Genomic DNA, 55,220 nt, shown 5'->3' with positions numbered 1-55,220 from the left:
TCAAGACCAATGTGCTGCGGGAGCGCTTGATCGAAGACGCCAAACTCGACACGCCCCACGACTTCGGCAAAGCCATCATTCCGCAAATGATTCGCGACTACCGCGTGTTCGCCTTCAAGTTCCATGACAAGAACCAAAAAGCGGTGAAATACTGGCGCGACATCGGGACGCTCGATGCCTACTGGGAAGCCAACATGGATCTCGTCGCCGTCGATCCGTTGTTCAACCTGTACGATCAGAATTGGCCGATTCGAACCTACCAGGGTCAATTCCCGCCGGCAAAGTTCGTCTTCGCGCAAGATTTCCAAGGGGGCCGGATGGGCGTGGCGCTGGATTCGGTCGTCTGCGGCGGGTGCATCATCTCCGGCGGGCGCGTGCAAAACTCCGTGCTCTCTCCCAACGTGGTCGTCCACGATCATGCGGACGTCCGAGAGTCGGTCCTGATGGAAAACGTCGTAATCGGCGAGCATGCGCGGATCCGGCGAGCCATCATCGACAAGGACGTCGTCATCCCGCCCAAGACCGAGATCGGCTACGATCGTGACGCGGACGCGCGGCGCTTCACCGTGACCGAGTCCGGCCTCGTCGCGATATCGAAGGGAATGAAGCTGAATGCCTCCCTCCATTCATCCGGTTGACCTCATCACCACGCTCCGCCACAAGCACCTCACACCCACCATCGTCTTCCTGACTTCCCGTCGAGCCTGCGACGAAGCGATCCAAACGTTCCACCGCAGTCAGGCCGTCCTGCCACCCGCGCGACAACAAGCCATCGCCGCCGTGCTCGCCGACATCATCGCGCAGTTTCCGAGTATCGAGGGACACCCGCTCCTGTCGACGGTCACTCAGGTCGGCGTCGCCGCCCATCATGCCGGCCACCTGCCGTCGTGGAAAATCGCCGTCGAAGAACTGATGCGGCGTGGATGCCTCGACGCCGTGTTCGCCACGACGACGCTGGCCGCCGGCGTCGATTTCCCGGCCCGCACGGTTGTCATCACCCAGTCGAGCGTGCGGAAGACGCGCGACTTCACCGATCTGACGGTGGGCGAGATTCAACAACTCGCGGGACGAGCCGGCCGACGCGGGAAGGACTTGGTGGGCTTCGCCATCGTCACGCCGTCGCCCTATATCGACCTCGACGTGATCACCAAAGGGCTGACGGGCCAGCCGGAGGCGATCGACAGTCAATTCGTCATCAGTTATCCGATGGTGTTGAACCTCTTGAAGGCGCATCCCCTGGACCATATTCAATCGATCTTGGCGAAGAGCTTTGCGCAGTTTCAGTTGAATCGGCGTGCGGAAGTGTTGGAATCAAAATTGGATGCGCTTCGGGAGCAGATGCAGCCCTATGGCCCACGGGTGTGTACCGACTGGATCAGTCAGTGGAATCAATTCGAGCAGGCTCGCAGGCAGAAGGTTCACCGGGTCCACCTCAAGCGCCGCGAGCCGCCCGAGGTAGCGGCCAAACTTCACTTCCTGGCCCCCGGCCGCGTCGTCGGGTTACCGAAAGGCCGCGGCGTGGTGTTGCGCCAGTATCGGAGCCGGGGGCAGCGCGCGCCGATGGTCACGGTGTTGCGCCCGGGGGGCATGATCACCGAATGCCCCGCCAGCATGGTAACGCAAGTCTACGATCGGGTTCTCGAAATCGTCGAAGCCCCCGGTTACCCTTGGTGTTCGCAACGAAATTTTGACGATCTGATCACACAACTCTCGGAGCTCCCCGGTCGGCTTCCTGCATTGCCGGTCATCGTGCAACCGGAGCCGGATGAACCCGAGATCACCGACACGCTCACCGATGAGTTCCCCTGCCCGACCTGCCCAAGCAAGCCATCCTGCCGAAAGGATTATGCGGCGGCGCACAAGCTTCGCCAGGACGTTCATCGCCATACCAAAATGATTCAATCGCTGCGAACCGGGCTGTGGCACCGGTTCCAATCACGCGCGGAGGCCTTGCAAGAGTTCGGCTATTTGACGCCTTCGTGCCATTTGACCGAGGCCGGCGAATGGGCGCGCCTCATTCGTATCGATCATTCGTTGCTGATCACGGAGTTGATCCGGGCGGAAGCCTTCACCGGTATCGATCCGCACATTCTCGCCGGCGTATTGGCGAGCATCGCACACGATGATGACCGGCCCGGCGGGTTCCCGCGGGCAAGCGCCGGCCTCATGTCGTTGCTCGGGCAGGTCCGGAATCTCGCTCAGTCGCTCGCCGCCTATGAAGATCCCCCACTCCTTCGTCCGGACGTGGCCGCGCTCACGGAACGTTGGATCGGAGATCCGACACTGACGTGGATCGGTCTGTGTCGGATGACCACGATGGCGGAAGGCGACATTTATCGGCTGCTCGCCCGGACGCTTGAATACCTGTCTCAAATCCATCAGCTGCACCAAAGCCACCCGGGCCTGGCGGACACCGCCGAACGGGCGATCAAAACGCTGCGTCGGGGCGTCCTGGAGGAGTTGCCGTGAGGCAAAGGGGTAAGGGTAGGCAGCCATGACGACGGAACAACTCGAACAATTGCTGGCCCAGCAGCCGGTGAGTCGGCTGCACAGGTTGGCGCGAGGACGGATTCGACGGCATTTTCGTCTCGGGAAGCGGCGGTTGATCGAGGCGTTGCTGCAGCATTCGCCGGACAATCGTGCGGGGTTGGAGTCGGATTTACGGGCGCTGATCGAGCAGGATGGGAAAGGATTGAGCCGCCGAGAGGATCACCATGGACCCCACATCCCTGGCCGAGACAGAGCGCCCACGGCCGGTCATGAGACGGAGTCATCGGACGCTCCAGCCGACATGGCGGCATTTCTCGCCGGGATCGGCGTCCCCGCGCCACAACCGTTCGTTCCCGACCCTTGGCAACTCGAAGCCCTTGAGGAGCTGACGACCACCGACGTCATCGTCAGCGTACCGACCGGCAGCGGGAAAACCTACGTCGCGGTCGAAGCCGCGAAGCGCGCTATTGACGCCGACCGGACGGTCATCTATACGTCTCCGCTGAAAGCGTTATCAAATACGAAGTTCACCGAATTCGCGCGTCTCTTCGGACCGGAGCGAGTCGGCATCCTGACGGGCGATCGCCGCGACAATCCGCAAGCGCCGCTCCTCATCATGACGACCGAGATCCTACGCAATCTCTTGTACGACGCGGCCGGCGGCGAGATCGATTTGCGGCTCGATACGCTGGGACTCGTCATCATGGACGAATCGCAGTACATCGCCGATCCAGAGCGTGGCGTGGTGTGGGAGGAAACCATCATCTTCTGTCCGTCGCAAGCTCGGCTGCTGTTGCTGTCAGCGTCCATCGGCAATCCGCAAGACATTGCCGACTGGCTCACCAGCATCAGGCCCACTCCTTGCCGCCTCGTACGCCATCAGCAACGCACCGTGCCCCTTCGAGCCGGCTACCTCCATCCCAACGGCAAACTGGTCCCGCTGTTTCGAACGGTCGGTATCCCGAAAGGACCGAACCCCGCATTGCACCCGGAAGCCAAACGGCTCTTTGCCCATTATGAAGAAGACACCCTACGCGGCCGATAGCAGCAACCACGACCGGAGCCAACGATGGAGCTGAACATGGGCTCCAACGTCTTTCGCGGCGCGAACGGAGTGATCAAACTCGATGGCCGGGAGCAAATTGTCATCGAGGTTCGCCCGGAACCCCAGCTTCTCCTCACCATGGATGTCTACGACATAGGCGGGAGCCAACTCGCGCACTTGCGCCGCAATACCTGGGCCTTCAACAGCAAGAATCGTTTTGAGCTGCAAACGAGCGCGACGCTGGCACTCTTCACCTATCCCTTGTGGTCGAAAATCGTCGATAAGCAGTCGGGCAACGTGATTCTCGATATTCACCTCGTTCGCGAGGACACCGTCCACGTTGTGAGCGGCACCCTCTACAGTCATAAAGGACAGCTCTTCGAGGTCACCCCCCATTATCTCCGTTTCGCAGCCAACCCTAAGATCTTCGGCAACGTTCACGATCTCCGAGGTGCCCCGGTCGTCATCACTTGACCTTACCTGTGCTTAAAAAGTAACAGTTGGGATTTTACAACGCTTCCTCTCTACAACATTACTCCGATAGTCCAAACTTTTATCGCCTTTTCAATGCGTTTTAAAAAGACGACTTCGGCACTTCTCTTGCTCACTGTATACACGGGACTCAAAACGGTAATGAGAATTCATCACTACATAGCCGTTTTCGTACTGGTCTCCGCCACTACCGCATGTCAAACGGCACAGCCCGTCGCCAAGCCGACGACCATCGATAATTCCTCCTTTATGACCTTGTGGGGAACCTATCGCCATTGTGAGAGAGGAACCGATCCTGAGCTGATGCGGACGGAAGCCCAGCAGCTTCATGCAGTGGCGACTGCCTCCCGTCCAACGGTAGAAGGCGATTTCCCGCTGCCGACGGTCATTACTCGCTGGATGTCTGAACCCGCGAACCGGCTGGCGGTGGATCCAAAAGCGATGGCGGCGGCCTGCGGCGTGCATACCGGTGAAACGGCCTTAGCGGCCGGACGCTACGACATCGCAGGGGAAATGTTTTCGTTGGTAGTGAAGTATCCGGAGACGACGTACTCCTATTACGTAAATCAGGCCCGCGGAGGGCTGGCTCGGATTGAGCTGGATGCCAACGCCGATGGTGCCGAAGCCGGCTCAACTCGCCTTGTGTCCCTCCCCTCCCAGTCAGCTTCAGCCCGTTAACCTTTTCTCTCGCTGTCCTTCTCGCCATCCGGCACCCCGACATACTGTCTTGCCTCCCGGAAGAGACGAATATACGCTCGGGCCGAGGCCTCCCATGACACATCCGTGCGCATCCCTGCTTGAATTAGACGCGCCCATTGGTCCCGGTCTCGGTAGACCTGAAGCGCCAGGAGGGTCGCCATCAATAATGAGTCTGGTGCGGGTGAGCGAAACATAAATCCGGTGGCTCGTCCTTCCGCGATGGCGGTTGGAGAATAGGGAACAACCGTATCCGCCAGCCCGCCGGTCCGTCTCACGATCGGCACTGTGCCGTATCGCAAGCTGTACAGTTGGTTCAGGCCGCACGGCTCATATCGCGACGGCATGAGGAACATGTCCGCACCGGCCTCGATGCGGTGAGCCAATCCTTCATCAAACGCCAACCGGATCCCGATTTTCTTGGGATAGCGTGTCTGCCATGACCGAAATTCTTCCTCCAGCGCAGGATCACCGGTTCCCAACATGACGAGTTGCACGTCGAGCGCCATCACATCGGGCAAGATCGCGGCGAGCAGGTCCAAGCCCTTCTGCGATGTCAATCGGGAAATCACCCCGAGCAGCGGCACATCGTGAGGCGGGAGGTCCATTTCTCGCTGAAGAGCCGTTTTACAGGCTTGTTTTCCGCTGAGATCATCGATGGCGTAGCGCGCCGGCAAATAGCGGTCGCGGGATGGGTCCCAAACGTCGACATCGATGCCGTTGACCACGCCCGTCATCCGATCTCGTCGGTCACGAATGACGCCGTCGAGGCCGAACCCGTATTCCGGCGTTTGAATTTCTTCACCGTATGTTCGGCTTACCGTCGAGAGCAGGTCCCCGAAGATCAAGCCACCCTTCAGCAAATTACACGACCCGTAGAACTCAAGGGTTGTCGGCGTAAACACACTCGACGGCAACCCCGTCCTCGGAAACGCCGTCCCTGGAAACAGCCCTTGGTACCCGAGATTGTGCACCGTAAAGACGGACGCAATCCCACGCCGCCTGACATAATCGGCATAGAGCGTTTTCGCGAAGACCACGCACAGCGCCGCCTGCCAGTCATGGGCATGGAGGATGTCCGGCACCCAGTCCTCAGACTCCAACGCCCGCAAGACCTCCATGACGGCCCGGCAAAAGAACGTGAACCGATCGAGGTTGTCGGGGTAATCGATCCCGCGTTCTTGATACAGGCCGGCTCGATCGAAATAGGGATCGTGTCGGATCGCCATGACGCGGGCACGGCCCGTGTCCGGGGAACCGGGCACGAGAACTTCCTGCTCAACAACGGCATCGATAGGACCCACGACACTTGGTACGGAGAGGCGTCGCCACTCCTTCAACTCATTGCTGGCAATCGTGCCATAGCGTGGAATGAACAATAGGACATCGTGACCGAGGCTTGCCAAGGCACGCGGCAAGGCGCCGGCCACATCGGCAAGCCCACCGGTCTTGGCATACGGAACGGCTTCAGATGCGATTAAGGCAATGCGCAAACGTGATGAGCGATCGGAGGGCATGGAAGACGATCAGCGCTTCGATGAGGAGGCTGTGGGGTCGGTTTCAAGACGGGTCTTGAACAGCGCTTCGTGCTCCCACGTCTTCCCGACTTCGACTATCTGAGCAGACGTCAGCTGCTCGCGATAGACCAGGCGGTTCTCGATGAAGCCCAAGAGTTCGCCTCGATCCGGGTACGCGAGAAAGAGCCCGGGTTCGGAGACGATCGTCGCATCCCAGCCGGGAGGCGGTTCGCCGAGTGGGGCTCGGAAACGAGGTACGTAGTTGCCATTCTTCACCGGAAAGAACTGTGTGTGTTCCCGATGCACGTACGTCGGCTTACCCCACGTCCGCAGAAAGGCCTCGACCGTCAGGGCATGGAGTGGCAGATGGCCCTGCTGGATGGAGGTCATCTGTTCATCGAGCGAGAGCCGAGCACAGGCAGCTGGAGTGAGCAGAAGAAGAGACAAGCAACACAGGAAGAACCATTGGCGGATGAGACTCGCGCGCAAGGGCATTACAGCAATCGTCTGCTTTTCGGTTCGGGCGTCTTCACCGGCTGGCAAATATCGCACTGGCAGATTTTCCGCAAAAACGCATAACTGTAAATGCCGGTATCGTGTCCATCGCTCCAGGTGATCTTGAAGGCATAGCGGCCCACCGGTTCGATATCTTCCAGCCTGATCATCAGCGGCACATCGTCGGGCTTGAGGCGCAGCTCGCCCGTCCACTCATCGGTACACGCGGCGCATGGGCAATGTTGCCGCAAATACCGTACAGGATAGACGCCCTTGTGTCCGTCACTCCAGTCGATACCGAGCACGCCCTTGTCGAGCCACTCCATGTCACGAGGTTCGAGGGTGGTCGCAGTCATGGCAATCAGGAATCTACCAGAATGCGGGATTGACGACAACCGAGGGGAGAACGCCGAATGACTTGAAATTGCAATGTCGTGACCGCTATGGAGCCGGCGCACCAACCTGGAAGCTATCTCAAAATCATTGACGTCGGCCAGAGAGCCGTCGGAACGGGGGCAGTGGCTTCGCTTGAAGACAGAGCGGCGTGGACCGCTGGGACGCTCGGCGACCACTTGACGCCTGAACTCGGTGCATCCAAGCTGCGCTGAACGCACCTTCGGACAGCAGGCGCCACCGGGACGCGGTCACCTCGCTGAGGCTCGTCACGCCGCTCTGATGGGGCTCCGCCGCTTCCCCAGCCCAACGGCCGGGAAAGGTGATTTTGAAATAGTTTTTAGTCTTCCAGGATCCGTACGAGGGGAATGAGCGACTCGGCCGCATCTATGTACGGGTGCGAAGGCAGAAACTGCCTGATGTCGCAATCCACGACTTCCACTTGCGCGCCGGGCTCATAGAACGTCACGCCCCTTGCAGCAGTATCGGTCTTGTACGGCTCGACGATCACGAGGATGAGCCGATGGAGATCGCCGAACACCGGCTCGTCACTTTCACGAACCGACACGACATAATCGGCATACCAGTAAGGCACAGAGAGGAAGTACCGCCACTCCCGCATGACCTGTAAGCCACCACGCACGTCCCAGCGGGAAGATGGAAGATTAATTGCGGTGAAGTATTTCCGAAAACCCTTTCTCTGCCCTATCGGGCAGACGAGTCGGTTCCTCTCAAGTTGAATGAGATGATTGGCTTCTTCCACCGGCCCTTGTCGCATTTGAGCTCGATTCAAACAGCCCGAAACCAGTAGCGCGAGAAGTACCATCCAGGGCAGCACATGCATAATACGAACAATAGTGCTAATTGTTCTTAGCAATCATTCTTACGGGAACGCACTTCTTGATATGTCTGCTAATCCGCAAGATCGAAGTCCGGATCGGCTATCAATTCCAAAATGCGACGGTAAAGTTTATCGCCATACAGAACTTCTATGTTGTACTTGTTTTTTGCTTCCTGAATCCGCCTCTGAAGCTTTTCGCCAAGTTGCTCGGCTGTCGTCACAAACAATGCGGCCGTTACTTTGTGCTCACGGAATGCCCTTTCCAATTGATTTATTCCGGTATCATCATCATCATAAGGTCCATCCCAATGCGCTTTGATCTGAACGGCGACTTTTACTGTGAGCCCGTAGTCCAGCTTCCAAATTCCTAATAAATCGGCACCTCTCTCATTACAGCCTGCGGTCATCTCCACATCAATTCCGTCTCGACGCAAAAGCTCAAACATTAGTTTCTCGGTCCGCTTAGGATCTAGCCCCTTCTGCAATGCTTCCTTAAGCGTCGGGAAGAGCTGCCTTCGACATCTTTCTATCCGTTCTTTAAACGGCTGTGGCTCTAATGTATTTAGAGCGGGATCGGCGGTGACAAGATGAAACAAGGTTTGCAGAAACTGTTTGTGCTTATGCGTTATGTTAATTGGGTGCTGTTCCCTATTTAAGGCTGAAACAAATGGCATTTCCAGGATAGCATTGTTCTTATGGAATTCCCGGATAATAGTAATAGGAAGGCGATGTCCATAATCACCGCGCTCGCCCAGGTCGAACTGATACTCACCCGTTACCTTTACAAGCGTGAAATGTTTGTTTGTAGGGATATTCTTCACCGCAACGAGATCACCTTCTTTGATATAACGGAGCATTGATTGACATCGATCCCATGCCGCTTGCTCTTCCTCGTCTAGCGGCATATTTTGGTTCACTTTCTCCTGAAGTTTTCTTAAGTCCAATCTCTGGTTGTATCCCCATCCTTGCCGCAGGTGGCCCCTCTTCAGCTCTTGTTCGAAGTACGTCTGATCAGCCATCTCGATATTCCAAAACCAGCATTGCATTCTTCACCTCCTGCACTGTGAAAGACATTCTACAATTGCAAACTATTAGGCTTCATAATCGTTCAACTGCGATGTTTGTGTTCACTCCTCGTTTTTCACCCTCTGCATAAGTTTGGTTGGGGAATTCCGTCGCTGGAATGTCGCGGCCAATTGCCTTTAGCCCGTTTCCGAACTATTTTTCGTGAACCTTGTTAGGACTGTATGGACAGCCTAATCCTGTAGATGTTGAGCCACACCACCGGCATTTGTCAGCCCCGCTACCGTGCCTGTGTCCCTTAGTTGGACTATAACTGCATCCCTTACCGTAGGAGGACGATCCACAGAACTCGCATTTACTTTGATCTCCACTGTGCTCGTGCACCTTATGTGGACTATAGGAACAACCCATCCCAAACGAACCCGAGTTACAGTACCTGCATTTCGTCGTCATGGAAAGATGCCCTTTCTGGTATCAAGCATTACGAACTTGAAGTACAGGTCATGAATAAAACAGCCGGAGCGGTTCTTCCCGCCCCTAAACGATGCTCCAGAGACCGCTATGCCAAGCGAGAAGCGCACGTTAAATAATAAGAATGACTTAGATCATGTACGCCGCTGGCAATGCAATTAGACCTTAGTCCTAGAACCGACCAATTCGATCACCTTTGCTGTTCGCGCATGCTTTTCGCTCCATTCCCCTCATTTTCAATGCACCTCAATCAACTCAATCCTCTCCCATTCCACGAATGCTGAGCTTCTTCCTTCTCTGATCAGTCCAATAATGAGATGGCCCTCGGTATCGATCAGGTACTCACCGTAGATCGTCGTCGAGGCGGCGTGAACGATGACGTGAACACCGCTCGGGGCTCGAAAGAGGCGCTCGCCTTTTGGCAGCTTGGATACGGCCTTGATGTCGGTTAGTTTGTTGTCCCGTACGAGCCACCGTTCGAGGACCCGCCGCCACTTCATTCGGCTGTGAATCGCACTTGCCATCGGATTGCTCCAACTTGCCGCCACACTTCTTCCAACTTCGTCGCCCGTTTTACGACTTCCGTCACTTCAATGATATTAAAGAGGCGTTCGGAAGTTAAATTACGATCGGGGGTCCTCTCTGTGCGACCTCCGATCATCTCTTGGACATTGAATAGCTTTCCCTGCCGATTCGTAAGGTCATGTCGTATCGTCCTGGCATCGTCGGTCATTGCAAGGTCTTGGCAGTCGAGACGCCAATGTACACCCAGGGCGTGACAGAATAAGTCACACGATGTTGGCAGTTATTTAACTGGATTGGTACTGCTTGAGGGCGGCCGCAAGCCGGCGTCGCACGGTTTGGGCCAACGAAGCGGGACTCAGGACTTTGGCATACGGTCCCCAGGAGAGCACCCAGGATGCGATTTCATCCTGCCCGCCGGCCTTGAAGCTGACGAGCAGATTGCCGTTCTGTAATGGTCGGATCTCTTGCGTGGGGTGCCACGCTCGTTCCTTCAACAAATAAGCGACTTCGCGGCTGAACTCGATCCGGACTTCCTCGGGTTCTTCCTCGATCAACCCGAAGAGTCGATGACCGAAGTCCTCGATGCGGAACGTAGGCCGCACCTCGAACCGTTCATCCAAAACGGTCACGTCCTTAATCCGTTCAACCGCAAACATTCGAAGTGCTTGTGCGCGGTGCGAATGCCCGACGAGATAGAGACCATGCTGATACAACAGCAGAAGATAGGGATCGACTCTATGCTCGACAGTCTCATCCTGGTCCGGCTTCCGATGATGGAGGATCATGGACCGTTGCAGTAAAAGCGCCTGCCGTAAACGGCTGAGGACCGGCGAGTGCGATTGATACGATCGGTTCGGGCGCTGTAACGGAAAGACCGTCCGAGCGATACGCTCCAGGTGATTGATCGTTTTCGCCGGCAAGCCCGCTTCGATCTTGTCTAGTACGCGCTCCAGATCGTCCATGAAGGGCGTGCCTTCAGGTAAGCGAGATGGCTCTTCGCCAGATGCAAGGACATCAACTCATAGGGTGACACGGTGATCGGAGGCAGGCCCTTGTATCCCAGCGGCAATTGCCACGTCTTCTCGCCGAGCCCTTCGTTGTGCGTCAGTGGATGGCCTTCGGCTTCGATGTGCTCGAGGTCGCGATAGGCTTGTCGGCGGGTCACGCTGAATTCTTCGGCCAATTCATTCACGGTCAGCGCGCGCGAGGCAAGGACGCGCATCATGCGGGTGAGGCGTTCGGCTTGGCTGTATTTCTTCGGCCGTCTTCCCCGTCTTCGGCCGTGGGAAGTCACTTCGTGACGCTGTAGCGGGGTGCGGATGCCTCCGCGACCAAGAAATCAGTCGGCGGCAGCTGACGACCGGCGACGATCGTCGTGTAGGCTTCGATCGCCGCTTGAACTTCTTCGCGGACGAAGGGGCTGACCTTCAGCCGTGTCAGCGCCGCCGGCATCCACTGTAATGCATGATGGACGAGCGATAGGCCGGCCGGTGAGAGCGGCAGGCAACGGTCGTGATATCGAGGCGCGCACGCATCACAGACCACACCACCGGACTGCGGAGAAAATGGATAGCCTTTCGATCCTCCAACCTTTTCAACCGCGCGCCCGCAGGCTGTGCACTGATGAAGTTGCGGGGCAAAGCCGGCCTGCCGGAGTAACCTGATCTGGAACACGAGCGACGTCAGGGTGGGATCTGAACCGGGTTCGAATGCCCGCAGTCCAGTGAGCAACGTTTCGAAGATCTTCGACCCGGCGTCGCCCTCACCCGTCAGTGCCGCGACGAGATTGACCAGGCGGCCGGCCGCCGCCATCAGTTCCAAATCTTCTCTGAGCTCCGTGAACGGCTCCCGAATATCGGCTTGCGTGATCCGATAGACCGGATCATTGGCTTTCTGGAACAGATTCAGATCGGCATGGACGAACGGCTCCAGCGCACTCCCAAACCGGCTCTTCATCCGTCGCGCCCCGCGTGCGACACCACGGATTTTCCCGAAGCGAAGTGTATACACCGTGACCAGGCGGTCCGCATCACGCCATTTGCGGCTCTTCAGCATGATCGCCGGCGTCTTCAGAAGCAGCATCGGCAGTCCTGTACCATGAAGAGGCCGAAGGCGCAACCGGGCCGGTGCAGATCAATTCATTCTGGCCGCTGCTCGTCATCCTATGCTACAGTCCGTGTCCCTGATGGCGTTGTTCGTGAACCGTCTGCTGCGTCAATCAACGATCCTGATCGCATCGGTCTTGATGATCCTCCCCGGTTGCGAGACCAATCCGTACACACATCGACACCAACTCCTGGCCGTTCCACAAAGCTACGAGAAGAATCTCGGCACCCAATCGTATCAGCAAGTGTTGAGCGATCCGAAGGTGAAGGTGTCACACGATCCCCGTGAGGTGGAGCCGGTCAGACGGGTCGCCGATCGCATCATTCAAGCCGCGAAACAATCGAAGTATGCAGAAACCGCAAAAGCATTCGACTGGGAAGTCAGCGTGATCAAGGATGACGCGACCAAGAACGCGTTCGCCCTGCCCGGCGGAAAAATCGCCGTCTACACCGGCATCTTTCCGATCGCCAAGAACGAAGCGGGTCTGGCCGCGATTCTTGGACACGAGGTCGTTCACGCGCTGGCACGCCACGGCGCGGAGCGCATGAGCCAAGGCCTGCTGGCGCAGGCCGCTGTTGTCGCGGCGAGCGTCGGCGCTGCCAGCCAGGGCTTTGATCCGAAGATCGCGCAGCTCGCGGGTGGGGCCCTGGCGAATTACGGGTTCATTCTTCCCTACAGCCGCAAGCATGAATCGGAAGCCGACTATATCGGCTTGCTGCTGGCCGCAGAGGCGGGCTATGATCCACAGGAAGCGATTCACATTTGGGAGCGCATGGAAGCTGCGGGCGGCCGCCAGCCGCCTGAATTCCTCTCGACCCATCCCGGTCACGGGACTCGCATTCACCAATTGCAGGAGCACATGCCCGAAGCGCTGGACCTGTATGAGCGAGCCGTACGAGCGCCGGTGGCTGAGCTTCCACCGATCGGTGGCCGCTGAGTTGACTTCCCAAACGTATTTGGGCTACGGTTTCCGCCGATTTTGCAAGTGCCGGTCGCGACGACTATGGTGAAACAGATGCCCGATCGTGCCTACGTCTTGATCAACGTACTGCCCGGCCAAACCGGCAACGTGATCAAGGCGCTGTCGGAGATCAAGGAGATCAAGACCATCGACCCGTGCTGGGGAAAGCCGGATATCTTCACGATCGTCGAGGTGTCCGACCAAGATGCGTTGTCCACGCTCGTCCTGACGAAGATCCATTCGATCGAAGGGGTCGCCCAAACCGACACTCATTTGGTGTATCGGTTGACCAAATAGCGTCATCTTGCGCACGTCGTCCTTCGCGCGATTCGTTGCCTCTCTCATGGTCCTTTTTCTCTCGGCCGCGTGCAGCACGCCGACTGTCGAGGTGCGCCCTGACACCGAGGAAAGTCTCTTGGCCGCCCCGCGCGATCAAGTCAGAGCAGCCCTTGTCTCGACCCTGGAGACCGACGGGTATTCGATACGAGGCGAAGAGGACCCGCGATTTGTGAGAACCGGCTATCGTGAGGAAACGCGGGGACCGTGGGATTGGCTCTTGATCTGGCGCTTCGGAGTCACGCGAAGTCGGGTCGAGGCGGTGCTGTCGGCCGATACGCCCGACAGCACCCGGTTGAACGTGTCAGTGATCTACGAAACGAAGGATCACCTGTGGTCGTTGTGGCGAGAGACGCCGTCCCCACCCCATCGCGACGCCGATCTGCACATCCGTTCCGTCAAGAAGACCCTGCACTTGCTGTAGCCCGGCGTATTGCTTTCTGTCCTATCGCGGCCTGTCACGGCTGCACGCCTAAGAACTGATCCAAGCGGCGCCGGCTGGCTCTCGACACACTCAAGAATTCGACGCCGAATCGTCGCGGCGTCGTCCATCGAACGGCCGCCAACTCCACCTCCACCGGCGCCGGCTCGTTCGGCAGGTTCAACGTTACCCCGACGTACGTTCCCAGCGTGAGATTCGTTGGGCTTTCGACCGCGCAGCCCCACGTCGACATGTTGTAGGTTCGGCCTTTCCCGCTGTGGCCCTCTCCTTCGAACGTGATGCCTGCCTGCACCATATGGCGAGGCGCGCGACGTTGCTCAATCGACGTGTCCACCGCTGTGTCAGCTCGTGAGGTCCTAAGAAGGTTTTTCATGTTCCTCCAAGTGACTGTGGTGAAGGTCCGAGAATGCCCTGAGACATGGACAGGAGGATCAAGCAAGAAGCGGTCCGCCACGAGAATGGCCGTCAACGTGAGCGGGAAACGAAGGGGACCCGATGGCGTCGGTCAGGTGATCGAATGGTGGGGCAAGGCATGTTGTTCCTCTTGCCACTCCCTGTCGGTTACGATCACTTTGCGTCCATTCAAGTGTCTCCTTCACAGCACAACGACCACGTCCGGCGTTCAAATTTGTTGATCCGACCGAAGTCTTTGAAGTGTGAGGCAGAAGCTGCGTGGTCGTACGTAGCAGACCTAGGAAGCCGGCCGTCGAGGGTGCGCGAGCGTCAATGAGAACCGGGGTCACCGGGTTCATCCCCGAGGTCGATCCCGAATCGCTCGGCCATACGGTACAGCGTCCGGCGATCGATTCCGAGGACTTTCGCGGCGCGCACCTTATTATTCCCGGTCTCCTTCAAGACGCGTATGAGATATTGCTTCTCGAGTTCGTCCAAACTTACCAGCAGGCCCGTCTGCCCCGGAAGCGCCGCCGTCTCCGGCAAGGAGGGCACGCGCCGCACCGTCTCGGGGAGGTCGTCGGGAATGATGAGCGGACCGTGCGCCAAGGAGACGGCACGCTCGATCACGTTTTCCAACTCCCGCACGTTTCCCGGCCACTCGTAATGCTGAAGAAGGGTGAGCGCTTCAGGCACGAACCCGCGAATCGCGGGTCCGCTTTCGCGGTTGGTTTTCTGCAGGAAATGATGGGCCAGCATGGGGATATCTTCCCGTCGTTCGCGAAGCGGCGGAACCACGATACGAACAACGTTGAGCCGATAAAACAGATCCTCCCGGAACGTCCCGTCCTTGACGAGCCGGGCCAGGTCTTTATTGGTCGCGGCGATCATCCGCACATCGACTTTGCTGGACACCGTGGCGCCCACATGACGGACTTCCTGCTCCTGGATCACGCGCAAGAGCTTTACTTGTAGTGCCGGGCCAATATCACCGACCTCGTCGAGAAAGAGCGTGCCTTGATCGGCCGCCTCGAAGAGACCTTTCTTGGCCCCGCCGGCTCCCGTAAAGGCGCCCTTCTCATGACCGAACAACTCCGACTCCAAAAGGCTCTCGGGAAGCGCCGCACAGTTCACCGGAATGAAGGGCTTGTCGCGGCGCGGACTGTTCGCGTGGATCGCGCGCGCCACAAGTTCTTTACCCGTTCCACTCTCCCCCTCGATCAATACCGTGCTCTTACCGGCCGAGACTCGCGCGACCAGCTTGTACACCTCCAGCATCGCGGGACTGCTTCCAACAAGGCGGGATCGATCAGCGCGCTCCCGGAGTTCCTCGCGATACCGGGTGTTTTCTCTGATCAAGCGGCTGTGCTCGAGGCTCCGCTGGACGACCAGTTTCACTTCTTCCTTCCGAAACGGCTTCGCCAGATAATCGTAGGCACCTTGCTTGATCGCGTCGATCGCGCCTTCCATCGAGCCGAAGGCCGTCAGCAGGACGATCGAGGTGTCCGGGCTGCGCTGCTTGAAATCTTGCAGCACGGCCAACCCATCCACGGCTCCCATGCGCATATCGGTGAGCACCACGTCGAATCGCCGTCTGCGGCCGCATTCAATCGCCTCCGACCCGTTCGAGGCTTCCTCGACGTCATAGCCCTCCTTCCGCAGCGCGTCGGCCAGCAACGTCCGCGCCATCGCGTCGTCATCGACGACCAGAATCCGTCCGTCGGGACGACTCATGGCTGAGGCTCCTTCACCGTGGGACCATAGCTCGGCAGCGCAATTTCGACCATCGTCCCCTTTCCCACGACGCTTTCGATCATCAGCGTCCCGCCATGAGCCGTAATGATCTCGCGACTCAGAAACAGGCCCAATCCAGTCCCGTCGCCCACGGCCTTCGTCGTGAAAAACGGTTCGATCGCTCGCTTCAGATCCTCTTCGGGCATCCCGCAGCCGTTGTCGCGAACGCTGATCGTCACCATGGTTTCGAGCGACGGATAACCGCCCCGCCGGTGGTCCTCCAATTCGGCCAAAGTCGCGGCACGCCGACCGATGACGATCATCACTTCTCCGCCGACTGCTGTCGCGGCCAATGAGTTCGTCAGCAGGTTCACCAAGACCTGGCGAAGGTGCTCGACATCTCCCAAGACAGTGGCGCGATCTCCTGCGAGATCCATCTTCAAGGCGACGCCCTTGGCCACGAACGACGGCTTCATTAACGCGACCACCGACTGGACGAGATCGTCGAGGCTGAGCGGGCCGTGTTCGCGTTTCGGCTGCCGGGTCATCGATAACTTCTCTTTGATGATACGGACCACGCGGTTCAGCTCCGAATCGATCATGGCGAGCGTCTTCCGCATCTCGGGCGTCGCATTGGGATCCTCCGTCAGCGATTGGACGTGCCACGCGATCGAATGCAATGGTGTTCCCACTTCATGCGCGACGGAAGAGGCCAGCAGCCCGAGCGCCGCGAGTCGTTCCGATCGATTCAACGCGTCCTTCACTTCGACCAGTTGCGCATTCGCCCGCAACAGTTCAGCTCGCGCCTCTTCTTCGCGCGCTTTTCGCTCCTCACGCGTCATCGCAAAGTACGCCACGCTTATCAGGACGCCCGCGACCACGCTGCGGTTGATGACGGCGGCAACAAAACGGCCCGGCTTGTGCGGACGCAGTAAGCCCGAGTACGTCGCGGCAATACAGAGTAGCACCGTGATGAGCATCAACCAACGATTGCGGGCGGTGGCGACGAGCAGGATCGGCAGCACGAACGCGTACGCGGCCACCACGTTGGCCGGCGTCCCGTTCTCAATCACGACGATGAGGAAGAAAAGGGCGGCCGCCACGCCGAGCACGAGCCAATTGCCCCTGCCCGTCGCTCTGGGCGTAAGCCATCTCAGCCACCCGATGCTCTCAAGAGGCACGGGTGACGATCATAATGGAAACAGCGGAGTCCGACAAGGCACGGCGCTAGGGGCGCGTCTGATGGAGTGCGGCGGCGATGGCCGTCGCGCGTGCACTCGCGCGCGCGTCCTCGATCGTCATGGAAAGTTTATGAGACCAGTTGGGATAGGTGTCCAAGGTCCCCGGCACGTTGATTTGGGTCTCTTGTCCCAACAGATCCTCGATGCTCGCGAGCATCAGGTAGGAAGGAGTTCGGGCTACGTAGACGTGAATCGCCTCCGCCAACCGTGGCGAGAGGCGATCGCTCAAGAGCCTTTCGTCATCGGCATCCGCCGGCAGGAGCCCGGCATGACGGACGGCGCGCAGCATGCGCGCCTTATCGGCTCTGCGTTCTTCGACAGCGGCTCGATGCGCCTCCTCAGTCGGATACATCCCGAGTCGCGCGCGGACTGAGATATCTTCTCCCGACCAAAAGCCGGTCAACATCGGCAGATCGTGCGTCGTGACGACGGCCAGCGCCGAACGGGGATAATCCGCCGGCGCCTTCCATTCCCCATCCGACCGCCGCTCAAAATAAAAGACTCGGTACGACAGAACACCGGCTGCCGCAAGTTTCTCGCGGACGAAGTCGGGGACCGTCCCAAGGTCTTCCCCCACGATGACGGCACGCGATCGCACGCTCTCGAGGGCAAGGATGCCGAGCAAGTCCTCCCAGGGATAGCGCACGTACGCACCCGCGGTACCCTTCAACCCCCGTGGAATCCAAAAGAGTCGAAACAGTGCCATCACGTGATCCAAGCGAATCGCACCGCCGTATCGAACATTGTGCCGGATCAGATCGATGAACATCTGGTAGCGCTGGTCGCGAAGCTTGTGGGGGTCCACGGGAGGCAAGCCCCAGTTTTGCCCCTCTGGGGCGAACGCGTCCGGCGGGCATCCGGCTTCCGCCTCTAACGCTAGGACCGACTGGAACACCCACGCATCGCTGCCACCGCGATCGCTGCCGAGCGCGAGGTCATGGTAGAGCCCGACCGGCATGTCGAGTTCCTCGGTCTGTTGTCTGATGCCCGACAGTTGCTCGTGGGCCAGCCATTGGACGTACTGATGAAAGCGAACCCGGCCGCTGTGCCGACGGGCGAACTCGCGGCACGCCGCCGATTCGGGATCACGGTATTCCTCCGGCCACGCTTGCCACACATGGCCGCCATCGTCACGTGTACGGAGCATCTCGGCCAGCGCCTGAAAAAGAGCAAAGCGGGACAGCGATTCTCCCTCCCCGGCGACATACCGCTCGAACGCGTGCCCGCGCTCGGTACAGGGCCGGCTGTTCTTTCCCTTGGTCCGGAAGTGACGCGCATGGAACGTGTCGAACAGGAGGCCCAGGGCTCGGTTCTTTATCGCAATGACGCGATCGTACTCGACCGTCTCGCTCTTCTTGAGCGACTCCAACTCGGCAACCACGTCGGGGGCTTTAAGCAATCGTTGTACTTCCGGACATTCGGCATATTCGGGAATGCGCGGGATGGCAATGTACAGCGGATTCACGTACAGGCGGCTGTCCGGCGAATAGGGGCTGATGTGATAAGGACGGGAGTTCCGAAGCGCATGAAGCGGGTTGAGACCGATGAGGTGTGCCTTCAGATCAGCCGATGCCCAGTGGACCCAACTCCGCAGGTCGTGGAAATCACCGACCCCCCAGTTGTCGTCCGAGCGAAGCGCGTAGAGTTGCAGGGCCAACCCCCAGAGGCGCTGTCCGCGTTGGAGCGCGTCGGGCTGATAGCACGCGCGAGGGGCCACCACCAGCCGAAACGCGGCGAGACTGCGCTGGGAAGGAGAGACGGCCGTCGCCGTGACTTGGTAATAACCGGGAGGCAGGTCGACGGGAAGGGGGAGATCCACGCGGACGTATCGACGCCCTTGGACGCAGTCGGCCTCGGTCGCTTGAACGCCCGGGCCGTACTGGCCGTTCCCGACACGTCCAGCCGACTCTTCATCGATCGCCCATTCGATTCGAATGCTTTGCTCCTCGCCTTCGGCGGCCAGCATGCGGAAGGACCACGTGCCGACATCTCCGATCCTCCGGACGAGAACCGGGTCGCACGCATCGGTCCACCATCGATCCAGGCGCGCCTGCAATGCATGGGCGATGGCGTCCCGGGATTCGACCGAGACTCCCATGGCGGCGAGAAGCCGACGCTTGGTGTCGGCGCCGACAACATGGCGTTGCCCGTAAATATCGTGGTACTCGGCATCGATCCCGTAGTAGTCCGCCAGCCGATCGAGGAGCACCTCATAATCACGATCCTCCATCACGCGGAGTCTAGGAAGAGCGGTTGTCCAAGTCAAGCGCCGTGGCATGCAGGTGCGCCGTACAGTACAATGCCAGGCGATTCATCGCGTCACGTCGCAGGAGGCCTCCATGATCTACCATCGATATCTTGCCGTGCTGATGGCTCTGCTGCTGTGCACGCTCGCGGGATGCGTGTCCAGTCGAACCTATGAGGAGGCGCAGCAACACGCGTACGCCAGGCATCAGGAAGATCAACGAGAGATTCTCGACCTCTCGGTGAGCAACAAGCGGCTTGTGCAGCGCATCGAGGAGCTCGAGGCGGCGCTGGAGAGCGCCCGCGAGCAAGTTGCGCGGACCGAGAAGGAGTGGAAAGAAGCGCGTGATGAGCTGCTGAAGCTGAAGACCGAAAAAGAGCAGACGCCGAACCGCCGCCGGGACCGTGCCGGACAAGAGCGGCCGCTTTCAGATGACGACCATCTCCGGTTGCGCGAGCGCATCGACGAGGCCAAGCGCCGGGTCAAAGAAGCGCTGCAACAGCTTCAGGGCATGCTCGATCAGTTCTAGTCCACCTCTACCCGCCGTAAATCGATGAACTCTAGCGGGCTCAATCCCAGATGTTCGGGATATCAGTCCGCGACGCCCCGCGCGGCCGCTCGGCCATGCGAGAACCCGGCAGGGGACCGACAGACGGGCGACAGGGCAGGATGTATCAGTAGCACAAGGGCGCGTGGTGCAGGGAAGGATAACCGAGGGAGTTACATGATTCCGGCTTGGCGCTGAAGCCACCGAACGTATTTCACAATGTGGTCGACGTCCTCCGACGTCACTCCGTCGACTTTCGGCATGTCGCCGAATTTCCAGTGATGGGCGCGCACTCCGGTCAGCGCCGCGCGATGAAACGCGAGATCGCCGTGATGATTCGGCTCGTAAATCTTGTGCACCAATGGCGGCCCGTGGTCGGTCCCCGTGGCTTGCGGCCCATGGCATCGCGCGCAATAGGTGTTGAATTTGCTCTCGCCAACTTGGAACTCCGGCGGCACTTTGGACACCTCCGGCTTCCCGGAACTCATCCCAAACAGGGGCAGCGCGACGATCGCGAACAACACCACGCCCGACAGGCGGGGACTGATCATCCTTGACATGATTCCCTCTTGTGCTCTGATTGGCCGGCGGCATGTGCCGATCGTCCCAATTCCTCCCGGAGGCTTTGTTTCATGCGGGAGATCGTCACGTAGCGGTACAAGCGGATCCCGAGGGGTACCGCAATGATCAAGCCGATCGTCAGATACATGAAAAATTCTTCCTGGGACATGCCTCACCCCTTGCGGTACCGGATCGGGTCACTCAATCCTGCCGCGCGAAAACCCGCCAGCCGAATCTGACAGCTGTCGCAGCGCCCGCAGGCCTCGCCGGTCGCCGATGGATCATAACAACTGTGCGTGAGCTGGAATGGGACCGCGAGCGAGGCACCCAACTTGATGATCTCGCCTTTTGACAACGACAGCAGCGGGGCGCGGATCTCAATGCGATGGCCCGACGCCCCGCTTCGCGTGCCCATTCGAATCACGTCTTCGAACGCTCGCAGAAACTCCGGTCGACAATCCGGGTATCCCGAGTAGTCTACAACATTCGCCCCAATATAGATCAATGATCCGCCGATGCTCTCGCAGTACGCGGCCGCCAGAGCCAGAAAGATCGTGTTGCGCGCCGGGACGTAGGTGCGTGGAATGCCGGTATCCCGATCGGATTCGGTTCGGTCCTTGGCAACGGCCTCCTCTGACGTCAGCGCCGAACCGCCGATGCTCCGGAGGTCGAGAGTGACGACAAGATGAGCGGCGCCGAGCACACGCGCAACCTCTCGTGCCCGCTCGACCTCAACGGCATGACGTTGACCATACGCGACGGTGAGCAGGAAGAGGTCATGGCCTTCCTGCTTGGCCACGGCAGCCGTCACCGTCGAATCGAGCCCTCCGCTCGCCAGCACAACGGCCTTCACGCTTACGCTCCTTCATCGGCAGGCAAACGACGGGGCGGCGACCGTCATGGCAGTCGATGCTGTCACGGCGAGAGCGACCTGAACGGGTCGAAAGCGCGCCCTACTCTGTCTCTGGCTGCACAGACGCAGCCCAAGACCCGGAAAACTGCCTGCATTACAACTCGCGTTCTTCTTCCTTCGAGATCTTCTCCAGCAATTCTTGCTTGGTCTGGCATTCGACGCACAGCTTCGCGAACGGCACGGCCGCCAGCCGTTTTTCACTGATCTCGATACCGCACTCGGCACAAATACCGTACAGACCCTCGGCCAGACGAGCCAACGCGTCGTCGATCGACTGCCGCTTTCGGTTTCGCATTTCGAGCAGCGAGATCCCAAGTTCCCGCTGGAGGTCCATGAGCGCCTGATCGCCGACATCCCTCGCGGCCTCGAGCCGGCGCTGCTGCTCCTCCGTCAACGATTGGCCGATGCTGCCCTTGATCTCGTTCAAGATTTCTTGGCGTTTGGCGAGCAGCATCCGCTGTAGATTTTCCCGTCGCTGGCTGGACCCGACCCCGGCCGCTGTGGACGGTGCCGCCTTACGCGCAGGCGGCGACGACGCCGTGGCTGCCTGGCCGTCCGACTTCGCCGTTGTCTTCGGAGAGCCCTTCTTCCGCGATGCCGCCTGCTTCTTGCTCTTTCCTCCCATAACAGACTATCCCTCTCAGTGCGATAGACCGACGACCCACGGGGTCCGGTGCAGGGTTTCCCGGTTCACGGTGTGTTGGAGCAGCGGGCGGGGAATCGTTCGTTGCGAGAATCAGGCAGGAGGCTCATGCGTACGTAATCATCGCATGGATGTCGCAACCGTCGAGTCGTTCCCGGCCGTTGAGCGATCGCAGCTCGACGAGAAACGCGAGGCCCACCAATTCTCCACCGAGCTGACGGACCAGATTGACGGTGGCGGCCGCAGTCCCGCCCGTGGCGAGCAGATCGTCGACGATCAGGACTCGTTCCCCCATCTCGATCGCATCGCGATGAATAGCGAGGGAATTAGAGCCGTACTCCAGGTTGTATTTCACCTCGAAGCTGTCGGCCGGCAGCTTCCCGGGCTTCCTCACCGGTACAAATCCGGCGCCCAAGCGATAGGCGAGCGGACTGCCGAAGATGAAGCCCCGGGATTCGATGCCCACGACCTTGGCGATCCGCTCGTGTCGATACCGCTCGGTCAGATCATCGACGATGTGCCGGAGAGCGTCAGCGTTCTTGAGCAACGTCGTGATGTCGTAGAACAAGATGCCAGGCTTCGGAAAGTCCGGCACCTCGCGAATCAACGCCTTGTAGTCAATGACTCGCCCGCTCACAGCAGATCATCCTGCGTCATCGTTTTCTTCTCGATCGTCGTCCGCAGCTTCACGAGCGCGGCCGTTTCGATTTGGCGCACGCGCTCTCGCGTCAGCCCCAAGCGCTGACCGATTTCTTCCAACGTATGCGCCTCACCTCCGTCCAGTCCGAACCGGAGGATGACGACGGTTTTTTCCTTTTCCGGCAATTCCTGAATCCACGACATCAAGCTTTCCCGCCGCCGCACGCCTTCGGCCGTCACGGCGGGCGACACACTTACCGGGTCTTCGATGACGTCACGGAGAAACGTGCCCGTGCGCTCATTGATCGGGCTGTCGAGTGAATAGGTCGTCCGGATCAACTGCTTGAGATCGGTGACGTCCTGTTCCGACATCTTGAGCCGCTCGGCAATCTCGTGGATTTTCGGCTCGCGCCCCAGTTCCTGCACCAATTCTTCGAGGCCCGACAGGTAGCGATTCAACCGCTCGACGACGTGAACCGGCAGGCGGATGATTTTCGATTGATTGATGATGGCGCGCTCGATGAATTGACGAATCCACCAGGAGGCGTAGGTGCTGAAACGGAATCCGCGCGCATAGTTGAACTTCTCGACGGCCTTGATCAGCCCGATGTTCCCCTCTTCGACGATATCCGAGAACGGGAGGCCGCGATTCATGTAGCGCTTTCCGATGCTGACCACGAGCCGGAGGTTGGATTCGATCATCTGCTCGCGAGCCTTGAAGTCTCCGGCCGCGATTCGCTTCCCTAATTCCTGCTCCTGCTCGAAGTTAAGCAGCGTCGACTTGCGGATGTCCTTGAGGTAGCTTTTGACCGCGTCGAGCCCTTCGTACTGGCTCTCCTCTTTGACAGCGGCACGCTTGCGGCGCGACTCCGCCAGCAGTTCAGCTTCTTCGTCCTGTTCCTCTTCCTCTTCTTCGTCTTCGGTGTCCACCGATTCCGTCACATCTTCGTCATCGTGACCCATAGATGCTCCTCTCGCCGTCGCCGTCAGTACCAGATTTGAAAATCAGACTGAAGGCCTATCGGCGTTTCCCGCTCCACCCGCACGTCATCAACTCTCGCGCCCGGAGGACCGATCTTCAGCGCGTCGACCAATTCGCCGATCAGGCGCTTATCGCCCTCCGCCCGCACCTCCACGCGTCCGTCCGGGAGGTTCCTCACTCCGCCCGCGACACCCTTCTGCGACGCCGTTCGATACACGAAGGCACGATAGCCGACACCTTGAACTCGCCCACTGATAAGGACGTGGACCCTGATCCTCGACTGCTCATCCATCGATGAGATTCCTTCACCCGGCGCGTCAAGAGAGCGAGACAATGGATCGATGAACGTCTGAGAAAAGGGGAGCGGAGGCGATTGTGGAGCGAATGGTCGAGCACGGCCGGGAAACCTGCCCAGCGTCATGCACCATCCCGTATATTTGGGCCACAGACCTTGACGCGTCGCACACAGATCCTTCAGTGGCGTCTCCGGTTGCGGTAAAGGGCCCGCGTCCCGACAAGGCCGCCGATCCACACATCGCCCAGATGGCTCGACGGCATGAGGAACGACTTTCGAAGTACCAGCACTATCTGGTCACCAAATGGAGGCAGGTGAGTCATGCGAGCTTGGTTTGGTCGGGGCGAGAGGATTTGAACCTCCGACTCCCGCGTCCCGAACGCGGTGCGCTACCAGGCTGCGCTACGCCCCGATCCCTTCAGCCACTTCTCAATCAGGGCAACGGTTGAAATCGGAACCCGTGTGCCTCGGCTACACCCCGACAGGCCACGGTGCCGTCGATTACATTCACGCCCTGCGCCAACCCGCGATGCGAACGAATAGCTTGCTGGATTCCCGCGGAAGCAAGGTGGACTATAAAGGGAAGTGTCGCATTGGTCAAGGCCCATGTCGACGTGCGCGGCACAATGCCGGGCATGTTTGGCACACAGTAATGCAACACTCCATCTACGGTATAAACGGGATCGGAATGAGACGTGGGACGCGTCGTCTCGATGCAGCCGCCCTGATCGACCGACACATCGACGATGACCGATCCCGGGCGCATCCGTGAGACCACGTCTCGGGAGACGATGCGCGGCGCACGCGCGCCGGGAACCATGACCGCGCCGACGACCAGATCGGCATGCGCGACCTCGCGGTCGATCCACGCTTGATTCGGGGCCCGCGTCACGATCCGACCTTGATAGAGATCATCCAGATCGCGTAATCGCTGGAGGTCGAGGTTGAAAACCGTGACCTGGGCGCCCATCCCGACGGCGATCCGCGTCGCCGCCGAACCGACGACCCCCGCCCCTAAGACCACGACGCGCGCCGGCGGAACACCGGGAACGCCGGAGAGCAGCACGCCCCGCCCGCCTTGCGAGCGCTCCAAATAATGCGCGCCGATCTGTACCGCCATTCGGCCGGCAATTTCGCTCATCGGCCGTAACATCGGGAAGGAATGGTCCTCGGCCTCCGTCGTCTCGTAGGCAATGGCCGTCACGCCGGCATCGACCAGAAACCGTGTCAGCTCGGCCGAGGCAGCCAGATGCAGAAACGTAAACAGCGTCTGCCCCGATCGGAAGAGCTTGTACTCGGGCGGCAGCGGCTCCTTCACCTTCACGATCAGTTCCGACTCTTTAAAGACCTGTTCATTCGACGCCGCAATGTTCGCACCTGCACGCCGATACTCCTCGTCGGAAAAGCCGCTCCCATCCCCCGCCGTCGATTGGACCCACACAGTATGGCCGGCAGCGGTCAGCGTCCGCACACCGTCAGGCGTGAGGCTGACGCGGTACTCTTGGTCCTTGATTTCTTTCGGCACGCCGATGATCATGCTCGCCTCTACCCCGTGTACCCATTATAGGGCGGTCCTCCCTCTGTTGAAATAGCGCGCTCGGTCGGCGAAAGCATGCATGTGCCGCGGCTGGACACTATAGGAAACGATAAGGTAAGATTTGCAACCCTTGGAGCGACGATGAGCAGCGAGGCAGACGAGAGCCGCGTCACAGCGGGACAGTGCGATGGGTGCGGCAGTGAGCGAGGGCCATTCTTCAAGCTGTCGATGGGCAAGGACTTCTTCGGTCGAAGCTATGACCGTCTGTCGCCCTCTGCCGATCAAAGCCCCAAATGGTACTGTGAGTCGTGTTCCATGCAGAAAAATCTTCAGCGCGACTTCCGCGACATCCGCGAGGAACTCAATAAATTGTCCGCTGGACAGCGGTCTGAGTTGGCCGACGGAGAACAGCTTCAGCGTGCGCGACTTCGCTTGCACGAAATTTTTGCGCTGCTCGGCAGCCACAGTGATTCTCGGCTGCTGGCACCGGCCGAGGTACGCACCCTCATCGAACAGGTCCAAGCCCGGTTGATCGCGTCTCCGATTTCGTAACTTCGTGTCCACATTCACGCACCACATTTTTGTCTGCATCAATCAGCGGCCCAAGGACGACCCGCGGGGGTGCTGCGCTAATCAGGGCTCGGAGCGGCTCCACGCGTTTTTCAAAAAGGAAGTCGAACGCTTGGGCCTGAAAGGTCGTGTGCGGGCGAACAAGGCCGGCTGCCTCGATCATTGTGAATATGGACCGAGCGTCGTGATCTATCCGGAAGGCACGTGGTATTGGGTTGGGTCGGAGGCGGACGTCACGGAGATCATGGAACGTCACGTCATCAAGGGCGAGATCGTTGAGCGGCTGTTGATGCCGGACCATCCGCCGCGGTCCGCGCAGCCGTCGCCGATCAGTCTCACGTGAAAGGCTCGCATGGCAGTTGAAGAGAAATGGAAAGCCAACCAGGCGAAGGTGGCCTTCATGAAGCGCTTTCCGGGGCTGTTCATCGCCTGGGACGAGGCCAAAGGCAAAACCATCGAGACGGTCGCCCCGTTGCCATCGAAGAGCGGAGCGGCCGTCCTCGTCTTTACCGACGGCTCGTTCACGGTTGCCCCGGCCTTGGCTCCCGAACCTTGGGAGCTGGGGGAGGCGTTGGCGGTCGCCCGGCCGCATCTTGAGGGTCGTTGGCCGGAAGCCTACGCCGAATACGACCGACTCCTTCAAACCGACAAGGACGCACTCAAGGCGGCGAGGCTGGAGAAGATTCTGGGGGCCATTCACAACAACGTGGAGCAGATTCCCGAACTCAAGGACCGGCTGCGCGAATTGATCCGACAGTGGAAGTGAGGGACGCGCCGTGAACATGCTGGAAATGTTCTCACAAGCGCTGTTCGAAGGAGTCAAGCCGATGATGGTCGTGCGCGATCATTTGGTGCGGCATCCCGACCGCTGCACCCACCAAGCCATTTGTATCCCTGTTTGCCCGACCGGTGCGTGGCTCTCCACGCCGCCGTACAAGTTCGATGCATCCCGATGTCTCGAGAGTTGCCGGCTCTGCCTGGATGCCTGTCCCTCGAATGCCATTTACTCGGTGTATCGAAAGGGCGAGAAGGTTCTGGTCCCGCAGCAGAAGAAGATGTAACTTACTCTAACCACTTTCGCAGCCACCCCCAGTAGGCTGTTCCTACGTAGCCGCAGCCGCCGGTCAGTGTCGTCAACACGATAATGCCATAGACCCGGCGCTTCGAGATTTTCACGTTGACGTCGGGGTCCAAGAGATCCGGTGACCGAGCTACGCGCTGCAGCGTCTCGCCGGCAAACAGAATGGGCCACATGCAGGCCAGGCGGAGGCGAAGCGCGCGACGCGGGATCCGCATCGTGTAGCGCCAGCCTTCATCCAGATGCTCGCGCGTGACGCCGATCAAGCGCTTCAAGAGAGGTCGGAACCGCGGCAAGGCGTGGCGGTCCAGCAAATCCTTCGGCGCCAAGCCGGCATCTTTCAGCAACGCTTCGGGAACATAACACCGCCCTCGCTGGAGATCGCGCGCGATGTCTTTCAAGATATTCGTGAGTTGAAGCCCTTTTCCGAATCGCACACCCATCGCCGACATCGTTGACACATCCCACGATCTCAGCGCGCTGATATGCGCACACGCCATGTCGGTCCAAAATTCGCCGACGCAGCCGGCCACATAATACGTGTACTGATCCAGCTCGGCCATAGTTTTGAGCGCGATGAGGTCCGCGGTGGAATCGCCGGGGAACACGGAGAGGTCCATTTCCATGCCGTTCGTCAGCGTCTGCATGAGCCGTCTGATCCGCATTTGGTCGTCGGTTTGAAGAGCTTCGTACAGACGAAAGCAGTCCTCCAGGCGTTGGAGAAGCAGACGCTCGCCCGCACTCGCTTGGTGCGGCACGACGGCGGACTCAATCGCGTGAAGCGCGGCCCGGTCCACCTGTTCGCTTGCGAACTGCGCCTTGAACTCCTTGAGCAGAACCAGCCGCCGGCTACGAGGGATGAGATCGGTATCGGCGATCGTGTCCGCCGTACGAGCGAACAAATAGGCGAGCCCGATCTGGCGGCGGACGGACTGCGGCACGACCGTCAGCGTGAGATAAAAGGAGCGGGAGACCTGCTTGAGGACATCGTGGAGCAGGATGGAATCACTGCCGGGGTCTTCGACGTGGCGGTCGCGCGTCGTCACTCGCGTACTTCGAGAAGCCCCTCCATCCCCTTCTCGCGATGACTTTTGAAGAACAGCAACTTCTTGTCGCAATAGAAGGGAAAGCGGCCGGGCTGAGTCGGCGTGAACCGGACGGTCTCACTCTTTCCGGATCCGACGTCGCGCTCGATCATGAGTGCGGCGGCCGGTTCGTGGATCACAAAGTTGTGGGGTGTCAGGATCGTCGCGCTCTTAAGGATCAGTTCGACGGGCTTCCCGGCCTGCACGATCAAATACTTCGGCTCGTAGGAATAGCTGTCGAGAATGACCGTCGCGCGTTGCACACCGTCCGGATCGAACGGCACGATGATCGGTGTGCCGGGTGTGGCGATTACAAGCGCGCGAACGAGGAGCAGGCCGGTGACGACGAAGGTCACTCGCCTTGGATTGTTTTTACTGATGGCCACCATGAGCCCTTCTAACAGAAGCCTTTATGCAAGGTCAATCAAGCGGCGGCGACTTGACTATGCCCCGATCACCATTATCTTAATGACGTTATTATCTTCGAGCGCCGCGCGGCCGCTCCACTCATGCCACCGGCCGCCCGCGGTTCGATGATTTTTCACCTAGCTCGGCGGTATAATAGCGTTGCTTGAGGAGCTGGGCTCGATGATCGTTCGAAAAGGAGACGTTCGATGACGAAATGGCTCAAAGGCATTGGCCTGCTGCTGATCGCCAACCTGTTGGTGATGGTCACGTTGTCGGTGATCTTCAACGTGATCTTACCGGCATTCGGAATCACCCTGGGTACTGATACAACTTCTCTCTTATTCTCAGCCGGCATCATCGGGTTCACCGGCGCCTTCATCAGCTTGGCATTCTCCAAGCAATTCGCTCGCGCGATGCTCGATTGCTATCAGATTACGCAGCCGCGCACGCATGCCGAGCAGCTGGTGTATGGCGCCGTGCAGGAGATCGCGCAGCGCTTGCACATCGAGATGCCGGAAGTGTGGGCGTATGAATCGCCCGATCCGAATGCCTTCGCAACGGGGCCGAGCAAGAACAATTCGATGGTGGCGGTCTCAACCGGCCTTCTCGAGAACCTTGACGAACAAGAAGTCCGCTCGGTGCTCGCGCACGAAATGGGGCATGTCTATAACGGCGACATGTTCACCACGACCGTCCTGGCGGGGTTGATGAACACATTCGTCTATTTCATTGCGATGCTCGTCCGCCGGTTTTTTGCCGAGCGCGACCAGGAAGGATTGGGCATCGTCGTCTCTCTGGTGCTGCAAATCGTCCTGGGCATTCTCGCCATGATCCCGATCATGTGGTTCTCACGTCGGCGTGAGTTCGGAGCCGATGCGTTTGCCGCCAAGGTGTACGGGAAGGATTCGATGATCGCGGCGCTTCGCGCGATCGAGCGGTGGGTGAATCGGGCTCAGCCGGAGTACAGCACGCAGGACCCGCTCGTGACGTTCAAGATCTCCGGGAAGTCGGGCGGCATGATGAGCCTGTTCGCCTCGCATCCCAGCATCGATGAGCGCGTCGCCGCCCTGCAGCGGCTCGCTTTCTGATGGTCGTCCACGTCATCATTGCACTCCTGTTCGTGATAGCCGGGTGCTCACCCGGCTATCACGCTCTGTAACCGAACTCCTGCACACCGACGAACGCCGGCATCTTCTCCATGCACTTCGCCTTTGCTGCTCTTTGAGGAAGAAGCCAGTTGGAGTGATGTTTCTTGCCGGCGGACGGCGGACATTCTACGTCTTCTTCACAAAGCTGATCTGTTCTCGATATTCTTGAATCGCCGCCCCGAGCGCAGCGGCCCCGAGCGGAATATTGGCTTCGAGCGCGGCTTCGACATCCTTGTCGTCGATGATCACCTCATACCGATCCTGAAGTCTGGTCAGCACGAGTTTTCCCTGCTCGCGCGGCATGAAGACTTCATGCCAGACTTCCTTTTCCACCAAGCACACATCTCGAAACCGCTCATACAGCAACGCCAACTTTTCCGGATCAGTTTCCTTCATCGCTCGTCTCGTCGTCAGGGCGTGTGATCGTGACCACAACTCCCCTCACTCGGCATCTCCCGCGGCGGCGGTGCGTTCGTAATGTTCAAGGGCGTCGGGTCGGGGGCTGAGATTCCGACTTCACCGGACCGCGCCGCGAACGATGACATGACCTTTCGCACCGGCGCCCCGCATTCCGTGCACGCGGCCAACGCCGCCTCTTTCACCGACTGGAGGTATTCTTTGCGGCGCGAGCACGGCGGCTCTCGCAAACACCGTTCGGCCACGTATTCGTAGATCGGCATGCCGCTCCTCACCCCGCCGGCGGTTTGCCGTCGTTCGTCGATCCGCCGGTGATCGTAAAGTGCATCGTGCCGACCTGATTCACGGCGTGAAACGGTTGTTGCCCCAGCGGCGTGATGAACAGCTTGACCAAATATTTACCCGGCGACCAGCCGCCCGGAGGGCTTTTCAGTTCGAGAAAACCCCATCGGCTATGGCCAGGCACCTCGAGGACATCGCGGCCGACCGGTTTCTCCGAGAGCTTGCCGTTCGGCTCTTCGAGGAACCATTGCGCGCCGAACTGAGCAGGGTCCTCGAGCGGCGCCACTTCGAAGACGACATAGATGGCTGGCGTATCCGGCGAGAAGACCGTTGTGCCGGGATCGACAGCTTTGATCCGCGGGTCCTGCGTATACCAGCCCTGCCTTCCGAAACTGTCCCACTCGACCTCATATCCGCGGGCCATCTGGATCGAAATGAAGATCGATTGCGGCACACCACGCCGCTGCTCATCAAAGGACGGAGACCGCGTCTCCTCGAACTCAGTTTCCTTCTGCTCTTTTGGGGGCAATAGGTCGCGGCCCTCGATGACGGACGGAACGTGCAAGGGCGCCGCGAGGAGGGACAAGCCCATCAGTAGCTGCCCGACCCTGTGACGTCTGGTGTCGTGCATCATGACGCACCTCCGATTCGTTCTGCAGAGTCCGTTACGCCTATAGGCTACTGCAGCCCTTCTCGGCTTCGCAACCACGCGAAGAGGTGACGACGGTTCACCGAGATGCGCCGTCCATCGTCTTTCCTCGCTCCCGCTCTTCCTGCTTCATTTTGTCAAAAAAGCGATCGGAATCCGAGCGAGTCTGTGACGGCGACGGCTGGGGTGCCGCTGTCGGCTTGCTGGAGCAACCGGCGATGCCAAGACCCAGAACTACGATGAGACCGAACACCGTCATAAGCTTTCTCATCAGCGGACCTCCTTCGGCACGACTCGTGGAATTGCCGTAATCGGTACGTATCTTACTGCACGTGTCCGCGAAACACTACCGCATCTTGTGCTTGGCACAACGCGTCACCTTGACTCGCCGCAGACATCAGACTAAGCTCGCCTGACCATGTCACTCCGCGACCGACTGGACGCCGACCTGAAGCAGGCCATGAAAAGTCGCGATCAACTCCGCATGGACGTGATCCGGATGATCAAAGCGGCGCTGCTGAACAAGGAAATCGAACTGAAAAAGGAGTTGGACGACGCCGAGATGAGCCGAGTACTGACCGCCCTTGTCAAACAGCGTCGTGAAGCGATCGAACAGTACCAAAAGGCCCAGCGCGGGGATCTCGCCGGTAAAGAGTTGAAGGAAATCGAGATCATTGAGGGATATCTCCCCAAAGCCTTGTCGCAGGCCGAGCTGGACGAGGTGGTCAACGCTGTCATTCGCGAGACGGGCGCGACCGCAAAAAAAGATCTCGGGATGGTGATGAAAACCCTCATGGTGAAGCTCGCCGGCCAAACGATCGACGGCAAGCAGATCAGCGAACTGGTCCGCGCCAAGCTCCCATAGACTTTCCCCTTGCCATTTGACCGAACTCTCCCTCACTGCTATCTTTTTTGAACAATTATCCGGGGATTTTCCCTCATAGGCGACACGCATGAGCATTCTTATTGTCGATGATTCCCAAGACGACACGCGACTGTTGAAAACGATGCTCGAGGGAGCCGGGTATCGTGACGTCCAGACCGCTGAATCGGCGGAAGCCGCTTACAGACTTCTCGGGATCAAAGACCCCTTGCCTTCCCTTCCGAAGATCGATCTCGTGTTGCTCGACGTGCTGATGCCGGCAACCAATGGCATCCAGGTCTGTCGCCGGATCAAATCCATCGACCGGCTCCGTGACATCCCCATTATTATCGTCACCGTCCAGACGGATCCTGTCGATCTGCAATTGGCCTTTGCCGAGGGCGCGATCGACTATATCCGCAAGCCGCTGAATAAGGTGGAACTGCTGGCTCGGGTGCGCTCCGTCTTGCGGCTCTCGCAGGAGATTCAGCGTAGGAAGGCGCGTGAGCACGAACTGCTGCAGGTCATGCAACGGCTCGAAGAGGCGAACGAGCGGCTCCGTGAACTCTCGAGCCTCGACGGCCTCACGGAGATTGCCAATCGCCGGCGCTTCGACGAATTCTTCGAACAAGAATGGCGTCGCAGCGTTCGCGACTCATTGCCCTTTTCGTTAATCTTTTTCGATATCGACTTCTTCAAGGCCTACAATGACACCTATGGACACTTGGCCGGCGACGAGTGCTTGCGACAAGTCGTGCAGACTGTCCGTGGCGCACTCAATCGGCCGGGCGATCTGCTCGCCCGCTATGGTGGAGATGAGTTCGTCATCGCCTTGCCAGGGACCCCGCGCGACGGCGCGGCCTGCGTGGCGGAAACAATGAGGACGAAGGTTGAAGCGATGGCGATGGGTGTGACGATCAGCCTTGGTGTCGCGTCCTGTGCTCCCGATCATCAGACGCAGGCGACATCCTTGACCACCGCCGCCGACCGCGCGCTCTATCAAGCGAAGCACGAGGGGCGGAATTGCGTGCGCGTGGTGGAACCGACCGAGCAACCAGTTCAAGCCAACCCGACCGTTTCTCAGTGACACTCCCTTAGCTCGCCTCCTTCCGGACGGCTCGATGCGAAGACGCCGGAATCGTTCCTACTGCGTCGTTTCTAGGGACGCCGGTGAATTGTGGTTCTCGGCAAGGCGAGGCACAATAGGTCCATGCTCTTGCCGGTAGTCCTGTCGACAACGGTCGTGATTCTCATGCTCGTCGCCGCGACGATCGGCGTGGGAGCGCTGGCGTTGTGGACCACGGAACGGTTCGGCGCGAACGATCACCCCCGCGAGTTATCCTGACCCTGGTCCTGGTCCTGGTCCTGCTCCCTGAGACTTTCCGATCTCTTCTGCTAGATATGAATTGGCCGTCCATCGACGGCGAGGGCCGCCTCACGGAACGCTTCGGGTAGTGTCGGGTGAGCGTGGCAGGTTCTCGCAATATCCTCGCTGCTCGCACCAAACGCCATCGCTGTGGCGGCTTCCGCAATTAGGTCACCGGCGCGCGGCCCGAGAATGTGAACGCCTAACACCCGATCCGTCTTCCGGTCGGCGAGAATCTTGATTCGTCCTTCTGTCTCCCCGAGGGTATGGGCTCGCCCGTTCGCGAGGAATGGAAAGACCCCTTTGCGATAATCGACCTGCTGTTCTTGCAGTTCTTCTTCGTTTTTTCCGACGGCCGCGATCTCCGGATGTGTGTACACGACGCGCGGAATCAGCTCGTAGTTCACTGCTCCATACTGGCCCGCCAACAACTCGACACACGCAATGCCTTCTTCGGACGCCTTATGCGCCAGCATCGGCCCACGAATGATATCGCCGATCGCAAAGACGCCAGGCGCGACTGTCGCAAAGCGATCGTCCACAGGGATCCGGCCCTGCGCATCCGGCTTGATCCCGACCTCCTCCAATCCCAGTTCAGCGGTCATCGGGGTACGGCCCGCCGCTACGAGGACCCGATCACAGTCAATAGTCTCGCCGCCCTCGACCTGGACGACACAGTGCGCGGCCTCCCCACGTGCCGCCGTCACCCGCCTGTTCAAGACGAAGTTCAGGCCCTGACGCTCCAAGAGCCGCTTGGCTTCGGCCGCAAGTTCCTGATCCATTCCTGCCAGGATGCGGTCCCGCTCCTCAACGACCGTCACGGTCGCGCCCAATCGTCGCCACACTGAGCCAAGTTCGAGCCCGATATACCCTGCGCCGATGACCACGAGCTGCTTGGGAACTGCGGAATAATTGAGCGCCTCGGTGCTGGTCGTGACATATTCGCCATCAACATGACAGCCCGGCGGCGTCAGCGATGTGCTGCCCGTCGCAATGACGATCCAGCAGGACTTCAGCATGCTTGGATTTCGATTGTTCTCAACCAGCACCTCGCCGTGACCGATCAAACGGCCGTGGCCCGCATAGCGAGTAATGCGATGTTTCCGAAACAGCGTGTCGACTCCGTTTGTGAGCCGGCGCACCACGCCGTCCTTTCGCTTCAGCATCTCTGCAAGATCGAAGCTCACGCCGTCCAGCCGAATCCCATGCGCGGTGAACCGTTGCCGGGCGGCCTCGACAAGGTCGCTGGATTCCAAGAGCGCTTTGCTCGGGATGCAGCCTACGCGAAGGCAGGTGCCACCGAGCGCCGGCTCTCGTTCCACACACGCGACATTCATGCCGAGCTGAGCGGCGCGGATTGCTGCGACGTAGCCGCCGGGTCCGCCGCCGATGATCACGAGATCGTGTTCGATTCGTTCGGCCATTAGATTTCCAGCAACATGCGGGCGGGATCTTCGATAGAGGTCTTGATCTGCTTGAGAAACGCCACGGCCTCGCGCCCGTCGACGATTCGATGATCATAGGTGAGTGCCCCGTACATCATCGGGCGAATCACCATCTGCCCGTCGCGAGCGACCGGGCGATCCTGAATCACATGCAGGCCGAGAATGCCGCTCTGCGGGGGATTGACGATCGGGGTCGACAGCAACGAGCCGTAGACGCCGCCATTCGAAATCGTAAACGTGCCTCCCTGCAACTCCTCCAGCCTTAACTCGTTGGTCTGAGCGCGCTGAGCGAAATCGGCGATGGCCCTCTCGATCTCAGCGAACCCCAGCCGTTCGGCGTGTCGGATGACCGGGACGACAAGGCCACGTCCGCTGCCCACTGCAATCCCGATGTCGTAATAGTGGTGATAGACGAGATCACTGCCACGAATTTCGGCATTCAGCTCCGGGATCAGCTTGAGCGCTTCGATGGCCGCTCGAACGAAAAAGGACATCATGCCGAGCTTCACGCCGTGCCGCTGCTGGAAGGCCTGTTGGTGCGAGTGCCGGAGAGCGGTGACCGCGGCCATGTCGATCTCATTGAACGTCGTCAGCAGTGCCGCCGTCTGCTGCGCCTGTACCAGTCGCTCCGCGACTCGACGGCGCAGCAGGCTCAACGGCACGACCTCTTCTTCGCGGTCCCCGGCCTGAATCGGCATGCCGGTTTTGCGTGGGCGCCGGTCCTCCTCCCGGGCTGGCGTGACCATCCGCTTTGCCGCTTCAGGCGTTGGTACCCGCTCTTCTACGTGTCGCAGCACGTCTTCTTTGAGCACTCGACCGCCCTTTCCTGTTCCACTCACCTCCTCGGCCTTGAGCCCGTGCTCGTGCAGCAGCCGTCGCGCAGCCGGCATGACGGGCGGTTCAGCGGTTTGCTGAGGCGCCCTGCCACCGGCCTGATCCGGCAATTGCTTAGGCGCAGTCGACTCTCGTCCTTTCGGTTGGGCCGTCTCTTCCACATAGCCGATCACCTCCCCGACGGTGGCCGTCTGGCCCTTGTGTTTCAGAATGCGCCCAACCACTCCAGAAGCCGGCGCCGGCACGTCCAGCGACACCTTTTCGGTTTCGATCGAGACGATCGGCTCATCCTGTCCGACCGCATCACCGCTCTGTCTGAGCCAGTCACCGATCTGAACTTCGGTGACCGATTCCCCCACCGGGGGGACTTTTACTTCAATGGACATCGAACGCTGCCCTCAAGAGATCCGCTTGCTCTTGTCGATGGAGCATGCCCCAGCCGGTGGCGGGGCTGGCAGAAGCAGGCCGGCAGACGGCCGAGAAAGGCCTGGTGCTGAACATTCTGTCTCCAAACCGCGCAAACAGGTACCGCCACGCGCCCATGTTGGCGGGCTCGTCTTGTACCCACACCACCCCGGCGCTCGGCGGATACGCGCCCATCGCCGCCTGCAACTCCTCCTCCTGCAACGGATAGAGCTGCTCGAGTCTCACGATCGCCACGTCGTCCCGCTTGAGGTCCTCTCGCATCGCGACCAAGTCGTAATAGATCCTCCCGCTGCACAGGAGAATACGGGACACACGGTCGGCGGCCGCTTGCCGATCAAAGACAATCTGCCGGAACCGGCCCATCTCAAGATCTTCCAGCCGGGACACGGCCTCGGGGCGCCGCAGCAAGCTCTTTGGCGTCATCACGATCAGCGGCTTGCGCCATCGACGAAGCACCTGACGTCTGAGCAGATGAAAGTACTGCGCCGGGGTTGTCGGATTCACGATTTGAATATTGTCATTCACCGCCAATTCGAGGAACCGCTCCAGCCGCGCACTTGAGTGCTCCGGTCCCTGGCCCTCGAAGCCGTGTGGGAGCAGCAGGACGAGACCACTCAAGCGATGCCACTTCTCTTCCGCGCTCACCAAGAACTGATCGATGATGACCTGCGCCGCGTTGACGAAGTCGCCGAACTGGGCTTCCCAAAGAATCAGGCCGTCGGGACAATCCAAGCTATAGCCGTACTCGAACCCCAGCACACCGGCTTCCGAGAGCGGACTGTTGTAGATTTCGATGGCGGCCTGACCGGGAGCGACGTGATTGAGCGGCATATAGGTCCGGCCATCCTCGACATCGTGCAGGACCGCGTGCCGCTGGCTGAACGTGCCGCGCGCGGTATCCTGACCGGTGAGACGAATCCGGTGGCCGTCACTCGCGATCGTCGCAAAGGCCAACGCTTCGGCGGCCGACCAGTCCAAGGGCCGCCCGGCCGCCATCTCCCGCCGACGCTTCAAGCCCTGGCCGATCTTCGGGTGCAGATGAAAGCCGTCCGGCACCGAAGTCAGGGCGTCGAGCACGGCCGTGAGCCGTGCTCGCTGGACTCCGGTCTGCACCTCTTCCGCATCGCCCCCCGCGCCGCCGTAATAGCCGGACCAGTTCCCCGCAGGCTTCTGCCTCACCGGCACATACGTATGGCTGCGCGCCTCCGCCAGCTCGTGCTCCAACCGCTGTCTCCGCTCCGCGGCGATCCGATCCGCTTCCGCCCGATCGATATTTTCTAATCGCAACACACGCTCAAGGTAATGCTCGCGCAGCGACCCGCGTTGTTCGATAAGGTGGTACATCAGCGGCTGCGTGAAACTCGGCTCATCGCCTTCGTTGTGACCGCGGCGGCGGAAACAATACATGTCGATCACGACATCGGTGCAGAATGCCCGCCGATAGTCCAATGCGAGTCGCACGACTTGGGCGACCGCTTCTGCATCTTCCCCGTTGACGTGAAAGATCGGAATTTGAAGCATCAGCGCAATGTCCGTGGCATAGCAGGACGACCGCGCTTCATCGGGACAGGTCGTGAAGCCGATTTGGTTGTTGATGACGACATGCACCGTCCCGCCCGTCCGGTATGCCTTGAGCTCGCTGAGGTTCAGCACCTCCTGTACGATCCCTTCCCCTGGAAACGACGCGTCGCCGTGGATCAGGAGCGCCATGGTACGGAGGCGATCATGATCCCCCGCCCGATCCTGTTTCGCCCGCACGCGACCGAGCGCCACGGGATTCACGAACTCCAAGTGGCTGGGATTGAAGCAGAGCGACAGATGTACGGTCTGGCCCGACGCCGTCACCCAATCCGTGCTGTGGCCCAGGTGGTACTTGACGTCCCCCCGCCCTTCGTGCAGCGGGTCGATCGGGTCCTCGAATTCACGAAAGATTTCTCGTGGCCGCTTGCCGACAATGTTCGCAAGCACATTGAGACGTCCGCGGTGCGCCATGGCCAGGACGATTTCTTTCACGCCCTGCCGTGCGGCCGTTTCGATCGCCAGGTCCAATAACGGGATGAGGCTTTCGCCGCCTTCGAGCGAGAAGCTCTTGGAGCCGGGATATTTCTGCTGGATGAATGCTTCGAAGATGACGGCGTCCGTCAGGCGAGTCAGAATCCGGACTTGTTCCTCCCGCGTCAACGTCACATGGTTCTGCGTCCGCTCCATGCGGTCCAGCAGCCAATTGCGCCGATTCGCGTCATCGAGGTGCATGAATTGGACGCCGATCGAGCAGCAGTAGGTCTCGCGCAGGTGCCCGAGAACTTCTCCCAACGTCGAGGACGAGCGGCCGCCTATTCCATCTATGTAAAACCGCTGGTCGAGATCTCCCTCGGACAGGCCATAGTGAACCGGATCGAGCTGCGGGTGATCCGAGCGAGGCCTGCCGAGCGGATCGATGGCGGCGGCGAGGTGCCCTCGCATCCGGTACGTCTCTATCAGCTTTGTCACAGCGTCCTGCCGGCTCACATCAGTCCCGACTTGCCCGGCATTTTCGGACGCTCCTGACCTGTGCCCACGCGTCGGGTCGAACAGCGGTGTCGGACGACGCACCGACCGCGGACGCGAAGCCTTATCTCCCGTTCCGTTCAAGGCCTGGAAATACGCGCGCCATTCGGACGGAACAGAAGTGGGATCGCTCACGTACTGATCATACAGATCCTCGACAAAAGAAAGATTCGCCGGATTGGGGAGCCACACCTCTTTCATCATCACCACCAATCGACAACCCGCGGTCGTCCTTCTGGACGGTCCTTGACTCTAACACGGACGGTCAGGAGGAAATATGCGAGGCGGCCCTACAGGGAGAGGTGGCGGGTGACTACGCTGCCGGCTTGCCAAATGTGAGTAATGTCCAGCGGCATCTGTTGCTGTACGTGAGTTCGGGAAAGTTGTAGGCCAAAGAGGGACGGCAGCGTTTCCTCAGGGACCGATGTAATCCCCTAATAGTGAATAGGACGATTCGATTACGGGGACTCATGTGGCAGCGATTCATGTTCGATGCTTCGCGATCTCGCCCTAAAAGAGCACCGCTGCTGTCCCTTGCCCCACTCGGTACTGGCAATGGGCTTGAGGTCTCCTACCAAGTGAGTGGCTAACACGCACGCACACGGAACAGGACAACCAATCGGCTGGAAAAGGAGTCACCCGACTCAGATCGCACAGAAGTGGGAACCCCGCGGAGCCATTTCCCGACTTGCAGTCGTCGTGCTCGTTGTTCTTGGGTGGTCATGCTACCCGAACCAAAACCTGTTTGATTCGGAACTCAAAAGCGACTCTTCGAATCACTCGCAACGTATCGGGGCTGCAAAGACAGGAGAGTCGCTTCTGGTCGGTGGCGTCATCACTGACGTACAACGCTCGGACGCTGTGCTCATTCTCGCGCGGCAGCTCCCGATCAGCCCTGAGCCTCCCTTTCGGCCGATCGAAACCGAGCTGCCCGGCACCGCGTACGTCGTGCGCTTCCTCGGCTCCATCGACGATCGAGCGCTGGATTGGCCAAACAAATTTCTCGTGCTCGGCACAAGGGCTGGAACGCTACGGATAGAGGGGCAAGTCATGCCGGTCATCGATGCTCGATGCCTTCACATTTGGAGGACCCAAACGTTGCCTTCGCGGACTTTCCACATCTTCCGACCGGGTATAGTCCTCTCCGTCACGACACCTACTGCTCCAAGGCATCTTGGCCGCACAGACCCGGCAACCGAAGATAGCCCATCCATCGTCCGCGCATTCGGCGTCGGCCCTCACTTTCAGTAACAGACTCGCGAAGCGATCATAAGAAGCACAAGAAAGGGCAGGTCCCACCTCGTGAGACCTGCCCTGAAAAGAGGAGAGTGTCCGGCTAGGACTCGGTTTCCTCCTCGTCCTGCTGCCGTATCACGTTGAGGATGACCGCTCTCTTGGTTTGATCGTCCAACTTCAGCTCCAACTCATCCCCGACATTGAAGTCGTCGGCGGAACCCTCGACAAGAAACACGAGCTGATCGCCATCCTGTGTCTCGGCAATGAGGCGATCCTGATCGATGTCCACGATTTCCGCTGTGACGATCCCGCTGCCGCGCTCTGGCTGCGTCGCATCCTGACGGTCAGCCATGCTCATGCCCGGTTGGACGTCGTTGTCGGAAGGCATGTACGAGTCGGCCTCCGCCACTGATGCACCACCCAACAGCGCCGCGATCGCCAATGTCGCGATGTGTTCCCTCATGACTACCTCCTTTCAACTTTTATCCTGTCGTCTGGGCCGCAATGGCAACGATGGAGGACGCCGGTAGGAGATGTCTGGGAAGAGCTTCAGGCGGTGACCACTCCATGCCTCTCCTGTGCTGATCGAAGAGGCTCCGGGTACGAACTACGTAGCGGGATTATCGAAACATGGAGAGCCTATCGGCACGCGTTGAGAGGCTGCGTCCGGTGGTGTGTGGGCTGGGCTACGGCTGTCCTATCCACCGGCGTATCTCATTGATCAACGCCGAAGGCTCGTAGGGTTTGATCAGATAGCTTTCCGCCCCTTGCGCCACCGCCTTCAATGCCTCCGCTTGGTAGCCGGAAATGACAATAACCGGGATGGTGGGGTGGAGCTAGCGCAATTCGCCTAACACCGCATGACCGGTCGTGTCGGGCAGGACGACATCGAGTAATACGCCGTCGAACTGGTGGTGTCTCATCAGATCAAGCGCGATCGCTCCAGTTGGGGCAAGATACACCTCATATCCGGCTGCAGACAGTACGCGCTCCGCGGCATATCGTGATCCTGCATCATCTTCGATGACGAGCAAACGCCTAGGCATACCCAATTAAGCTACCGACGTGTCAAGCTTGGGTCAAGAAAGCGAGGAAGCGGCACACAGGCGAGCAGGAGGGCACACAGGGCAGGTTTAAGGTGATCATGGCCCCCTGAGTTGTAACGCAGGCCTGTCAGGACTGGCTCCTCCCATGCTTGGATTCCCAATACGCCAACGCGGTTTGAAGCCGTAACGCGGCATCGCGAATCAGGAAACGCTCCTCCTCTGTCAGGGTGCCATTAGTCCTGAGAAGATGCAGTATCGGCTCAATGAAGTCATGGAGTGATTCAATTGCTTTTCTCCTTTCCTCGTTCACTGTTCATCCCACTTCTTCCAATGACATCGTACCGCTCAAGAGGTAAAAGTGGTGTAGACGTTCCCATGCCGAAGCGTAAAGAAGGCGCAAAGATTGATGCAGCTGCGGAATCGATCGTCCCGTGGAGGTCCTTGAGGGGTATCGGTAACCAGAAACTCAAGGCGGACATATTGCGGGGTGCTTCACCGAGCAGGAAAGCCCTATGGCTCGATGAGAGAGGCCCTGTAGGCTTCGCCTGGCTGCCCTTCAGATTATGGCTGACGGGCAGCCGGCACTATCCGACTTATAATAAGTCCTTCTTGTAATCATTCCTTCGGGACCGCTGGAATAGCGGAACCGAGCACGTACCGACATGCCATGAAACTTTTGTTTGTTGAAGATGACGCACGGACCGGATACGCGTATGAGGAGGCGTTGCGCCTGCGGTGGCCGGAGGTGCAGATCACGCGTAGCTTCACGGCTGAAGCGGCCTTGCAAGCAATGGCGGTTGAGTCGTTTGATCTGATCCTTACCGACCTGAAGCTGCCCGGCCTGGACGGTTTCAGCGTCTTGATCGCGGCGCGATGGATCGCCCCCGATGTTCCGGTCATCGTGATGACGGCCTATGGCGACCAGCGGGTAGAGGCTCAGGTGAGACGCCTTTCAGGCTATGCCGTGTTGCACAAACCCGTGGAGCCTGAGTACTTCTGGTCGGTGATCGGCCGAGCGCTAGCGTGGAGAGAACAACGTCAAGACGCACCAGCTCCCTCTGTGACGCTCCGCCTCAAACCCGTTGCCCACAGGATCGGCCCTGCTCATGACCCGCGATAAGATTTCCTCACGACGAGTCGTCTAGAGGGCATCGCGGAAGGCACAACGCCTCGTCAATCGCGACCCGGTGGCGGGGATTCGGGACGTTCAGGGGACCGCGATTGCGGTGGGTATTCCGGATTGATGGCCATGTTCGGATCCACGACCGGTGGAGGGACATGGCCGCGAGGATCGGGATCATTGGGCGGCTGATGCTCGATGCCCGGATCGAAGCGGGGCGGCACCGAAGGCTGGCCAGGTGGCGAGTCCGGGGATGAGCGGGATGGCGGCGTGTCCTCATGGTGTCCGGGGAAATGCGATACAAGTGCGACCGGCTGCCAAACCGTAAGCAGACTTGTCAGCAGGAGCAGGAGCGGGCGACACGAGCCAAGCGAAGCGTCGAACATCCTACCTCTTAGCCCGCGGCTTTGCGTTGTTTGCTCACGTAGGCGCCGGGATCCCGCTGAAACTCAGTGAGACACTGATCCGAACAGAAATAGAATATCTCTCCCTTGTGAGATGTTCGTGCGAACGCGTCCTCGAAACTCATCTGCATCTGGCACACGGGATCGGTGACCTGTTCGACGTCTTCCGGTGTCATCGGGGACCTCCTTGTCCCAGAAGACTTTCACGCTAACGTCGGCCACCAAAACCGGGTATCAGTGCACCAGCCAGATCACGGTCGTACTCCGGCTGTCGCCCGATTGGGTGAGCAGGCCCACCGATGCTCCACCGGGCGGCGTCTGCGCAAAGATTCGTGCTCGGTGTTCGAAAGCAGCGGCCCGTGGAAATGGTAACGGAGTAGGTCAGCGCCAGCGGACAGGTGATCATACAGTCAGATCATGCAGGAGCAATACACTCCCGGCTACAGCGCGCTCGCAGTGCAGTACATGAAGCGCCGGCATGCGCAACGGGATGCACAGTTTTTCCTACCTCACCTGCGTTCAGGCTGGTCGCTGTTAGACTGCGGCTGTGGGCCGGGCACGATCACCTCAGGCCTTGCTCAAGCCATCCTTCCTGGAACTGTGATCGCGGTTGACGTCGGCTACAGCCAAGTGTGCTTGGCTAAAGAAGGCGCACGTGCCGCCGGATGCCCTAACATTCGTGCCGCGACCGCAAGCATCTATCGCCTGCCGTTTCGCAGCCGCACGTTTCACGCGGTCTTTAGTCACGCGCTATTTGAGCATCTGGCCGACCCGCTCGAGGGCCTCCGGAAATTCGTCGGGTGCTTCAACCCGGCGGTGTGGTTGGTCTCTCGAGCCCCGACTGGCACGGAAGCCTGATTGCACCGCCTGATAAAGCGGTCCAAGCGACCGTCCATCAGTTTACCAGTCTCCAGATCGCGAACGGGGGCAATCCCTACGCGGGCGCGGAGCTTGGGAAATGGCTGGAAGCGACGGGCTTTGTCGCAATCCAGCTGTCCGCCCGCTATGATTGCTACGAGGATCCGGCCCTTATCATTCGCCTCATGGCCGAGCGGATTCGCAGGCCAAGATCTCAGTCCTGCGCTCCCCGCTCCGGCACCCGTGAACGACATCCTCGCCGAAGCCACCGAGTGGTCTCGACAGCCCGCCGCGCTCTTTGCCCAAGCGTTCGTCGAGGCAATCGCGTTCGCTCCGAACTGATTGGAGGAAGCGCGCGTCATCCACTACTCAACGTGCCGCTGTGGCCCGCGCCCATTGCCACCCAGAAAACACAGTGCCGGCCGTACGCGGTATGCGGACAGAGCAAGACCAGAGCAAGAGACGATCCGGGCCAGGGACTTCGGTTGCCCTTTTTCGAGTACGCCAATAGATACTACGGGAGCGGCAGAGTGAGAAGAATCGCCCCCATCACGTCTCCCGCCTTGAAATCTCTCTTGGGGCTGCGTTCATGGGTATTGTGACAATGGGCGCATTTCGAAGACAGCGCCTTATCGGGATAGAGTGCTTGGAAGACGCGAGCGGTGCCTACGGTTGTCACGCCGCTATAGGGACGATCCGGATTCTCGATGATCTTCGCAAGCGCCTCCCGTTCAAACTCCGTCGCCGGACTATTCTTTTTATTGATCGGCCAACTGCTGATGAGCCGGACTCGAAGCCCATTCGGTTGTTTGGCCACGAGCCGCCCCGATTCGAGCAAAAATTGGGCTGGTAAAGGAAGCTCTCCGTCTTCTCTCCAGTGCTCCGAGGCGAAGATAATTCCTCGTGACTGCAACCGGTCTACAATCTCGGTCGAGTAAAACGCTCGATCCGCTTGGACGACGCTATGGATGTAATCCGCAACAGTTTTTGGGGGAATGCCCTTGGGTACATCCGTCTCCTTTCCCAGAGCGGAGAATACCGAGGCGAGGCAGGTGCAGATTGTTCCGACAGCGATTCCCAACCAGAACTCCCGCATCTTCATGATGACCGTCCTCCATTTCTTCTTTCTGCCTGCGGTCAGAAACTTCACAGCGGCGTCGACTTATTCTACTTCCTCTCGAATAATTCCTCCCGGCATTCCTGAGATCGCTCGCCATGCGGCCTCCCGCCACCGGGGGCCGGCGGTCACGCCTGCGCCGATGGGTTGACCTTGCGCGTCAAACGTCTTCGATCGGTCTGGTAGCCATCCTTCAGCTTGCCACGACGAAAATCAATACCTCTCGAAGAGTAGAACACCATCAATCTGGAAGAGTGACACCCCTGCCCGATGTGCAGGGCCCTCGCCGGGAAGCGATTGCCTTTCCCTTACAGCTGCTCGACCTGCTCAGATGAACCGTCTAGGTGTTACTGCTTTCCACCGTTTCCTTCAAATGAGATGAGGCTCGCCTCTTTTTCGAAGATCGCCACACCTCTTCATAACCGGTTTGGAGCCTCGATTCAGCCTTGCCCCATAGTAGAGGCATGGCCCCTCCGAGCCGCGGTCCCGTGTGGAAAGGAGAGAGTTAGTGGATGTACTTGTAGTGGAGCCCCCCTTTTGGAAGGCCCCGGTCGGGGGTCAAGGGTAAGCGAATCGAAGCGAAGGGTGCGGATAATCGAGACCCGTATTAAGCTCCTTTCCGACGACCGCCGATATTTTTGCCGGAAGCAAAACGAATACCAATGCTGCCCTATGGGTGCAAGGTCAGCGAGCTCTGGTTCGGTATGCCCCTGCTCGCGCCGGTCAGCGTTGATGTACTCACACTTGATCTCAACATATGATCAGAGGTGTCCTGGGGGGGAACTGAAAGCTCGTCTGCAACAAGAGCAGCCTGACGCTTGTGTGCTCGCTCTAACATCCGGACTGCATCCGGCCTTATTGCAACGGTGTTTGCTGCTCCAAGTAAGTCGAAAACATGCTGCGGAAGATCTACCGCTGGCCCTTCACCTATAGCTCGATCTCAACCTGGCATTGACCGGCTTGTACTCTCCGCCCCTCTCTCATCGAGTCTAAAAGCTTCAAGCCTACCTTAGCTCCTCAAGCTGACCCAGCGCCCGGGCTAGATTGACGCGGGCCGCATTAATCCGAAAAGTCGCGTCCACCAGATTGTCTCTCGCCCGAATCACGGAGAATAAAGCATTCGCGACCTCAATACTGCTGCCAGAACTCAGCACATTGAAGCGTGCTCGTGCCAACTCCAGTTCCCTCAAAGACGCCATGAGACCTGTCTGCGCAATTCCGAATTGTTCATTGCCGGCCTCAGCCGTCACTAAGGCGTCATTCACTTCCAGCCCGATTTGGTTCAATACAACTGACATCTTAATTTGCTCTTGGCGTAGTTCGCTTCGTGACTCTCGGATACGCCCTTCTCGTTGGCCGCCGTCGAAGATCGGCACACTGAGGAACACGCCGATATTATATGTATCCAGAGTGTTGTTCCATCGGTTCCCGATGAGCCCATAATCCCCCTGCGCATACATTGACGGCAGCCGTTCGCTCGTTGTGGAATCAAGTTTCAGCGAGGCCGTTTTGATCTTACGGGCTTGAGCCTTTACCTCAGCTCGACGCCCGACTGCGACGTTCAACGCCTCCTCCGCGGCGGGAAGACTGGGGAGTTCGGTTATCAACCGATCAGTCAGCACAAGCTGCGTATCAAAAGGCAGCGCCATCCCTTGAATTAACTTGTACTGTAATCGCTTCGCTTCATACCTCGCCGTCGTCAGCTGCTGCCGTTCGTTCTCTAATTGTGCTTCAATCCTCGCGATATCCAGTCCAGTTGCCATCCCGCCCCCCCGACGACCATGGAAGACGGTTAGCAGGTCTTCAAACACTTTTGTATTAGCTGCATGGGCCTCTGCACTCGCTTGAGCTTTCAGCACTTCAAGATACGCTAAAGCCACTTCTGCCATCGTGTCGAGTCGCGTGGTCTCCGCTTCCATCTCCGCAACTTTTAGTGCCTCCCGAGAGGCTTGCCATCGCTGAAGCAACGTGAGGCTGAAAATATTTTGCGACCCCGTCGCACGGGCATCGAAGATACTGAAGGGATGCGACCGCACCGGAGCGAGGCCCAGTGTTCCCAGGAATAGCGTTTGTTGAGATTGGCGCGCCGTTCCTGAAAGATTCGGCAATAAGGCACCGAATTGTGCAATCGCCGCCCCCCGCGCAGCTTCGATCCGTTCTCGGTAGAGACGAATGTTCGGGTTATTATTGACGGCAGCGTCCATCGCATCTCGGAGAGTAAGAGGGAGCGGCTGCCGCAAGGCAGCAGGTCCTTCGGCGGATAGCGCGCTTTCTACGAAGCTGATTGCCAGAAGGAGCATAACGAGCAGTTGCATTATCATTCCTCCTTGTTGGCCTTGTTAAAAGAAAAAAAGCGGGGCGATTCGGAACGGCTATTCGACAGCGAACGTGGCCGTACAGCGAATGCCGATGGGAATTTGATATCGAGGGTTCTGGACTTCCACTCTTACACCATACGTCGCGGTGGCGGGTTCGACAAATGGCGTGATCCCTACAACCCGACCCGCGTACGGGCCGAGTGCCGGGGTATCAACTCGGATATCCGCGTGCATCCCAGGTCTGATCTTGCCAAGGAGAGCGGTGGGGACATACGCTTCCACACGTAAGGGATCGACTTGGGCGAGACGAAAGATCGGCGTCTGTTTAACGAGATCTCCCGGAACGGCGAGACGTTCAATGACGATCCCGGAGACGGGACTCCGGATGGTTCTCAGGGCCAGTGCAGCTTCCGCCTCTTTGAGTTCTTCCTCGGCCAGCGTTTTTTTCTCTTTTGCTTCAAGGTAGCTCGCTTGAGCGACGCGTTCTTCCGTCTCCGCTTCATCGAGTTCATGCTCCGCAATGGCCGAGGCCCGCTTTAGATCTTTCGAGCGGGCGACCTTTCGCTTACTAAAGGCCCACTGCTGCTCGGTCTTTTGTATCTCCCCGATCATGCCGGCTTTTGCCCTCGCCACTGCCACTTGCGCCCGTTCCAGACTGGATTCCAGCGTCGCAATCGTATCCCCGGTCCGGACGAGATCGCCTTGGTCTACTGTCACCGTGTCCAGGGTTCCAACAACGGAAGGGGCAACGGCGACAATTTGTTGTGGCTTGACCAAGCAGGGAAAGGAGTTGCTAGAACCAAGAACGGCTGCCGGCAACAGAGTTAGGAAGAGCACTGAAGCCGGCGACATGCACAACATCGCCTTCGATATCCTCATCCTAGCGCCCTTCTTTGTCCTTCGTCAGAAATTGCACCGTACATTTCAATCCCGCAGGCAACCGCAAGTCGGGATTGGGCAGTTCAAGGCGGATCCCGAACGTCCCGCTAGCGCCGTCCACGACACGATCGACGATGCTCACCTTGGCTTTGTGCACGCCACCAATCGGCTCTTCCAGACGGACCAACGCCTCCATGCCGACCGTCACTTTGCGAAGAAAACTGACGGGTGCAAACACTTCCACACGAAGCGGATGCAATTGAGCCACTTTCAAAATCGGATCCTGTTTAGGAAATTCACCGGCCGACATGAGCCGTTGAGTCACCACGCCATTAATTGGGCTGCGGATGGTGCGCGTCTCGACTTCCGCAACCGTTTCGCGGAGCTCAAGGTCCGCGAGCCGCTGATTGGACAATTCGGCCTGCGCATATGCGACCGCGCCATGCGCCCGCTCTCGATTGCTATCGATAGTGGCTAGAATTTGCCCAACCTTCACCAAATCACCTCGGTCTACATTTACCGTTTCGAGCAAGCCGGCCACGGGAGAGCTGATTGTAATCGTCACATGCGGGTGCACCAGACAGTTGAGCATACCTTCAGTTGTCAATGCGCCCCCGGATGCAGAAAACAGGGGTATCACGTTGCCAGCGAAGAACAGGAGGAAGGCGACGACGCGGACCGCGATGGCAGCGGTCAGCAGCTCCCATGTACTACGTATTCTATCGTTCCGGACCGTGCTCATTACTCGGGATAGCGCGCAAAGCCTAAAGCGCTCGCAAAGGCATCGCGCTTCAACATGACAGTTTGCATCGAGGCATGTATATGCTCGACACGCCACCGCCTAACTGCAAGTAAGCCGCGTCCCAGCCATTGAGCAGGTCAAGATGAAGCCGCCGCTAAGCGGTACAGGCGTTGTTCGTACCCGCCGGACTCTCATTCGGGTCGGCCGCTGAAGGCAAGCGTCGACGCCAGCTGTTCATCCTGCTTGAGCAAATCCCGGCGGACACGCGAATGACGTCTTTCGGCTGTCCGCTGAGCAAGCGCGAAGACGAGATCGTGCAGGCGTGAGCTTAACCTGGCATTTGGTAGTCCAGTTCCCTGCACCAGCACACGGAGCGGACGCGGCGCGAATTCAACTAGTTGGTCCTCGAGGGAGAGAAACATTTCATACGTCCCCGGGTCGCCTTGCCGGCCACAGCGACCGAAAAGTTGACGGTCGATACGGCCCGCTTCATGACGCTCTGTAGCGAGGACATGGAGACCGCCTCGCTCCGCCACGCCGGGCGCGAGGCCAATATCCGTCCCACGGCCGGCCATATTCGTCGCAACCGTAATGCAGCCCGGTTCACCGGCACGGCTAATAACCGCCGCTTCGTCCTCATCTTGCCTGGCATTCAGTACGGCATGCGGCAAGCCTCGGGCTCTCAGGAGTCCACTAAGATGCTCGGAAGCAGCCACCGACCGTGTACCGACGAGCACGGGACGGCCCTCACGGTAGAGTTCGGCGATACGGGCAACAACCGCTGCCCATTTCTCATCGGCCGTACGAAAGACACGAGTCGGCAACTGGCGTCGCTGCACCGGCCGATGCGTCGGGATGCGGACCGCCGGAAGGCGATACACACTCCACAACTCGCTTCGAATCTCACGGGCTGTTCCCGTCATGCCGGCAAGCTTCATATACCGGCGGAAAAAGCGTTGATAACTGATCCGCGCAAGCGTCTCTTGTTGCCCGGTGAACTCACAGTGCTCCTTCGCCTCAATCATCTGGTGCAGGCCGCCTTCCCAGGAGCGGTCTGCCATCACGCGGCCAGTATATTCGTCCACGATCTGAATCTTGTCGTCCTTGACGATGTAGTGCTCATCGCGGAGATATAGATAGAGAGCACTTAAAGCGAGCAGGACGAGACTCTCCCTACGGCGGCGTCCCGTCCAAATACCGGCCAGATCTACTGCGCGGTCGGTGAGAGTGCTTTGCCCCTTCGGCGTCAACCGCGCGGTTCGGCTGCTGACATCAAGAACGAAATCTTCATGGACCTGTAGTTGCGCGGCGAGTGACAGCGCTTCAGTGTATAACTGCTGCTGTCGGTCCGCACCGCCGCGGCCGGAGAGGATCAGCGGCGTACGTGCCTCATCAATGAGTACGCTGTCGGCTTCGTCCACGATTCCGTTGCAGAGCCCGCGAAGCAGAAGCCGAGTGGCACGCGGCTGTGGATGGTGCAAGCGTTCCACCGTCAGTTCGAGGCGGGCCGGCCGTCCGGCAAGCGTCATCCGATCCTTTAGATAGTCGAAGACGAGTTCTTTGTTGGTGCAATACGTCACATCTGCGGCGTAGGCGTGCCGGCGCGTGTCCGTCTCCATGCCGTGGGTGATAAGCCCAACTGAAAGTCCTAGCGCACGGTAGATAGGGCTCGTCCATTCCGAGTCCCGCTTGGCCAAATAGTCATTTACGGTAATCACGTGCACCGGCCATCCTGCGAGCGCCATCGTAGAGGCGGCCAGTGTCGCAGTCAGCGTCTTACCTTCACCTGTCTCCATCTCGGCCACCATGCCGTGAAGCAGTGCCCACCCGCCCATCAATTGCACGTCATAGTGCCGTTTCCCGACAACCCGAGCCGCGATTTCGCGGACCAATGCGAAGGCGGCAAACACATTCTTGTCATCCAGGCCGGTGGAGCGAAAACTTTGCCTCAGCTCAGTCGCCTTTTCACGGAGGCCCGTATCGGAGAGATGTCTGACCTGCTGGCCCGCCGTCCTTACGCCCTCCGGAATACGATGCCATCGGCGTCGAGAGCCACGATACAGCCGCTGCGCGGCTCCCGCGATCCGGATGAACGTGGTTTCTAACGCCGTTTGGCTTGGCACAAGGCGTTCGGGATACGCCGTGGTCCCGAAATGAAGGGCTGTTGCCTTAGACATTGAACCGCGTAAGAAACATCTGGCGCAGTTGTCGATACCATTGCGCCGCGAGCGGTCGTGAACCGTGATCGAACCGAATGAGCACGCGACCGCCCGCATTGATCGTGCCTGTCTCACTCGGGAGCACCACTTCAACCTGAAACAGCTTTTGCAATGCCTTACGGCCTTCCCGCTCTTCCGGATCGAGCGGCACCTGTCCGCCCCCTTCCGTTCCCAAAGCCGGACTGGGGAGCTCATCGGTCGCCGCCGGGACGATCCGACGAACGGAGGCCGATAGTGGTTCAGAAAGCCGTTCAGCGAGTCGGACGTCGACGCTCTCCAATTCATGGACGATGAGATCGATATCGGTCTGATCAACTAGTGCCCGTACTGTGATGAGGTTAAGATCGAGCACATAGCCGACCTGCTCGCCTTGTTTCAAAAAGCGCCCTGGAAGGTCATCGACATTATCGAGAACAAATTGTCCAGTGTTACTGCTGCGGATGCTCAACTCCGCGGCACGCTCTTGTGCCCGCGAGAGCTGCTCTTCGACATAGCGCCGCTCTGCTAAAAGCTGCTGAGCCTTGACGAGGTCCTGTGCAAACTTGTCCCGGTACCGTGCGTCGATTTCCCGTAAGCGAAACCGTAGCGTTGCCACTTCGGTGGAGAGTTGCGGGTCTTCAGTGACGACCACGATGTCCCCACGGGCCACCTGGGCGCCTGGCCGGGCGACTATTTGACGGACAAAACCTTCGGTCCCCGCTCGCACGAAGGCTTCATCCGGGATCCACACGACGCCTTCGGCACGTGTTCGAAAGGGAAACGGGATGACGCTCAGGATGCCGACGACGACGGCGACAATTGCTGCGCTCACAGCCATGGCACGAGGCCGAATTTCCTGCAGACGCGGGCTATTCCACAGATAGGCGATCCCTTTGAAGAGCGGCACGAGTCATCACAGCACAATGGTGACAATCCCAAACAACACGCCAACCAAAAAGACTTCGTCCAGCAAGAAAAAGACGATGGTGACCGTGACGAGCACTCGATAGATGAAGGACCCGATACCAAAGAGAACGAACCAGACTCGTTCACCGCCCGTCGAGGTCGGCGCGGTGCTCTCCGGATGGCCGAACAGATACCGTTCAGTCAGATACGCGAAATACTTGGTGGCCCGTTGGCGGAGGTTGGGAATCTCCAGCACGTCGGAGAGAATGTAATAGCTATCGAATCGCAACAGCGGGTTGGCATTGAAGAGAACCGTGCTGACACCGGCGACAAGCATCGTATTGTACGCGAGCGTTCGTACCGTCCCGGGTTCCGTGCTCACCCACAGGTACATAGCAAGGGCCGCAAGCACCAGCTCGACCGCCATGCCCGCTAATCCGACGACCGCGCGTTGCCATTTATTCGGAAACGCCCAGGCCGCCGAGGCATCAACGTACGGAACCGGCGTGAACACAAGCAGCAGGACGCCGATTTCATGGACCTCACCGCCAAATGCTTTCACGGCCCCGGCATGGCCGAGCTCGTGCAGAATCTTGATAAACGGAAATAGGACCCACAGCAGCATCACGTTCTGCGGGGTGCTGATTCGCTCCAGTACGTTTTCGGATAGTTCTGCCCAATGCGACGCCGCCAGCAGGATGGCTGGCACGACGACTGCCAGCCAAAGGATCAGGCCAGTCCACGTGAACAACGGCCTGATGAGAGCCGCGAACCACGTGAGCAGACGCTCGGGATCGAGAAGTGGGAATTGCCAGGAAAACACACTGAAGAGCCGCTTTCGCCATTTATGACGCTGATGACGTTCGAACCGGCGCAAGAGTTCGTCCGTATCAGGCGATGTTTCACATTGCATAGCGTCATTCGTATGCAACTGACCGAGCAATTGTAGGACTTCGTCCTGAGTCGGCGCGTCATCGCCCATCCTCACCTGCAAGTGCTCCCAGATCTCCTGCACCGTCCGCCGTCCGTCCAACAGCCCAATGACAGCATAGGCGGCGGGGGAAAACCGATGGAATTGCTCGGTCGCACGGTCCTGCAAGACGTACCACGTCTGGCCGCGATAACTGTGGCGATGGATCAGAGCATGCCGTCGAAGACGCGGCTTGAGCACCGCCACCCGATACCAGGAGCTACTGAAAAGAGGACGGTTAGGCATTGAGAAGACAGATCAAGGCAACCAGGTCCAGATCGCGAGTCGAATCGAATCGATGATGTCGTGGGTCCAAATCCAAATTAACAGCCGGCGATCCACGTCGATCTTGCCCACCCCCTCCATGCCGGGGCGCAGCCGCCGGTCATGGTGAACGAGCTTGGCTTCCATTCGGAAGAAATTCCTCCCTTCCTTTGCGGTGGACACCGGCGTCAGTTTCACCACATGAAACGCATAAGAATCATTCGGAAATGCGGACAGCACGAGCGTGCCGGATTGTTGGAGTTTAATATCGGCGACATCCCGTTCGTCGACTTTCAGGACGACACGATACGCCTCTAACGGCGCAACCTCATAGAGGACTTGCCCACGCTCCACCGGCGCGCCGAGCGATTGGCTGAGATCTCCACTGACTACGATGCCGTCGAAGGGAGCCACAACTCTTGTCCTCGCCAACTGGTCATCGAGTAAGGCCAGCTCGGCTTCGACCTGATCAATCTGAGCGGTGAGGATCTCAACATCCGCGCTTTTCAGCTCGGCCATCGCTTGTCGGTACTGCTTGAGCAGCTCTTCATGTTTACTGAATGACTTCGCACGCTCGAGTCTGAGATCCCGGTCATCGAGCAGGCAAAGCATCTGCCCGTCACGGACGACGTCGCCCGCGCGAGCCGGCGCCTGTCGAATGTAGCCGTTAAAGGGGGCGACCGCTGCCTGCTTGACGGCCGGCTCAAGAATCGTCTTCGCCGCCACGCGATAATCCCCCTTGGCCACCGCAAAAAAGATCATGAGAGCGAGGACCGTGCCTGTCACGAGCTTGAGCACTAAATGTCCTGGCCCGAACAGGCGGCCACACTGTCGACTGGCCGCTTCAACGGCCTTCTTCCCAATCCACTGATCATCGCGGCGATGAAGTTCGAGTAGTGGTCCTGCCAGCCCTGCAACGGCCTCGCACAGCAGGACGGTCTCCTCGTCAAAGGGCATGTCCGCTGCCCGTTCGAGCGTCAAAGCGCCGAGGGCCGCACCGCCTTGCATGAGTGGAACGGTACAAACGGCAACGCCATGCTGACGAGCTAACTCAGCATGGTGACGGACGATCATGGGTACGTCGCCCGCGGGATACCTGATGCTCATCCCCTGATCGAGCGCCTCGTCCATCGCAACTTCAATCATCCGCAGCAAATTTGTTCGGCTCTTGAGCTGGACGCTATGGGACACCGCTTTTACGCGCGCTCGGCCTCGTTTGATCAATCCAAGGCTGACGCGATCGCACCTGAGACGTGTGGCGATCGCCGTGATGAACGCCATCGCCGCAGCCTGAAACCGGTTCTCACTGGCGGCCAATGCGACCACCTCCAGTGCGACTTGTAACCGCTGGCGTACGGAATCACGCGACCGAACGCCCTCGCGCATCAGCGTGTTGACGAGCCATCCGCATCCCCAGTGCAACTGCCGGACAATGTTCTGTTGTGCTTGCGCGGCAGCCGGTGTTTCGAGCACAACCGCGCCGAACAGCACGTCGTCCACTTCGAGAGGGTAGGTAACAGCACAGGTGGACGGCGCCCCTCCTTCTGAGGCGCTGTCAACCGGCAGGATGAGACCACGACGCTCAGCGAGCGAGCGTTCCACGGCCGGCGCCAAATGCTTCATGCTGCGTTGAGCGTCAGGCCAGATTGCGACGGGTTTGAACGGCCCTCGGTTGGCAGGGCCGAGAAGCACAAGGCCACTGACGATATCGGAGAGCTGACGACACTGGACCGCGAGCCAGCTTCGACAGAATCCCTCGATGGTCTCGGCCGCTGCGAACTCTGCCCAGAGCAGCGAGTCGATATCGTCGGACGGCGGCGGCCCGGCATAGGATGCCGGGCCGCTTGGGATGCCGACTGATGATTCTCTCAGCATGCGCGAGACAGTCGCTTACCGTCGCGCTGGTTGCGGTTCGGACAGTTGGCCGAATCGGCCTTCGTACTCGCTGATGACGCCATTCAGAAGCCCCGCCAGCCGTTTCGCGGCAAAGGGACTTAGGATGAGACGGTCCGTAAGCTGTACCATGATCTCATTATTCTGCCGCTCCCAAGCTTGATTGATGCCAAAGGACAACACGATCTCTTCGCGGGTGCTCGAGACGTTACACACATTGGCGTACGAACTCTTGAGATTGGAATCATCCCAACGAATTCGTGCTTGGACCTGCTGACCGGCGGCAGCAGCAGTCGGCGGCGTCTGCGTCTCGCGGGCAGTGGTCTGACGGTTCTCCTGAGCAGTTTCTGTTGGCATACAACCTCCTTTGGGGTGAACATCCCGACCTTCATAGCCGGGAAGACGAAGCCTCGAGTTATTCGATCATCGCTGAAGGGAACAGAGCCTAGGGATCCGGCCTGTCCGCGTCTCGCTGATATGAGCCACGGCGACGGTGTCATACCGTTTCGCGCCGCTGGCACAAACGCTAGCGGCATATTGAGTGAAACAAGCCCCAACAACGGCGCGGATTTTCGCGGATCTGGGGGGG

General features: G+C 59.2%; 60 protein-coding genes and 1 tRNA gene (1 of these 61 running past the window's edge). 19 read left to right on the top strand and 42 right to left on the bottom strand.

Annotated elements, in window-relative coordinates; translation table 11 throughout:
• From glgC to AC1U7K_RS07090, 5 genes are all read left to right on the top strand, one after another.
• Positions 1–638 carry the 3' portion of a glucose-1-phosphate adenylyltransferase gene (gene glgC, locus AC1U7K_RS07110; RefSeq protein WP_480250331.1) on the top strand. 601 nt of this gene lie to the left of the window's left edge, so only the last 638 of its 1,239 coding nucleotides appear in the window; its start codon lies beyond the left edge, outside the window; it ends in the stop codon at positions 636–638.
• Positions 613–2,469, top strand: coding sequence for a helicase-related protein (locus AC1U7K_RS07105; protein ID WP_480250330.1), 1,857 nt, complete (start codon positions 613–615; stop codon positions 2,467–2,469). Before glgC ends, AC1U7K_RS07105 begins: the two co-directional genes overlap by 26 nt.
• A gap of 25 nt (positions 2,470–2,494) precedes the next feature.
• Positions 2,495–3,535: a DEAD/DEAH box helicase gene (locus AC1U7K_RS07100; protein ID WP_480250329.1), complete on the top strand. Its 1,041-nt coding sequence runs from the start codon at positions 2,495–2,497 to the stop codon at positions 3,533–3,535.
• 24 nt (positions 3,536–3,559) lie between these two features.
• Positions 3,560–4,009, top strand: coding sequence for a hypothetical protein (locus tag AC1U7K_RS07095; RefSeq protein WP_480250328.1), 450 nt, complete (start codon positions 3,560–3,562; stop codon positions 4,007–4,009).
• A gap of 93 nt (positions 4,010–4,102) precedes the next feature.
• Positions 4,103–4,705: a hypothetical protein gene (locus tag AC1U7K_RS07090; RefSeq protein WP_480250327.1), complete on the top strand. Its 603-nt coding sequence runs from the start codon at positions 4,103–4,105 to the stop codon at positions 4,703–4,705.
• Here AC1U7K_RS07090 and glgA read toward each other — a convergent pair.
• The 9 genes from glgA to recO all read right to left on the bottom strand — a co-directional run bounded on the left by glgA (position 4,702) and on the right by recO (position 12,070).
• Positions 4,702–6,216 (bottom strand): glycogen synthase GlgA, encoded by a 1,515-nt coding sequence (glgA, locus tag AC1U7K_RS07085; protein WP_480250351.1) that lies wholly within the window; start codon positions 6,214–6,216, stop codon positions 4,702–4,704. The two genes, AC1U7K_RS07090 and glgA, sit on opposite strands and share 4 nt — an antisense overlap.
• A gap of 33 nt (positions 6,217–6,249) precedes the next feature.
• On the bottom strand, positions 6,250–6,735 hold the full coding sequence (locus AC1U7K_RS07080) for a hypothetical protein (RefSeq protein ID WP_480250326.1): 486 nt from the start codon (positions 6,733–6,735) through the stop codon (positions 6,250–6,252).
• Positions 6,735–7,091: a gamma-butyrobetaine hydroxylase family protein gene (locus AC1U7K_RS07075; RefSeq protein ID WP_480250324.1), complete on the bottom strand. Its 357-nt coding sequence runs from the start codon at positions 7,089–7,091 to the stop codon at positions 6,735–6,737. Before AC1U7K_RS07075 ends, AC1U7K_RS07080 begins: the two co-directional genes overlap by 1 nt.
• A 377-nt stretch (positions 7,092–7,468) precedes the next feature.
• Positions 7,469–7,906 (bottom strand): hypothetical protein, encoded by a 438-nt coding sequence (locus tag AC1U7K_RS07070; RefSeq protein ID WP_480250323.1) that lies wholly within the window; start codon positions 7,904–7,906, stop codon positions 7,469–7,471.
• Between the two features lie 134 nt (positions 7,907–8,040).
• Positions 8,041–9,015 (bottom strand): restriction endonuclease, encoded by a 975-nt coding sequence (locus AC1U7K_RS07065; RefSeq protein ID WP_480250322.1) that lies wholly within the window; start codon positions 9,013–9,015, stop codon positions 8,041–8,043.
• A gap of 684 nt (positions 9,016–9,699) precedes the next feature.
• Positions 9,700–9,987: a hypothetical protein gene (locus AC1U7K_RS07060; RefSeq protein ID WP_480250321.1), complete on the bottom strand. Its 288-nt coding sequence runs from the start codon at positions 9,985–9,987 to the stop codon at positions 9,700–9,702.
• Between the two features lie 285 nt (positions 9,988–10,272).
• On the bottom strand, positions 10,273–10,950 hold the full coding sequence (locus AC1U7K_RS07055) for a helix-turn-helix transcriptional regulator (RefSeq protein ID WP_480250319.1): 678 nt from the start codon (positions 10,948–10,950) through the stop codon (positions 10,273–10,275).
• A complete protein-coding gene (locus AC1U7K_RS07050) occupies positions 10,926–11,213 on the bottom strand; it encodes an HTH domain-containing protein (protein ID WP_480250318.1) in 288 nt (95 codons plus the stop codon). Before AC1U7K_RS07050 ends, AC1U7K_RS07055 begins: the two co-directional genes overlap by 25 nt.
• Before the next feature lie 65 nt (positions 11,214–11,278).
• Positions 11,279–12,070, bottom strand: a complete 792-nt coding sequence (recO, locus tag AC1U7K_RS07045; RefSeq protein ID WP_480250317.1) for a DNA repair protein RecO — start codon at positions 12,068–12,070, stop codon at positions 11,279–11,281.
• 103 nt (positions 12,071–12,173) lie between these two features.
• Here recO and AC1U7K_RS07040 point away from each other — a divergent pair, with 103 nt between their 5' ends.
• The 3 genes from AC1U7K_RS07040 to AC1U7K_RS07030 all read left to right on the top strand — a co-directional run bounded on the left by AC1U7K_RS07040 (position 12,174) and on the right by AC1U7K_RS07030 (position 13,815).
• Entirely contained in the window at positions 12,174–13,031 is an 858-nt protein-coding gene (locus AC1U7K_RS07040; protein ID WP_480250315.1) for a M48 family metallopeptidase, read from the top strand.
• A gap of 78 nt (positions 13,032–13,109) precedes the next feature.
• Positions 13,110–13,352 carry an Lrp/AsnC ligand binding domain-containing protein gene (locus AC1U7K_RS07035; RefSeq protein WP_480250314.1) on the top strand — a complete coding sequence of 81 codons (243 nt, stop codon included), beginning with the start codon at positions 13,110–13,112 and terminating at the stop codon, positions 13,350–13,352.
• A 46-nt stretch (positions 13,353–13,398) separates the two neighbouring features.
• On the top strand, positions 13,399–13,815 hold the full coding sequence (locus AC1U7K_RS07030) for a hypothetical protein (protein WP_480250313.1): 417 nt from the start codon (positions 13,399–13,401) through the stop codon (positions 13,813–13,815).
• Between the two features lie 34 nt (positions 13,816–13,849).
• Here the strand turns inward: AC1U7K_RS07030 and AC1U7K_RS07025 are convergent, their stop codons facing one another.
• The 4 genes from AC1U7K_RS07025 to malQ all read right to left on the bottom strand — a co-directional run bounded on the left by AC1U7K_RS07025 (position 13,850) and on the right by malQ (position 19,431).
• Positions 13,850–14,206, bottom strand: coding sequence for a PilZ domain-containing protein (locus AC1U7K_RS07025; RefSeq protein WP_480250310.1), 357 nt, complete (start codon positions 14,204–14,206; stop codon positions 13,850–13,852).
• Between the two features lie 350 nt (positions 14,207–14,556).
• A complete protein-coding gene (locus AC1U7K_RS07020; RefSeq protein ID WP_480250309.1) occupies positions 14,557–15,960 on the bottom strand; it encodes a sigma-54-dependent transcriptional regulator in 1,404 nt (467 codons plus the stop codon).
• Positions 15,957–17,141 carry a sensor histidine kinase gene (locus tag AC1U7K_RS07015; protein WP_480250307.1) on the bottom strand — a complete coding sequence of 395 codons (1,185 nt, stop codon included), beginning with the start codon at positions 17,139–17,141 and terminating at the stop codon, positions 15,957–15,959. The genes AC1U7K_RS07020 and AC1U7K_RS07015 overlap by 4 nt, the downstream gene beginning before the upstream one ends.
• A 46-nt stretch (positions 17,142–17,187) precedes the next feature.
• A complete protein-coding gene (gene malQ / locus AC1U7K_RS07010; protein ID WP_480250305.1) occupies positions 17,188–19,431 on the bottom strand; it encodes a 4-alpha-glucanotransferase in 2,244 nt (747 codons plus the stop codon).
• 109 nt (positions 19,432–19,540) lie between these two features.
• On the opposite strand from malQ, the gene AC1U7K_RS07005 reads away from it, so the two are divergent.
• On the top strand, positions 19,541–19,975 hold the full coding sequence (locus tag AC1U7K_RS07005; protein WP_480250303.1) for a hypothetical protein: 435 nt from the start codon (positions 19,541–19,543) through the stop codon (positions 19,973–19,975).
• Between the two features lie 191 nt (positions 19,976–20,166).
• On the opposite strand, the gene AC1U7K_RS07000 is transcribed toward AC1U7K_RS07005, so the two are convergent.
• The 8 genes from AC1U7K_RS07000 to ald all read right to left on the bottom strand — a co-directional run bounded on the left by AC1U7K_RS07000 (position 20,167) and on the right by ald (position 25,563).
• Positions 20,167–20,553 (bottom strand): c-type cytochrome, encoded by a 387-nt coding sequence (locus AC1U7K_RS07000; protein WP_480250301.1) that lies wholly within the window; start codon positions 20,551–20,553, stop codon positions 20,167–20,169.
• A gap of 173 nt (positions 20,554–20,726) precedes the next feature.
• Positions 20,727–21,407 carry a 7-cyano-7-deazaguanine synthase QueC gene (gene queC / locus AC1U7K_RS06995; RefSeq protein ID WP_480250299.1) on the bottom strand — a complete coding sequence of 227 codons (681 nt, stop codon included), beginning with the start codon at positions 21,405–21,407 and terminating at the stop codon, positions 20,727–20,729.
• Positions 21,408–21,561: 154 nt separating this feature from the next.
• Complete coding sequence (locus AC1U7K_RS06990) at positions 21,562–22,092, bottom strand: TraR/DksA family transcriptional regulator (RefSeq protein ID WP_480250296.1); 531 nt, start codon at positions 22,090–22,092, stop codon at positions 21,562–21,564.
• A 124-nt stretch (positions 22,093–22,216) separates the two neighbouring features.
• A complete protein-coding gene (locus AC1U7K_RS06985; protein ID WP_480250350.1) occupies positions 22,217–22,732 on the bottom strand; it encodes an adenine phosphoribosyltransferase in 516 nt (171 codons plus the stop codon).
• Between the two features lie 11 nt (positions 22,733–22,743).
• On the bottom strand, positions 22,744–23,712 hold the full coding sequence (locus AC1U7K_RS06980; RefSeq protein WP_480250295.1) for a sigma-70 family RNA polymerase sigma factor: 969 nt from the start codon (positions 23,710–23,712) through the stop codon (positions 22,744–22,746).
• 23 nt (positions 23,713–23,735) lie between these two features.
• Positions 23,736–24,023, bottom strand: a complete 288-nt coding sequence (locus AC1U7K_RS06975) for an acylphosphatase (protein ID WP_480250293.1) — start codon at positions 24,021–24,023, stop codon at positions 23,736–23,738.
• A 338-nt stretch (positions 24,024–24,361) separates the two neighbouring features.
• Positions 24,362–24,438: transfer RNA gene (locus AC1U7K_RS06970), tRNA-Pro, on the bottom strand.
• Between the two features lie 21 nt (positions 24,439–24,459).
• Entirely contained in the window at positions 24,460–25,563 is a 1,104-nt protein-coding gene (gene ald / locus AC1U7K_RS06965; protein WP_480250291.1) for an alanine dehydrogenase, read from the bottom strand.
• A 141-nt stretch (positions 25,564–25,704) separates the two neighbouring features.
• Between ald and AC1U7K_RS06960 the strand changes: the two genes are divergently transcribed.
• Genes AC1U7K_RS06960 through AC1U7K_RS06945 form a run of 4 tightly spaced genes read left to right on the top strand, consistent with a single transcriptional unit; the run spans position 25,705 to position 27,194 of the window.
• Positions 25,705–26,115 carry a hypothetical protein gene (locus AC1U7K_RS06960; protein WP_480250290.1) on the top strand — a complete coding sequence of 137 codons (411 nt, stop codon included), beginning with the start codon at positions 25,705–25,707 and terminating at the stop codon, positions 26,113–26,115.
• 4 nt (positions 26,116–26,119) lie between these two features.
• Entirely contained in the window at positions 26,120–26,476 is a 357-nt protein-coding gene (locus AC1U7K_RS06955) for a (2Fe-2S) ferredoxin domain-containing protein (RefSeq protein WP_480250288.1), read from the top strand.
• 9 nt (positions 26,477–26,485) lie between these two features.
• Positions 26,486–26,899: a hypothetical protein gene (locus AC1U7K_RS06950; protein ID WP_480250287.1), complete on the top strand. Its 414-nt coding sequence runs from the start codon at positions 26,486–26,488 to the stop codon at positions 26,897–26,899.
• Between the two features lie 10 nt (positions 26,900–26,909).
• A complete protein-coding gene (locus AC1U7K_RS06945) occupies positions 26,910–27,194 on the top strand; it encodes an ATP-binding protein (protein WP_480250285.1) in 285 nt (94 codons plus the stop codon).
• A 1-nt stretch (position 27,195) separates the two neighbouring features.
• On the opposite strand, the gene AC1U7K_RS06940 is transcribed toward AC1U7K_RS06945, so the two are convergent.
• The gene (locus AC1U7K_RS06940) at positions 27,196–28,257 is read right to left on the bottom strand and encodes a phytoene/squalene synthase family protein (protein ID WP_480250284.1); all 1,062 of its coding nucleotides are present in this window, start codon (positions 28,255–28,257) and stop codon (positions 27,196–27,198) included.
• Positions 28,254–28,685, bottom strand: coding sequence for a cupredoxin domain-containing protein (locus AC1U7K_RS06935; RefSeq protein ID WP_480250283.1), 432 nt, complete (start codon positions 28,683–28,685; stop codon positions 28,254–28,256). The genes AC1U7K_RS06940 and AC1U7K_RS06935 overlap by 4 nt, the downstream gene beginning before the upstream one ends.
• A gap of 225 nt (positions 28,686–28,910) precedes the next feature.
• Here AC1U7K_RS06935 and htpX point away from each other — a divergent pair, with 225 nt between their 5' ends.
• A complete protein-coding gene (htpX, locus tag AC1U7K_RS06930; protein WP_480250282.1) occupies positions 28,911–29,792 on the top strand; it encodes a protease HtpX in 882 nt (293 codons plus the stop codon).
• A gap of 186 nt (positions 29,793–29,978) precedes the next feature.
• Here the strand turns inward: htpX and AC1U7K_RS06925 are convergent, their stop codons facing one another.
• The 4 genes from AC1U7K_RS06925 to AC1U7K_RS06910 form a co-directional block, all read right to left on the bottom strand.
• On the bottom strand, positions 29,979–30,248 hold the full coding sequence (locus AC1U7K_RS06925) for a hypothetical protein (protein WP_480250281.1): 270 nt from the start codon (positions 30,246–30,248) through the stop codon (positions 29,979–29,981).
• Between the two features lie 14 nt (positions 30,249–30,262).
• Positions 30,263–30,532: an FmdB family zinc ribbon protein gene (locus tag AC1U7K_RS06920; protein WP_480250279.1), complete on the bottom strand. Its 270-nt coding sequence runs from the start codon at positions 30,530–30,532 to the stop codon at positions 30,263–30,265.
• An 8-nt stretch (positions 30,533–30,540) separates the two neighbouring features.
• Positions 30,541–31,185, bottom strand: coding sequence for a hypothetical protein (locus AC1U7K_RS06915; RefSeq protein WP_480250278.1), 645 nt, complete (start codon positions 31,183–31,185; stop codon positions 30,541–30,543).
• A gap of 94 nt (positions 31,186–31,279) precedes the next feature.
• Positions 31,280–31,471, bottom strand: a complete 192-nt coding sequence (locus AC1U7K_RS06910; RefSeq protein ID WP_480250277.1) for a hypothetical protein — start codon at positions 31,469–31,471, stop codon at positions 31,280–31,282.
• A gap of 147 nt (positions 31,472–31,618) precedes the next feature.
• On the opposite strand from AC1U7K_RS06910, the gene AC1U7K_RS06905 reads away from it, so the two are divergent.
• The 3 genes from AC1U7K_RS06905 to AC1U7K_RS06895 all read left to right on the top strand — a co-directional run bounded on the left by AC1U7K_RS06905 (position 31,619) and on the right by AC1U7K_RS06895 (position 33,407).
• Positions 31,619–32,065 (top strand): GatB/YqeY domain-containing protein, encoded by a 447-nt coding sequence (locus AC1U7K_RS06905; protein ID WP_480250276.1) that lies wholly within the window; start codon positions 31,619–31,621, stop codon positions 32,063–32,065.
• A gap of 88 nt (positions 32,066–32,153) precedes the next feature.
• The gene (locus tag AC1U7K_RS06900; RefSeq protein ID WP_480250275.1) at positions 32,154–33,149 is read left to right on the top strand and encodes a GGDEF domain-containing response regulator; all 996 of its coding nucleotides are present in this window, start codon (positions 32,154–32,156) and stop codon (positions 33,147–33,149) included.
• Between the two features lie 123 nt (positions 33,150–33,272).
• Positions 33,273–33,407, top strand: coding sequence for a hypothetical protein (locus tag AC1U7K_RS06895; protein WP_480250273.1), 135 nt, complete (start codon positions 33,273–33,275; stop codon positions 33,405–33,407).
• A 50-nt stretch (positions 33,408–33,457) separates the two neighbouring features.
• Here AC1U7K_RS06895 and lpdA read toward each other — a convergent pair whose 3' ends face one another.
• From lpdA to AC1U7K_RS06870, 5 genes are all read right to left on the bottom strand, one after another.
• On the bottom strand, positions 33,458–34,852 hold the full coding sequence (gene lpdA / locus AC1U7K_RS06890; protein WP_480250272.1) for a dihydrolipoyl dehydrogenase: 1,395 nt from the start codon (positions 34,850–34,852) through the stop codon (positions 33,458–33,460).
• Positions 34,852–36,093, bottom strand: a complete 1,242-nt coding sequence (gene odhB, locus AC1U7K_RS06885; RefSeq protein WP_480250271.1) for a 2-oxoglutarate dehydrogenase complex dihydrolipoyllysine-residue succinyltransferase — start codon at positions 36,091–36,093, stop codon at positions 34,852–34,854. The genes lpdA and odhB overlap by 1 nt, the downstream gene beginning before the upstream one ends.
• Positions 36,083–38,884 carry a 2-oxoglutarate dehydrogenase E1 component gene (locus AC1U7K_RS06880; RefSeq protein WP_480250270.1) on the bottom strand — a complete coding sequence of 934 codons (2,802 nt, stop codon included), beginning with the start codon at positions 38,882–38,884 and terminating at the stop codon, positions 36,083–36,085. The genes odhB and AC1U7K_RS06880 overlap by 11 nt, the downstream gene beginning before the upstream one ends.
• A 1,132-nt stretch (positions 38,885–40,016) precedes the next feature.
• Complete coding sequence (locus tag AC1U7K_RS06875; RefSeq protein WP_480250269.1) at positions 40,017–40,379, bottom strand: hypothetical protein; 363 nt, start codon at positions 40,377–40,379, stop codon at positions 40,017–40,019.
• Between the two features lie 373 nt (positions 40,380–40,752).
• Positions 40,753–40,962 (bottom strand): response regulator, encoded by a 210-nt coding sequence (locus AC1U7K_RS06870; protein ID WP_480250268.1) that lies wholly within the window; start codon positions 40,960–40,962, stop codon positions 40,753–40,755.
• A gap of 667 nt (positions 40,963–41,629) precedes the next feature.
• Between AC1U7K_RS06870 and AC1U7K_RS06865 the strand changes: the two genes are divergently transcribed.
• Positions 41,630–42,082: a response regulator gene (locus tag AC1U7K_RS06865; RefSeq protein WP_480250267.1), complete on the top strand. Its 453-nt coding sequence runs from the start codon at positions 41,630–41,632 to the stop codon at positions 42,080–42,082.
• Positions 42,083–42,476: 394 nt separating this feature from the next.
• On the opposite strand, the gene AC1U7K_RS06860 is transcribed toward AC1U7K_RS06865, so the two are convergent.
• Positions 42,477–42,662: a YHS domain-containing protein gene (locus tag AC1U7K_RS06860; RefSeq protein ID WP_480250266.1), complete on the bottom strand. Its 186-nt coding sequence runs from the start codon at positions 42,660–42,662 to the stop codon at positions 42,477–42,479.
• 241 nt (positions 42,663–42,903) lie between these two features.
• On the opposite strand from AC1U7K_RS06860, the gene AC1U7K_RS06855 reads away from it, so the two are divergent.
• Positions 42,904–43,344, top strand: coding sequence for a class I SAM-dependent methyltransferase (locus AC1U7K_RS06855; protein ID WP_480250265.1), 441 nt, complete (start codon positions 42,904–42,906; stop codon positions 43,342–43,344).
• Positions 43,345–43,858: 514 nt separating this feature from the next.
• Here AC1U7K_RS06855 and AC1U7K_RS06850 read toward each other — a convergent pair.
• From AC1U7K_RS06850 to AC1U7K_RS06810, 9 genes are all read right to left on the bottom strand, one after another.
• Entirely contained in the window at positions 43,859–44,446 is a 588-nt protein-coding gene (locus AC1U7K_RS06850; protein WP_480250264.1) for a Tll0287-like domain-containing protein, read from the bottom strand.
• Positions 44,447–45,465: 1,019 nt separating this feature from the next.
• Positions 45,466–46,776, bottom strand: coding sequence for a TolC family protein (locus AC1U7K_RS06845; protein ID WP_480250263.1), 1,311 nt, complete (start codon positions 46,774–46,776; stop codon positions 45,466–45,468).
• 57 nt (positions 46,777–46,833) lie between these two features.
• Complete coding sequence (locus AC1U7K_RS06840) at positions 46,834–47,631, bottom strand: efflux RND transporter periplasmic adaptor subunit (RefSeq protein WP_480250262.1); 798 nt, start codon at positions 47,629–47,631, stop codon at positions 46,834–46,836.
• A 28-nt stretch (positions 47,632–47,659) separates the two neighbouring features.
• Entirely contained in the window at positions 47,660–48,250 is a 591-nt protein-coding gene (locus tag AC1U7K_RS06835) for an efflux RND transporter periplasmic adaptor subunit (RefSeq protein WP_480250260.1), read from the bottom strand.
• A 341-nt stretch (positions 48,251–48,591) separates the two neighbouring features.
• Positions 48,592–50,577, bottom strand: coding sequence for a preprotein translocase subunit SecA (locus AC1U7K_RS06830; RefSeq protein WP_480250259.1), 1,986 nt, complete (start codon positions 50,575–50,577; stop codon positions 48,592–48,594).
• On the bottom strand, positions 50,570–51,505 hold the full coding sequence (locus AC1U7K_RS06825) for an efflux RND transporter periplasmic adaptor subunit (protein WP_480250258.1): 936 nt from the start codon (positions 51,503–51,505) through the stop codon (positions 50,570–50,572). The genes AC1U7K_RS06830 and AC1U7K_RS06825 overlap by 8 nt, the downstream gene beginning before the upstream one ends.
• A gap of 6 nt (positions 51,506–51,511) precedes the next feature.
• On the bottom strand, positions 51,512–52,681 hold the full coding sequence (locus AC1U7K_RS06820; protein WP_480250256.1) for a PqqD family peptide modification chaperone: 1,170 nt from the start codon (positions 52,679–52,681) through the stop codon (positions 51,512–51,514).
• Between the two features lie 51 nt (positions 52,682–52,732).
• Complete coding sequence (locus AC1U7K_RS06815; protein ID WP_480250255.1) at positions 52,733–54,613, bottom strand: GAF domain-containing protein; 1,881 nt, start codon at positions 54,611–54,613, stop codon at positions 52,733–52,735.
• Positions 54,614–54,628: 15 nt separating this feature from the next.
• Positions 54,629–54,988, bottom strand: coding sequence for a DUF3467 domain-containing protein (locus AC1U7K_RS06810; protein WP_480250253.1), 360 nt, complete (start codon positions 54,986–54,988; stop codon positions 54,629–54,631).
• Positions 54,989–55,220 lie beyond the last annotated feature (232 nt).

It is taken from the genome of Nitrospira sp. Vd2 (genome assembly GCF_979581665.1).
The sequence above is the reverse complement of the archived record's forward strand: the minus strand, read 5'-3'. Positions and strand labels throughout refer to the sequence as shown.

Excerpts from the sequence above, each read along its gene's own strand:
- AC1U7K_RS06935 (WP_480250283.1), bottom strand. The coding sequence starts at position 28,685 with ATGGTGGCCATCAGTAAAAACAATCCAAGGCGAGTGACCTTCGTCGTC.
- AC1U7K_RS06960 (WP_480250290.1), top strand. The coding sequence starts at position 25,705 with ATGAGCAGCGAGGCAGACGAGAGCCGCGTCACAGCGGGACAGTGCGAT.
- AC1U7K_RS07060 (WP_480250321.1), bottom strand. The coding sequence starts at position 9,987 with ATGGCAAGTGCGATTCACAGCCGAATGAAGTGGCGGCGGGTCCTCGAA.
- AC1U7K_RS06920 (WP_480250279.1), bottom strand. The coding sequence starts at position 30,532 with ATGCCGATCTACGAATACGTGGCCGAACGGTGTTTGCGAGAGCCGCCG.
- AC1U7K_RS07105 (WP_480250330.1), top strand. The coding sequence starts at position 613 with ATGCCTCCCTCCATTCATCCGGTTGACCTCATCACCACGCTCCGCCAC.
- AC1U7K_RS07040 (WP_480250315.1), top strand. The coding sequence starts at position 12,174 with ATGGCGTTGTTCGTGAACCGTCTGCTGCGTCAATCAACGATCCTGATC.
- AC1U7K_RS07035 (WP_480250314.1), top strand. The coding sequence starts at position 13,110 with ATGCCCGATCGTGCCTACGTCTTGATCAACGTACTGCCCGGCCAAACC.
- AC1U7K_RS06895 (WP_480250273.1), top strand. The coding sequence starts at position 33,273 with ATGCTCTTGCCGGTAGTCCTGTCGACAACGGTCGTGATTCTCATGCTC.
- AC1U7K_RS07020 (WP_480250309.1), bottom strand. The coding sequence starts at position 15,960 with ATGAGTCGTCCCGACGGACGGATTCTGGTCGTCGATGACGACGCGATG.
- odhB (WP_480250271.1), bottom strand. The coding sequence starts at position 36,093 with ATGTCCATTGAAGTAAAAGTCCCCCCGGTGGGGGAATCGGTCACCGAA.
- AC1U7K_RS07070 (WP_480250323.1), bottom strand. The coding sequence starts at position 7,906 with ATGCGACAAGGGCCGGTGGAAGAAGCCAATCATCTCATTCAACTTGAG.
- AC1U7K_RS06855 (WP_480250265.1), top strand. The coding sequence starts at position 42,904 with ATGCAGGAGCAATACACTCCCGGCTACAGCGCGCTCGCAGTGCAGTAC.
- AC1U7K_RS07075 (WP_480250324.1), bottom strand. The coding sequence starts at position 7,091 with ATGACTGCGACCACCCTCGAACCTCGTGACATGGAGTGGCTCGACAAG.
- AC1U7K_RS06900 (WP_480250275.1), top strand. The coding sequence starts at position 32,154 with ATGAGCATTCTTATTGTCGATGATTCCCAAGACGACACGCGACTGTTG.
- AC1U7K_RS06915 (WP_480250278.1), bottom strand. The coding sequence starts at position 31,185 with ATGATGCACGACACCAGACGTCACAGGGTCGGGCAGCTACTGATGGGC.
- ald (WP_480250291.1), bottom strand. The coding sequence starts at position 25,563 with ATGATCATCGGCGTGCCGAAAGAAATCAAGGACCAAGAGTACCGCGTC.
- malQ (WP_480250305.1), bottom strand. The coding sequence starts at position 19,431 with ATGGAGGATCGTGATTATGAGGTGCTCCTCGATCGGCTGGCGGACTAC.
- AC1U7K_RS06870 (WP_480250268.1), bottom strand. The coding sequence starts at position 40,962 with ATGCCTAGGCGTTTGCTCGTCATCGAAGATGATGCAGGATCACGATAT.
- AC1U7K_RS06925 (WP_480250281.1), bottom strand. The coding sequence starts at position 30,248 with ATGAAGGAAACTGATCCGGAAAAGTTGGCGTTGCTGTATGAGCGGTTT.
- AC1U7K_RS07000 (WP_480250301.1), bottom strand. The coding sequence starts at position 20,553 with ATGTCAAGGATGATCAGTCCCCGCCTGTCGGGCGTGGTGTTGTTCGCG.
- AC1U7K_RS07090 (WP_480250327.1), top strand. The coding sequence starts at position 4,103 with ATGCGTTTTAAAAAGACGACTTCGGCACTTCTCTTGCTCACTGTATAC.
- AC1U7K_RS06910 (WP_480250277.1), bottom strand. The coding sequence starts at position 31,471 with ATGAGAAAGCTTATGACGGTGTTCGGTCTCATCGTAGTTCTGGGTCTT.
- AC1U7K_RS06835 (WP_480250260.1), bottom strand. The coding sequence starts at position 48,250 with ATGCTCAACTGTCTGGTGCACCCGCATGTGACGATTACAATCAGCTCT.
- AC1U7K_RS06865 (WP_480250267.1), top strand. The coding sequence starts at position 41,630 with ATGAAACTTTTGTTTGTTGAAGATGACGCACGGACCGGATACGCGTAT.
- AC1U7K_RS07030 (WP_480250313.1), top strand. The coding sequence starts at position 13,399 with ATGGTCCTTTTTCTCTCGGCCGCGTGCAGCACGCCGACTGTCGAGGTG.
- AC1U7K_RS06830 (WP_480250259.1), bottom strand. The coding sequence starts at position 50,577 with ATGTCTAAGGCAACAGCCCTTCATTTCGGGACCACGGCGTATCCCGAA.
- recO (WP_480250317.1), bottom strand. The coding sequence starts at position 12,070 with ATGCTGCTTCTGAAGACGCCGGCGATCATGCTGAAGAGCCGCAAATGG.
- AC1U7K_RS06860 (WP_480250266.1), bottom strand. The coding sequence starts at position 42,662 with ATGACACCGGAAGACGTCGAACAGGTCACCGATCCCGTGTGCCAGATG.
- AC1U7K_RS06845 (WP_480250263.1), bottom strand. The coding sequence starts at position 46,776 with ATGCAACTGCTCGTTATGCTCCTTCTGGCAATCAGCTTCGTAGAAAGC.
- AC1U7K_RS06905 (WP_480250276.1), top strand. The coding sequence starts at position 31,619 with ATGTCACTCCGCGACCGACTGGACGCCGACCTGAAGCAGGCCATGAAA.
- AC1U7K_RS07050 (WP_480250318.1), bottom strand. The coding sequence starts at position 11,213 with ATGATGCGCGTCCTTGCCTCGCGCGCGCTGACCGTGAATGAATTGGCC.
- AC1U7K_RS06980 (WP_480250295.1), bottom strand. The coding sequence starts at position 23,712 with ATGGGTCACGATGACGAAGATGTGACGGAATCGGTGGACACCGAAGAC.
- AC1U7K_RS07095 (WP_480250328.1), top strand. The coding sequence starts at position 3,560 with ATGGAGCTGAACATGGGCTCCAACGTCTTTCGCGGCGCGAACGGAGTG.
- AC1U7K_RS06840 (WP_480250262.1), bottom strand. The coding sequence starts at position 47,631 with ATGTCGCCGGCTTCAGTGCTCTTCCTAACTCTGTTGCCGGCAGCCGTT.
- AC1U7K_RS07100 (WP_480250329.1), top strand. The coding sequence starts at position 2,495 with ATGACGACGGAACAACTCGAACAATTGCTGGCCCAGCAGCCGGTGAGT.
- AC1U7K_RS06875 (WP_480250269.1), bottom strand. The coding sequence starts at position 40,379 with ATGAGGGAACACATCGCGACATTGGCGATCGCGGCGCTGTTGGGTGGT.
- AC1U7K_RS07065 (WP_480250322.1), bottom strand. The coding sequence starts at position 9,015 with ATGCAATGCTGGTTTTGGAATATCGAGATGGCTGATCAGACGTACTTC.
- htpX (WP_480250282.1), top strand. The coding sequence starts at position 28,911 with ATGACGAAATGGCTCAAAGGCATTGGCCTGCTGCTGATCGCCAACCTG.
- AC1U7K_RS06815 (WP_480250255.1), bottom strand. The coding sequence starts at position 54,613 with ATGCTGAGAGAATCATCAGTCGGCATCCCAAGCGGCCCGGCATCCTAT.
- AC1U7K_RS06950 (WP_480250287.1), top strand. The coding sequence starts at position 26,486 with ATGGCAGTTGAAGAGAAATGGAAAGCCAACCAGGCGAAGGTGGCCTTC.
- AC1U7K_RS06990 (WP_480250296.1), bottom strand. The coding sequence starts at position 22,092 with ATGGGAGGAAAGAGCAAGAAGCAGGCGGCATCGCGGAAGAAGGGCTCT.
- AC1U7K_RS07055 (WP_480250319.1), bottom strand. The coding sequence starts at position 10,950 with ATGGACGATCTGGAGCGCGTACTAGACAAGATCGAAGCGGGCTTGCCG.
- AC1U7K_RS07005 (WP_480250303.1), top strand. The coding sequence starts at position 19,541 with ATGATCTACCATCGATATCTTGCCGTGCTGATGGCTCTGCTGCTGTGC.
- AC1U7K_RS06810 (WP_480250253.1), bottom strand. The coding sequence starts at position 54,988 with ATGCCAACAGAAACTGCTCAGGAGAACCGTCAGACCACTGCCCGCGAG.
- lpdA (WP_480250272.1), bottom strand. The coding sequence starts at position 34,852 with ATGGCCGAACGAATCGAACACGATCTCGTGATCATCGGCGGCGGACCC.
- AC1U7K_RS06975 (WP_480250293.1), bottom strand. The coding sequence starts at position 24,023 with ATGGATGAGCAGTCGAGGATCAGGGTCCACGTCCTTATCAGTGGGCGA.
- AC1U7K_RS06850 (WP_480250264.1), bottom strand. The coding sequence starts at position 44,446 with ATGAAGATGCGGGAGTTCTGGTTGGGAATCGCTGTCGGAACAATCTGC.
- AC1U7K_RS07025 (WP_480250310.1), bottom strand. The coding sequence starts at position 14,206 with ATGAAAAACCTTCTTAGGACCTCACGAGCTGACACAGCGGTGGACACG.
- AC1U7K_RS06880 (WP_480250270.1), bottom strand. The coding sequence starts at position 38,884 with ATGATGAAAGAGGTGTGGCTCCCCAATCCGGCGAATCTTTCTTTTGTC.
- AC1U7K_RS07080 (WP_480250326.1), bottom strand. The coding sequence starts at position 6,735 with ATGCCCTTGCGCGCGAGTCTCATCCGCCAATGGTTCTTCCTGTGTTGC.